Below are 57,255 nucleotides of genomic sequence, written 5' to 3' on the forward strand. Positions count from 1 at the left end.
AGCAGGCGATGATGCTCATGCTCGACTACCTGGCGCCCTCGCTGGACACCACGATCAGCGCCGTCGGCAGCGCGATCTGGCTGTTCTCCCAGCACCCCGACCAGTGGGACCTGATCCGCAACGACCCGAAGCTCATCCCCAACGCGGTCAACGAGGTCGTCCGGATCGAGTCCCCGATCCGCGCCTTCGGCCGGCTCGCCAGCCGGGACACCCGGATCGGCGACGTGGAGATCCCCGAGGGCTCGCGCGTGGTGGTCATCTACGCCTCGGCCAACCGCGACGAGCGCAAGTTCGAGCGCCCCGACGAGTTCGACGTCACCCGGGCCAACGCCGTCCACCAGCTCGGCTTCGGGATGGGCGAGCACGGCTGCGCCGGCGCCGGCCTGGCCCGGATGGAGACCGAGTCGCTCCTGCAGGCGCTGGCGCCGCGGGTGACCCGGTTCCACCTCGACGGCACCGAGCGGGCGCTGAACAACCTCATCCGCGCCTTCGGGCGGGTCGACGTCACCATCGACCGGGCCCCCGCGCAGGGCTGAGGCCGCCGGCAGTCCCGGTGCCCCCGGCACGATCCCAGCGGGATCGTCCGGGGGCACCGACGTCAGCGCCCTGCCCGGAGGCCCTCGCCGATCCGCCGCCCCACGACCTCCAGCAGCGCGGCGGCCTCGCGCATGCACCGCGCCTCGTCCGGTTCGATGCCGGTCAGCGTGTGGACGGCGTCCAGGCCGGCCGCCCGGGCCTCGTCCGCGCTGATCAGGCTGCGCCCGGCGACCGCGACCACCGGCGTGCCGGCCTCCCGCGCCAGCGCGGCCAGCCCGACCGGGCCCTTGCCGCGCAGGCTCTGCGCGTCCAGGGAGCCTTCCCCGACGACGACCAGGGCGGCCCCCCGCACGGCGTCGGCGAAGCCGGTCAGGCCCGTCAGCAGCCGCACGCCGGGGGTGAGCCGGGCCCCGAGCACGCCGGCCAGGCCGAAGGCGATCCCGCCGGCGGCGCCGGCGCCCGGCGCGTCCCGCCGGTCGGCCCCGGTGGCCGCGGCCACCACGTCGGCCCAGCGGGCGAGCGCGGCGTCCAGCCTCGCCACGGCGGCCGGGGTGGCGCCCTTCTGCGGGCCGTAGACGGCGGCGGCGCCGTCGGGGCCGGTGAGCGGATTGTCGACGTCGCAGGCCACCACCAGCTCCGCCCCGGCCAGCCGGGGGTCCAGGCCGGCCAGGTCGAGGCGGACCGCGTCGGCCAGGGCGGCGCCGCCCGGGCCGACGTCGCGGCCGTCGGCGGCCAGCACCCGGGCGCCCAGGCCCACCAGCGCCCCGGCGCCGCCGTCGGTGGTGGCGCTGCCGCCGACGCCGAGGACGATCCGCCGCGCGCCGGCGCCGAGTGCGTCGGCCACCAGGCGGCCGACGCCGAGGGTGGTGGCCCGCAGCGCGGTCTCCTCGGTGGGGCCCGGCGGCGGCAGCAGCGCGAGGCCGGCGGCGGCGGCCATCTCCGCCACGGCGGTGTCGCCGCGCAGCGCGTAGCGGGCGGGCACGGGCTCGCCCAGCGGGCCGGGAACCGTGCACGTGCGGGCGGTGAAGCCGGCGGCCAGCACCATCTCCACGGTGCCCTCGCCGCCGTCGGCGATCGGCTGCGCGACGACGTCCGCCGCGGGCAGGGCGCGTCGCAGGCCCCGGGTGAGCGCCGCGGCGACCTCGGGCGCGGTCAGCGAGCCCTTGAACTTGTCGGGGGCGAGCACGATCCGCGGCGCTGCCGGGCCTGGCATCGGGGCGTCTCCTCGGTCGGTGCGGGAGGCCGGGGTCAGCCGGCGAGGTAGGGGATCGTCTGCGGCCCCTCGGGCAGGTAGCAGACCCGGGCGCCCGGCCCGTGCCGCTCGACGGCCTCGGCGATCGCCCCGGCGAGATCGGTCACCGGCTCGAGGTGGGCGGCGCGCACCTCCTCCGGCGCCAGCCCGGAGCAGAACAGCCGGACGTCGGCCTTGGCCAGGATCCGGGCCAGCACCTGCACCTGCCACTGGTCGGGGACGCTGAACCCGGGGGAGCCGATGAGCTCGAGCAGGCCGGCCGGGCCGGCGGCGGCCCCCAGGACGTCGGCGAACGACCCGTGCGCGGGCAGGCCGTCGGCGCACTCGGCGGCGACGACGACCGTCCCGCCGGGGCGGACCACCCGCTCGGCGGCCGCCATGCCCTTCACCGCCTGGTAGAGGTTCTGGTCGAGGGGGAAGCCGGAGTTGGTCGTCACCACGACGTCCACGGGCTCGGGGACGGCGCGCATCGCGGCGGCGCGGGCCAGCTCGCAGGCGGCCGCGTGCATCCGGAAGAGCTCGCCGCAGACGACGTGGGTGATCCGCTTGTCGCGATCGAGCAGCACGTCCAGGGCCAGGTCCGGGGGCGAGGCCGCGGCGCAGGCGCGGATGTCGCGGTGCACCGGGTTCTCCTGCACGACGCCCCACGTCGCCAGCGGGCTGCCGATCCGCACGGCGTCGTGCAGCACCATCACGGTGTCGAGGCCGGCCAGCCCGGGCGCCACCATCTTCGGGCCGCCGCTGAAGCCGGCGAAGAAGTGCGGCTCGACGAAGCCGGTGGTGATCCGCAGGTCTGCCTCGAGCCAGCGGGAGTTCAGCCACAGGGGCACCCCCTCGCCGACCGTGCCGACGAAGGTGAGGGAGTCCCGGTCGCGGGCGTCGTGGTTGACGACCTCGCAGCGCGCCACGACCTCGTCGCCGAGCATCTCCCGCAGCTCCTCGGGCGTGTTGCCGCGGTGGGTCCCGGTGGCCACGAGGACGGTCACCCGGCAGCCGCGCGCGGCGCCGTCGATCTCCTCCAGCAGCGCCCGGAGCACCGGCTCCCGCGGCTGGGCCCGCGTCCCGTCGCAGACGGAGACGGCGATGGACATGCCGTCGCGCACCAGGGCGGCCAGCGGGGGAGCGCCCAGCGGGGACCTGAGGGCCGCCCGCAGCGCCGTCGCCGGGTCGGCGAGGGCGGGGTCGTCCCGGGGCGTGATGACCAGCGCGCCGTCCTGGAGGGGGACCTCGACGACGCCCCGGCCGTAGGCCAGGGACACGGTGCGGGGCGTGGAGGTGACCGTCATCCGCTGGGTGCTTCCCGTCCGTTGGTCCGTATGCCGACCGGACGTACGGTCACGGTCGCGCGCGCGCGTGTCAAGCCGCCGGCGGCCGCGGGCGGAAGGCGATCTCCCCGCACACGTGTGGCTCTTGACATAGACCTGGGTCACATTCAAGCTGTCTTCCCGGATGGTTGTCCGTTCTACGGACACGCGGTGGACCGCCGTTCGGCGGACCGCCCACCTACCGCTCCCTCTCGATCCGACCGAGCCACGCTCAGCAGAACAGGAGCCGCCACCATGACGACGACCGCACCCGACGCGGCGCTCGGCCACCAGAACGGCCGGGAGCCGGCCGACCTCGTGGCTGCCGCCCGCGCGCTGCAGCCGCTGGTCCGGGAGAACGCCGCCGCCAACGAGGCGCAGGGCAAGCTGGTCGACGCCGTCGACGACGCGCTGCACGAGGCGGGTCTCTACGGGATGTGGACGCCCCGTGAGCTCGGCGGGGCCGAGTGCGACCCGCTCTCCTCGCTGGAGATCGTCCAGGCCCTCGCCGCGGCCGACCCGTCGACCGCCTGGGTGCACATGGCCGCCTCCCTGGCCATCGGCACCGGCGGCGCCTACCTGCAGGACGACGCGGTCAAGAAGATGTTCTCCGGTGAGCGCCTGCCGGTCGTGGCCGGCCAGGGCACCCGTCCCGGCACCGCCGTGACCGACGGCGACGGCTACCGGCTCAGCGGCGACTGGAGCTTCGCCTCCGGGATCAAGCACTCCCAGTGGATCCACACGCTCGGGATCATCCAGGAGACCGGCGAGCCGCGGATCTTCGTCCTGCCGGTGGACGAGGCCGAGCTCATCGAGACCTGGGACGTCATGGGTCTCAAGGCGACCGGCAGCATCGACTACAAGATCCGCGACGCCTTCGTGCCGGAGACCTTCACCCACCTGGGCCCGGTCGAGACCCCGCTGCGCGGCGGCTGGATCTTCAAGCTCGGCATCATGCACTTCGCGCTCATCGGGCACTCCGGCTGGGCGCTGGGTGTCGCCCGGCGGATGCTCGACGACCTCGCCGAGCAGGTCCGCGGCAAGGCCGGCCGCGCCGGGTCGATGGCCGAGAACACCCGGTTCCACGCCATCTACGGCGAGCTCGAGGCGAAGTACCACGCCGCCCGCGCCTTCGTGTACGAGGTGTGGCGGGACGCCACCGAGACGCTGGAGAACGGCGGCGTGCTGGACAACGACCAGCGCACCAAGGTCCGGCTGGCGCTCTACAACGCCACCTGGACCGCCGAGGCGATCGCCGTGGAGGTCTACAAGGCGGCCGGCACCGCGGCGCTGCGCACCGGCCCGATGCAGCAGTACTTCCGGGACATGCACGCCGGCACCCAGCACGTCACGTCGGCTCCGCACGTCCTCGAGGGGTGCGGCAAGTACCTGGCCGGGCTGGCGCCGAACCACACCTGGCTCTACATGAACCTCGTGCCGCAGGGCTGAGCGGCTCGCACCACCGAACGGCCGGCCCGGGGCTCCCCGGGCCGGCCGTTCGGCGTGTGCGGCGTTGCGCCGCGCACGCGGAAGGAGCGCGGGCGGGGGCGGAAATGGCCATTTCCGCCCCCGCCCGCGCCCCTGCCGTGGTTGCGGGTGGTGGAGCTCAGAAGACGCCGGTGAGCGCGCCGCCGTCGACCGGGTAGACGCCGCCGGTCATGAACGAGGCGGCGTCGGAGGCCAGGAGCAGGGCCATGCCCTGGATCTCCTGGGTGTGCCCCATCCGCGCGAGCAGCACCGTGTCCGCCCACGCCTGGTCGACGGCCGGGTCCTTGGGGCCGCGGCCGCCGATGTTGGTGTGGAACGGGCCGGGGGCGATGCCGTTGACCCGGATGCCGTCCGGGGCCAGGTCGACCGCGGCCTGGCGCACCAGGTTGGCCAGGGCGCCCTTGGAGGCGCTGTAGCCGTAACCGACCATGGCGTCCGCGCGCAGCCCCGCCGTCGACACGGTGACGACGATCGAGCCGCCGCCCGCGGGGCGCATGGCCCGGGCGGCCGCGCGGACGGTGGCCAGCGTGCCGATCAGGTTGACCGCCAGCGCGCCGTCGAAGGTCTTCCAGTCCATGTCGTAGACCCGGCCCTCCTCCGACCGGATCGACGGCCCCCCGGCTATGCCGGCGTTGGCGAAGACCGCGTGCAGCCCGCCGTGCTCCTGCGCCGCGGCGGCCACGGCGGCCTCCACCGCGGCCGGCTCGGAGACGTCGCAGCACCGCGTGCTGATCGGCCCGCCGGCCGCGGCCAGCGCGGCCGCGCTGCGCTCCAGCTCCTCGGCGTCGCGGTCGAGCAGGGTCACCGCGGCCCCGCACTGCAGCAGGCCCTCGGCGATGGCCAGGCCCAGCCCGCTGGCGGCGCCGGTCACCAGCGCGTGCCGGCCGTCCATGCGCAGCCGGTCGGGCAGCGGGCGCGGATCGGGCGTGGTCATGCGGGGTCCTCTCGGTCGGGGGAAGGGGCGGGGGCGCGCAGGTCGACGAGGACCTTGACGGCCTCGGCGGCCCTGCCCTCGAGCAGGTGCAGCGCGTCGGTCGTGCCGGTCAAGGGGACGACGTGGCTGACCAGGGCGTCGATCGCGGCGGTGTTGCGGCGCACCAGCTCGACGGCCGCGGCGAACTCGGCATAGGTGCAGCAGCTGACCCCGAGCACGTCCAGCTCCTTGATCGGCAGCGGCCCGGGGCTGGTCGGGGCGGAGGCCGCGGTCATGCCGACGACGACCACCCGGCCGCCGTGGCCGGCGAGGTCCATCGCGGTCCCGAGGACGGCGGGGGCGCCCGTGGTGTCGATGACGACGTGCGGCCCCTCGGGGCCGGCGTGGGCGTCCACCGCGGCGGCGAGGCCCGGCGCGTCGGGCGCGACGGCGGGGAAGCCCAGGGAAGCGAGGAGCTCCCGGCGGGAGGCCACCGGGTCGACGACGAGCACGTCGCCGCCCGCGTCGCGGGCGGCCAGCGCGCAGGCGGCGCCGATGGGCCCGGCACCGAGGACGACGACGGATTCCTGCGGCGCCACCCGGCCCCGGGCGACGGCGTGGACGGCGATCGACACCGGCTCGACGAGGGAGGTCTGCTCCGCGGTCAGCCCGGTCGTGACGACCAGCGCCGCGGTGTCGACGAGGAGGTGCTCCTGCAGCGCGCCGTCCCGGTGGACGCCGAGCAGCCGCAGGCGGCTGCACACGTTGACCCGGCCCTCGCGGCACGGGCGGCAGGCGCCGCACGGGAGGACCGGCCACACCGCGACCCGCTCGCCGGCGGCCGGGCCGCCGGCGGGGTCGGCGGTGGCGACCACTGCGGAGAACTCGTGGCCCTGCACCCGGGGGAGCAGGCCGTCGTGGGAGGGGCCGAGATCGGCCCGGTAGAGGTGCAGGTCGGAGCCGCAGATGCCCACGGTCTCGACCCGCAGCAGCGTCTGGCCCGGTCCCGGAGGGCCCGGCTCCGGCCGGTCGGCCAACCGGATGCAGCCCGGGCCCTCCGTGACCGCGGCTCTCATCGGGCGGCGGCCTCCGACCCGGTGATGAAGCCCAGGACCTCGGCGGCGACCTCGTCGGGCCGCTCGTGGTGCAGGCCGTGGCGGGTGCGCGGCAGGTCGCGCAGCTCGGCGCCGGGGATGGCCTTCGCGTAGGCCTCGCTGTGCTCCCGCGGGACGATCACGTCGATCTCCGCGGCGATGACCAACGTGGGGCAGGTGATGCGCGGCAGCCGGGCCGGCAGCTCGGGGTTGTGCAGGTACGGGTCGCGGGCGAACCGGGCGAAGGCCGCCATGTCCTTCTCGGTCTGGGCGATCGCCTCCGGGGTGGGCGGCGCCGAGAGCGCGGCCTCGACGAGCGCGTCGTCGTAGAACAGGGCGCGCACCAGGTCCGGCGGGGCCATGGAGAACAGGTCGGCGGGGGGCGCCTCGGGCACCTCCAGCCCGGCCGGGGCCATGAGCACCAGGTGCTCGACGCGGTCGGGGATGGTGCTGGTCAGCTCCGCGGCGGTCCAGCCACCGAAGGACGCGCCGACCACGTCGAGCCGGTCGATGCCGAGCTCGTCCAGCAGCGCGATGTAGTGCTGCACCAGGTCGGCCATGGTGGCGACCTCGGGCAGCTCGTCGCTGTGCCCGAAACCGGGGTGGTCGGGGGCGATCAGGTCGACCGACTGCGACATCCGCTCGTGGAACGGCTCCCAGTTGCCCGCCCCGCCGGCCGCGTGCAGGAACAGGACCGGGCGCCCCGAGCCCCGGCGGAAGAGGCTGATCTCCCCGGAGCCCATGGGCACCCGGGTGCGGGTCGGTCCAGCAGCCGAATCGGTCACGCTCGTCTCCTGCCTCGAAAGCTCTAGCGGACAGTCGTCCGCTCACCGTGCACCGTGACGCATGACACGTCCGCGTGTCAACGCCGCCCCCGTCCGGCGGGCGGTGGATCGGCGCCCCTTCGGGCCGCGCGCGGCCCGGTGAGCGGCGGACATGTCACGAAACGGACAGCTGTACGCCTGACGGTTGACAGGTGGTGTGGTCGCTGTCACTGTTCCGCCACCACCACGACGCCCGGCCGATCCGCGGCCCCGGCACCCGTGTGCGGCGATCCATCTCGTAGCTGTGCGCCCCCCCGACGAAGAGGACGACTTCCATGGCTCATCGCGTGATCCGTTCGCCGCGAACCCGGCGGCGGTTCGCCCTCCCGGCCGCGGCGGCGGCCCTGGCTCTGGTGACGGTGGGCTGCGCCCCCGCGGCCGATGACGGCTCCGCCTCCGCCTCCGGCAACGGCGGCGGCGAGGCGGTCGTCTCCGAGGAGAAGCTCGCCGAGCTGCGCGCCGAGATCGAGGAGGCCATGGCGCAGCCGCAGTTCGAGCCGCAGGGTGAGGCCTTCTCCGTGGCGGGCCTGGCCGGCAAGAAGATCCTCTCCATGCCGGTGACCAGCCAGCTGGAGGGCTGCGACCGGATGGCCCGCACCGTGGTCGACCTGGCCAAGAGCGTCGGCATGACCGAGAGCACCTACTTCCAGAACGACGGTGGACCCGACGCCTGGGTCCAGGGCATGAACCTGGCGATCAACCAGGGGTACGACGGCGTCGCGCTGGTCTGCGGCATCGACCCGGCGGCGCTCGCCCCGCAGATGGAGGCCGCCCGCGAGGCCGGCATCGCGGTGGTCGACATGCACCTGGCCGACGTCTCCGAGGAGCCGTCGGACCTGATCGCCGCCCAGACGAACGGGCAGTTCAACCGGGCCATGGAGCTCGGCGTGGCGCAGGCGCTCATCGAGTCCGAGGGCCGACCGATCGACGCGCTGATCATCACGTCGAACGAGAACCCGCCGTCGATCGGCATGGAGCAGACGGTCAAGGACACCTTCGCCGAGCTCTGCGGCGACGCCTGCAACGTCGAGTCGATCAACATCCCGATCCCCGGCTACGCCACCGAACTGACCAGCGCGCTCTCCTCGGCGCTGGTGGCCAACCCGGACATCCGGGCGGTCTTCCCGGTGTTCGACGGCCAGACGCCGTTCGTGCTGCCGGCGCTCAAGGCGTCCAACGTGGACGCGAAGACCTACGCGTTCGGTGCCGACCGGACCTTCGTCGCGCTCATGAGCGACCCGGAGAACCCGATGGGCACCGACATGGGGCCCAACTTCGACTGGATGTCCTACACCGGCGCCGACCAGCTGTTCCGCGTGCTGGCCGGGCAGGACCCGATCCCGTCGGACCAGGCCTTCTCGCCCTACCGGCTCTGGACGCCGGACAACGCCGATGAGGTGAAGGGGCCCAACGACGGCTTCGGCGACTCCTACATCGAGGGCTACCGCAGCCTGTGGCTGGACGCGCCCGCGTCCTGACCCGAGGGGGAGGCCCCGGGCACCCGCCCGGGGCCTCCCCGCGCTCGACCCCGTCCCGATCCCCGCGGTGCGCCGACGGCGCGCCGTGCCCCGGCCCCAGGGAAGCACCCGGATGACCACCACCGCTCTCGAGCTCCACCACGTCTCGAAGACCTTCGGCGCCACCCGCGCGCTGCAGGACGTGAGCATGACCGTCGAGCGCGGCGAGGTGCTCGCGCTGCTCGGGGAGAACGGCTGCGGCAAGTCCACGCTCGTCAAGGTCATGGCCGGCGTCTACGACCCCGAGCCCGGCGCCCGGATGGTCGTCGACGGCCGGGAGGTGGCCCTGCCGCTCGAGGCCGGTGCCTCGCGGGACCTCGGCCTCAGCTTCGTGCACCAGGACCTCGGCCTGGCCCGCCCGCTCACCGTGCTGGAGAACCTGCTCGGCGGCGTCGCCGAGCGCAGCGGCTCCCGGGTGCGCATCCGCTGGGGGGCCGAGGCCCGCAAGGCCCGCGCGATGCTGCGCAGCTACGGCGTGAACGTCGACCCCCTGGCCGTGGTCAACCACCTCCCGCCGGTCGAGCAGGCGCTGGTCGCCATCGCCCGCGCCGCCGAGGAGCTCAAGCAGTACCGCGAACGCACCGGGGCCTCGTCCTCGGTGCTCGTGCTCGACGAGCCGACCGTCTTCCTCCCCGAGGACGAGGTGCAGTTCCTCTTCGACCTCGTCCGGACGATCGTCGCCTCCGGGTCCAGCGTCGTCTTCATCTCCCACGACCTGCCCGCGATCCGGGAGATCGCCGACCGGGTCACCGTGCTCCGGGACGGCAAGCTGGCCGCGAACGCGCGGATGAGTGAGGTCACCGACGAGCAGATCGTCGAGATGATCGTCGGGCCCGCGGTCGCCAAGCTCGACACCTTCGGGCACGGCCACGCGCACGGCGGCTCCCAGCCGGCCACCGTGCCGCCGCGGGAGTTCGACCGCTCGCCCGGCGTCGGGCTGCACGTCACCGGGCTGCGCGGCGGGCAGGTCCGCGGCCTGGACCTGCACGTCGCCCCGGGCGAGGTCGTGGGCCTGGCCGGACTGCTCGGCTCCGGCGCCGAGGAGGTGCCCTACCTGCTCTTCGGCGCGCGGCAGGCCACCGACGGCGAGCTCGTCCTCGACGGCCGGGCGGTCCCGGCGGCCCGGCAGCACCCGGGCCAGGCCGTCGGCATGGGCCTCGCGCTGATCCCCGCCGACCGCCGCCGGGACGCGATCGCGCCGGCGGTCTCGGTGGCCGAGAACATGATGCTCCTGGTGGTCCGCCGGTTCTCCCGGGGCGGGCGGCTGCGCAACGGGGAGCTGCGGAGCACCGCCGACCAGCGCGCCGAGGCGCTCGACGTGCGGCCGCGCCGCACCAGCCTGCCGGTGGGCACCCTCAGCGGCGGCAACGCGCAGAAGGTCGTCGTCGGCAAGTGGCTGGAGATCGGCCCCCGGGTGCTCCTGCTGCACGAGCCGACCCAGGGTGTCGACATCGCCGCCCGGGCGGAGATCTACCGGGTGATCAAGCGGGCCACCGAGACCGGCATGGCGGTCGTCTGGGTGTCCAGCGACTTCGACGAGCTGGCGGCGGTCTGCGATCGCGTCGTCGTGGTCAGCGGCGGTGTCGCCGCGGCCGAGATCCCGCTGCAGGACATCTCCCCCGAGGCGATCACCTCCGGTGTCTACGGGGCCAGCACCAGCGAATCCACCATCCTCCCGACCGTTGAACAGGTGGCACGATGAGCGCGACGGACACCGTCGAGACCAAGGACACCCGGCCGGCGCCCCCGGCCGCCGGCGGCGGGTCGGTCCGCGGCCGCTGGGGTGAGAAGGCGGCGCTGCCGGTCGCCTGGCTGGTGCTGTTCGTCGTCTTCGCCGCGCTGGCGCCGGGCACGTTCCTCTCGATGGGGAACATCTCCAACATCCTGGGGTCGCAGTCGATCCTGTTCATGCTCGCCCTCGCGGCCCTGCTGCCGTCGCGGTCCGGGGACCTGGACCTGTCGCTGGGCAGCATCGGCGGGCTCGCGGCGATCCTCGTCGCGGTGCTCAACGTCAACCACGGCGTCCCGATCGCGCTGGCGTGCCTGATCGCGGTCGTGGTCGGTGCGCTGTGCGGGGCCTTCAACGGCCTGGTCGTGGTCAAGTTCAAGACCGAGCCGTTCATCATGACCCTCGGCACCGGCACGCTCTTCGGCGGCCTGGTCTTCTGGATCGCCAACTCCACGACGGTCGTCGGCGTCGACCGCGGCCTGTCGATGTGGACCTACCTGCGCCAGATCGGCGGCATCCCGGTGCAGTTCTTCTACTGCCTGCTGGTGATGCTGGCGATCTGGTACGTCATGAACTACACGCCGCTCGGCGTGCGCAACCTCTTCGTGGGCCAGTCGCGGGAGGTGGCCGTGCTCAGCGGCATCAACGCCGACCGGATCCGGTTCGGGGCGTTCGTCCTCGCCGGGGTGATCGCGGCGCTGGCCGGGGTCCTCTACGTCGGCACCACCGGCTCGGCCGGCCCGACCTCGGTGGAGACGTTCCTGCTGCCGGCCTACGCCGCGGTGTTCCTCGGCGCCACGACGATCCAGCCCGGCCGGTTCAACGCCCTGGGCACCGGGGTGGCGGTGCTCTTCCTGGCCACCGGGACCGCGGGCCTGCAGCTGCTCGGGGCCCAGGACTTCGCCCAGCAGCTGTTCTACGGCGGGGCGCTGGTCCTGGCCGTGGCGATCTCGCGCTACCTGCGCCGCAACTGACCGACCGCGGGGTCGCCGGCACGGTGCCGGCGACCCCGCACCCGTGCACGGGAGAAGGGGAGACATGGCAGGACTCGGCCCGGACGGCAGGGCGGAACTCGGCTTCGGCCAGCCGCGCGACGGCATCATCCAGATGGCCTACGTCGTGCCGGACATCCACGAGGCGATCGCGCAGTGGACCGGTGAGCTCGGCGTGGGCCCGTGGTTCCTGCTGGACTCGTTCACCGGGGTCGACGCGGTCTACCGCGGGCAGCCCAGCCGGGCCGACGTCGCGATCGCGATGTCCTTCGCCGGGCACATGCAGATCGAGCTCATCGCCCCCAAGGACGACCAGCCCTCGGTCTACCGCGAGACGATCGAGCAGCGGGGCTACGGCTTCCACCACTTCGGCGTGGCGACCGACGACGTCGCCGCCGGGATCGCCGACCTCGAGGCCCGGGGCTACCGGCTCGCCTTCCGGGCGGGCGTGCCCACCGGCGGTGAGGTCGCCTACCTGGACGGCGGTCCGGACCGGCCCGGCATGATCGAGCTGATCGAGTACGGGCCCGGCATGGACGCCGCCTTCACCGCCTTCTGGCGGGCGTCGCTGGGCTGGGACGGCGAGCAGCCGGTCCGGCCGTTCGCGCCGCCGGACGACGACCCGGCCGCCACCTGATTTCCCGCTCCACCGCTCCACCGCTCCACCGCGGGCCGGCCGCGACCGGCCCGCGCCCTCCCGGAAGGAACCACCCATGACCCAGCCCGTCGACCAGCCGCTCGACCCCGTCGTCGACCCCGACCTGCAGGCCCGCTTCCGCGAGGTCATGGCCGGCGTGCCCACGCCGGTCTCGGTCATCACCAGCACCACCGGCGGGCTGCCGCACGGCACCACCGTCAGCGCCTTCGCCTCGCTGTCGATGACCCCGCCGATGGTGCTGGTCTCCCTGGACCGCGGGTCGGACCTGCTGGCCGTCGTCCGGGAGTCCGGACGCTTCGGGGTCAACGTGCTCGGCGCCCACCAGTCCCAGCTCGCGCTGGCCTTCGCGCGCAAGGGCGGCACCGGCAAGTTCAACGGGGTCAAGTGGGACCTCGACCACGACCTGCCCCGGATTCCCGGGGCACCGGGCTGGCTGGCCTGCGAGGTGCAGACCCTCGTCGACGGCGGCGACCACGTCGTGGCCCTGGGGCTGGTGGTCGCGGCGGAGACCGTCGAGGGCCGCCCGCTGACCTACCACGGCCGGGTCTTCGGCACCCACGCCGCGCTGGAGACCCCGTGACCTCCCGTCGCCCTGCGGCCGAGGCGGTGCAGCGCGCGGTCGCGGCCCTCGCCGCCGGCGGCATGGTGGTCGTGGTCGACGACGCCGACCGGGAGGACGAGGGCGATCTCGTCGTCGCCGCCGAGCTGATCACCCCCGAGCAGATGGCCTTCCTGGTCCGGCACACGACCGGCATCGTCTGCACGCCGATGGCTGGCGAGCGGGCCGACGCCCTGCGGCTGCCCCAGATGGTCGGGGACAACACCGATGCGCACGGCACGGCGTTCACCGTCACCGTCGACCACGTGGACACCGGCACGGGGGTCTCCGCCGCCGACCGGGCCCGTACCGTGCGCGCGCTGGCCGACCCCGCCACCGGCCCCGGGGAGCTGCGCCGGCCCGGGCACATCTTCCCGCTCCGGGCGCGGACCGGGGGCGTGCTGGTCCGCGCCGGGCACACCGAGGCCGCGGTGGACCTCACCACGATGGCCGGGCTCTCCGGCGTCGGCGTCATCGGCGAGATCGTCGACGAGGACGGCTCGATGCGGCGGGGCCGGTCGCTGACCCGGTTCGCCGCCGAGCACGGCCTGCCGGTGCTGGCCATCGCCGACCTGGTGCGCCACCGCCGGGCCACCGAGCAGCTGGTCGAGCTGGTCGCCAGCGCGCAGATGCCCACCGAGTTCGGCGACTTCCGGGCGCTGGCCTACCGCAGCACCGTGGACGGCACCGAGCACCTGGCCCTGGTGATGGGTGACGTGGCCGCCGCGGGGCGCAGCGAGGCCGGCGCGCTCGTGCGCGTCCACTCCGAGTGCCTCACCGGCGACATCCTGGGCTCCCTGCGCTGCGACTGCGGCGGGCAGCTGGAGCAGGCGCTGCGCGCGATCGCCGACGAGGGCACCGGCGTGGTGGTCTACCTCCGCGGCCACGAGGGGCGGGGCATCGGCCTGGCGCACAAGATCCGTGCGTACGCGCTGCAGGAGCAGGGGCTCGACACCGTCGACGCCAACACCGCCCAGGGCCTGCCGGCCGACTCGCGCAGCTACGGGGTCGGCGCGCAGATCCTCGGGGACCTCGGGATCAACCGGCTGCGCCTGATCACCAACAACCCGGCCAAGTACGGCGGGCTCGACGGCTACGGGCTCGCCGTGGTCGGTCGGGTGGCGCTGCCCACGGTGGTCACCGCGCACAACGTGCGCTACCTGCGGGCCAAGCGCGACCGCATGGGGCACCAGCTGGCGTCGCCGGATGCGGTGCTGGGCTGACTGTGTCAGGCGGTGGCCGGCCCCTCCCGCGGCGGGGCGGTCTGGACGTGCGGCCGCGACTGCCACAGCGCCCACTCCGCGCTCACCTCGCCGGCGGTGCGCAGCAGCTGCGGCAGGTACTCCTGCACCAGCCGCTCGGTCGAGGTCTCGGCGGCGTGCACGGTGACGTTCATGGCCGCGCGCACCGTGCCCGTCCCGTCCCGCACCGGCACAGCCACCGAGCGGATGCCGGGGGCCAGCTCCTCGTCGGCCAGCGCCCAGCCGCGGGCCCGGACCTCCACCAGCTCGCCGAGCAGCTGCTCCCGGGACGGCTCGGGGGCCGGCGGCAGCCCGGCGCGGCTGGGCTGGGCGAGCGCGGACTCGAGCTCGTCGGGGGAGAGGGCGGCCAGCAGCACCTTGCCCTGTGAGGTGCGGACGGCGGGGAAGCGGGTGCCGATCTCCACCCGCAGCGTGATGATCCGGGGCACCGACACGCGGGCGACGTACACGATGTCGGCGCCGTCGAGCTGGGCCATGGAGGAGGACTCGCCGGTGCCGGTGACCAGCTTCTCCATGTGCGGCCGCGCTATGTCCCAGAGCCCCAGGGAGCTGACGTACGCCATCCCGAGGCCGAGCACCCGCGGGGTGAGCGCGAAGCCGTGCCCCGAGGCGCGGACGAAGCCCATCTCCTCCAGGGTCAGCAGCAGCCGGCGGGCGGTCGGGCGGGCCAGCCCGGCGGCGCTGGCCACCTCGGTGAGGCTCATCGTGGGGCGGTCCGCGCCGAAGGCGGCGATGACGTCGAGGCCCCGCGCCAGGGCCTCGACGAAGTCCGGCCCGATACCGCGTCCGGCCATCGGTCCCCCTCTCCCTCCACGCCCGGCGCGCCGACCCTATCCAGGGTGGAGTCCCCGGGGGGTCGTTCGCGGCGATCGGCGCCGGGGGCCCCTCCGGACGGGGGAGACCGCACCCGGGAGCGCGGCGGCGGGATGGGTGGGACCCGGTGCCCCCACCCCACCCGGTCTCAGGCCGGGGCGGGGTGGCGCGCCAGCCAGTCCCGACCGGCGTCGGTGAGCACCCGCATGTCCCGTTCGGCGGCCAGGAGCGGCGGGTCCTGCCGGTAGAGCCGGGCGACCAGGTGGCTGTCAGGGCTCAGCTGGCGGGCGATCTGGTGCGCCTCGAGCTTGTGCAGCCGCCCGTCGGGCGCTGCGGCGAAGTGCTGGAGCAGCGCCGCTTGGGCCTCCGCGGGATCGCGCCGTGGCACGCCGTTCCCGTCCGCGGTCGCGGGCTCTTCGTCGAGCAGCGCGGTCATCGCGCGGGAGAAGGTCTGCACCAGGTCCCGGATCCGGTCGTCCCGGGAGGGGGCGACGGCGTCGCCGCCGGAGCCCTGCCAGGTGCGCTGCGGGTGCCGGCGCAGGTACTCCTGCTCCAGCTCCAGCATCCGCTCGGTGTGGGTGCGGAACTGCTCGGCGGTGCCGTGCAGGAACACCCAGTGCCGGGTGGCGTGGGCGTGCACGCCCTGGCGCTCCAGCTCCTCGTCGGACAGCTCGCGAGCCGGGATGCCCGGACGCTCGGTCATGGCCGCTCCCTCGGTCGGTGCCCGGGCCTTTGTGGCCGGGGTCTCATCGTGGCCGGGGCGCGGGCGGCTGTCACCTCGCCGCCCCTCCGCGCCCGCCGACGAGCTACAGCCCGATTGACAATGAGTAACCGAAGCGTAGAGCATGCGGGCGGGCCCGTCCCCGCCCCGGACGGGACGCCCGACCTCCGGAGGACCGATGAGCGAGCCCACGTTCACCGCGCCGCGGATCACCGCCGAGCGCGGGCCCGACGGCCGGTTGCTGCTCCGCTCCGCGGAGCCGCTGCGGGAGCACGCCGTCAGCGTGGTGCACGAATTCCGGGCCCGGAGCGAGACCCATCCCGACCGGCTGCTGGCCGCCGAGCGGGACGCCTCCGGGGGGTGGGCGCGGTTGACCTGGGGCGAGGCCCGCGAGCAGGCCGACCGGCTGGCGCAGGGCCTGCTCGACCGCGGCCTGGCCGACCGGCCGGTCATGGTGCTCTCGGGCAACAGCCGGTTGCACCTGGTGGTCCTCCTGGCCGCTATGACCGTCGGTGCGCCCGTCGTCCCCACCAGCGTCGCCTACTCCCTGCAGAGCGCCGACCACGCCAAGCTGCGGGCGATGGCCGAGCTGGCCGAGCCCGGCCTCGTGGTCGCCGAGGACGCCTCCTTCGCCGCGGCCGTCACCGCCGTCGCCGGGGACCGGGCGGTGCTCAGCCGGGACGGCGGCGTCCCGGGGGCCACGACACCCGAGGAGTTCGGCGCCGCACCGTCCCCCGAGGTCGACCGGCGGTGCGCGGGGCTGCGCCGGGACGACGTCGCCAAGATCCTCTTCACCTCCGGGTCGACCGGTGCGCCGAAGGGGGTGCTCACCACCCACGGCATGCTCATGGCCAACCAGCAGCAGATCCGCCAGGTGTGGCCGTTCCTCGAGGCCGAGCCGCCGGTGCTGCTGGACTGGCTGCCGTGGAGCCACACCTTCGGCGGCAACCACGACCTGAACATGGTGCTGGCCCACGGGGGCACGCTGTGGATCGACGACGGCCGGCCCGCCCCGGCGCTGGTCGGCCGCACGGTGCGCAACCTGGCCGATGCCCGGCCGACCCTGTACTTCAACGTGCCCGCCGGCTACGCCGCGCTGCTCCCGGAGCTCGAGCGGGATCCCGCGGCCGCCCGTGCCTTCCTCAGCCGGCTGCGCCTGGGGTTCTTCGCCGCCGCCGCGCTACCGCAGCAACTGTGGGACCGGCTGGAGAAGCTGGCCGCCGAGCACGGCTCCCGGATGCGGATGACCACCGCGTGGGGACTGACCGAGACCGCGCCGGCCGCCACCTCGGCGCACTTCCCGATCACCCGCAGCGACGTGCTGGGCGTGCCGCTGCCCGGGGTGGAGCTCGCCCTGGTGCCGGTGGGGGAGAAGCAGGAGGTCCGGGTGCGCGGGCCGAACGTCACCCCGGGCTACCACCGCCGTCCCGACCTGACCGCGGCCGCGTTCGACGAGGAGGGCTTCTTCCGCACCGGCGACGCGGTGACCCTCGCCGACCCCGGGGACGTGCACGCGGGGCTGCTGTTCCGAGGGCGGATCGCCGAGGACTTCAAGCTCTCCACCGGGACGTTCGTCAGCGTGGGCACCCTGCGCCCGCGGTTGGTCTCGGCCGGGCAGGGGCTGCTCACCGACGCGGTGCTCTGCGGCGAGAACACCGAGCAGGTCACCGCCCTGGTGTGGCTGCGCCCCGATGCCGCGGGCCAGGTGGACGACGACGGCGTCCCCGGGGCGGCGCTGCGGGCCGAGCTGGCCGCCACGCTGCAGCGGCTGGCCGCCGAGGGCGGCGGGTCGGCGCAGCGCGTCGAGCGGCTGCTCGTCCTCCGGGAGCCGGCGCAGCTGGACGCCGGCGAGATCACCGACAAGGGCTACGTGAACCAGCGTGCCGTCCGCGAGCGCCGGGCGGAGCTGGCCGGGCTGCTGGCGGCCGACCCCGTGCCCCCGCAGGTGGTCGTGCGCCCGTGACCCGCCAGGCCCGAGCCCGGACCCGAGCCGAGGTCGCCGCGGCGACGGGGGAGGATCGCTGACATGCTCGACGGACACCTCCTCGTGGACGCGCACGTCCATGTCCCGCACCTGGCCACCCTCGCACCCGCCTGGGTGGACTGGGCCCGGCAGTTCGGCCGGCCCGGGATCCTCGAGGAGATCTGGCGGGCCGACGGGTCGCCGGACCCCGCCGCGCTCGACCGGCTCTTCGCCGAGGAGGGTGTGGACGTCGCGCTGCTGTTCTGCGAGTACAGCCCCAAGGCGACCGGCTACCAGCTCTTCGACGACCTGCTGCCGCTGATCGAGCAGAACCCCCGCCGGTTCCGGCCGGTGGCCAACGTCAACCCGCACCTGCACTTCCCGATCGCCCGGGAGCTCGAGCGCCAGCTGGACCTCGGCGCGGCCGCGCTGAAGATCCACCCGGTGCACGGCGGCTTCCGCGCCGACGACGCGGCGATGTACCCCGCCTACGCGGTGCTCGTCGAGCGCGGGGTCCCGCTGGTCGTGCACTGCGGGACCAGCAGCTTCCCCGGGTCGACCAACGCCTACGCCGACCCGGTGCTGCTCGACGCGGTGCTGCGGGACTTCCCCGACCTGCAGGTGGTGCTGGCCCACGGCGGGCGGGGCTGGTGGTACGACGCGGCGGCCTTCCTGGCCGTCTCCCGGCCCAACGTCTGGATCGAGCTCTCCGGCCTGCCGCCCAAGCGGCTGCCGGAGTACTACGCCCGCTTCGACCTCGGCCGGCTGGCGCTCAGGTGGATCTACGGCACCGACTGGCCGGGCGTGCCCGGGCAGGCGGCCAACGCCCGCGCGGTGGCCTCGCTCGGCCTGCCCGAGGACGTCGTCCCGCTGGTCCTGGGGCAGAACGCGCTGCGGGTCTACGCCGGGCTCGACCCCGCGCGCTGACGCGGGCGACCGCCCCGGGCCGTCCGGGCCGGGTGGCGGCTCCACCCCAGGGATGTCGTGCCGTGCGGCATCCGTCAGGATGGAGCGGATCCAGGGAGGGAGAGGTGGACCTTGGGCAAGCACCGTGCACCTGACGCGGACCCCACCGACTTCGACGCGGCCACCAGTGCTCTCGTCGACGTCAGTGGCGACTACACCGTCGACGAGGCGCACACGCGCATCGGCATCCGGGCACGCCACGCGATGGTGACGACGGTGCGGGGGTCGTTCACCGACTTCTCCGGGACCGCGCACCTGGACGCCGCGAACCCGCCGGCCAGCTCGGTGACGCTGCGGATCCGGACGAACAGCATCGACACCGGCCAGCCCGACCGCGACGCCCACCTGCGCTCCGCGGACTTCCTCGACGTCGAGACCTACCCGGAGATCGTCTTCGTCTCCACCGACGTCGAGCAGATCGAGCCGGACGTGTACACGGTGACCGGGGACCTCACCATCCGGGACACGACCCGCCCGGTCGCGGTGGACTTCACCCTCACCGGGTCGGCCCAGGACCCTTTCGGCAACACCCGGGTCGGGTTCGAGGGTGCGCTGGCGATCAAGCGCAGCGAGTGGGGCCTGACCTGGAACACCCCGCTGGACACCGGCGGGGTGCTGGTCAGCGACCGCATCCAGATCGAGTTCGACGTCTCCGCGGTCCGCAGCGCCTGAACCCCGGCGCGGTCGCTGGCGCGGCGCCCTCCGCGGAGTGCTGCGTACGGACGTCCGCCCGCGCGCTCCGTAGCCGTCCCGGCATCGATGAGCCGGGGCCGAGGGAAACCGGTGTCGAGCTGCCCCGCGCCCGCATCACGCGGGCAACCTCGGTGCCGGCGAGAACCCTGCCGCCGGCAGCCGGCGGTCTGCCCTCACTCCGCGTCACCGGGTGACGCCTCGCGGTCGTTGACCTGCGTCACACCCGGTCGATAGGGTCTGTGTGCGATAAACGACACGTTGTTCGGATACCGCACACACTGGCCGACTGACGGCCGATGCCCACCGACCGATCGAGGAGCCGCCATGGAGCTGGAATCGATCCTGGACCCGACCGGCGCGACCGACGCGGCCGCGGACACGTCGCTGGCCCCCCGCATGACCACGTTGCGCGGGAAGACCCTCGGGCTGCTGGACAACGGCAAGCCCAACGGCGGCGCGCTGCTCACGGAGATCGGCTCCGTGCTGCAGCAGCGCTACGGGGTCAAGAACGTGCTGATGTTCACCAAGCCGTACTTCGGCACCCCGGTGGAGCCGACGCAGACCCAGCGGATCTTCGAGGAGTGCGACTTCGCCATCACGGCGATCGGTGATTAGGGCTCCTGCAGCGCGGCCAGTTTGGCCGACGGAATCCTGCTGGAGCGCCAGGGCGTGCCCGCCGTCTCCATCTGCACCGAACCCTTCCGCATCACGGCCGCGGCGATGGCCCGCACCTACGGCTTCCCCGGCTTCGAGTACGTCGAGATGCCGCATCCGGTCGCCAGCCTCAGCGCCGAGGGGATCCGGCAGCGGGTCGAGGAGATGCTCCCGCGGGTGCTGGCGATCCTCGGGGTGGAGGAGTGAACCCCACCCAACGGGCGATCGAGCACTGCTTCGCGGAGGGCTGGACCGACGGCCTCCCGGTCGTGCCGTGCGACCGGGAGGCGGCGGAGGCGATGCTGGCCTGCGTCGACCGGGACCCCGACGAGGTGCTGCTGGCGATGCCGCAGCTCAATCGGTCGGTCACCGTGCGGCTCGCCGCGGTCAACGCGGTGATGGCCGGGTGCCTGCCGGAGTACTTCCCGGTGGTCGTCGCGGCCTGGGACTCGCTGCGTGAGGAGGGCTACGCCCGCAAGGGAATCTGGCAGAGCACCACCGGGACCGCCTCGCTGCTGCTCGTCAACGGCCCCGTGCGGCGGCAGATCGGCGTCAACAGCGCCGGGAACCTGTTCGGGCCCGGGTTCCGGGCCAACGCCACGATCGGCCGGGCGGTCCGGCTCACCGCGATCAACGCCCTGGGCCTCGTGCCGCACGAACTCGACCAGGCCACCCAGGGGACGCCGGCCAAGTACACGGCCTGCATCGGGGAGAACGAGGAGGAGTCGCCGTGGACGCCGCTGCACGTCGACTGCGGCCTCGCCCCGGAGGACAGCGCGGTGACGGCGATGACCATGCGCTCGACGGTGCACATCGAGGCCCGGCACACCGCCGTCCCGGAGCAGCTGCTGCACGACATCGCCGGCACGCTGGCCCGCACCGGAGCGCTGCTGCACCAGACCGTCAGCGCCTGCGTGGTGCTCGGCCCCGAGCATGCGCACCTGCTCGCCGACGCCGGCTGGAGCAAGCGGGACGTCTCGCAGTTCCTCTACGAGCAGTCCTTCGTCCCCCGGGAACTCCTCGACCGGGCCGGCAAGGGCGCGATGTCGCAGAAGAGCCACTGGCGGGTGGCGCGCGACCACCCGGACGCCGTCCTCGACCCCGGGCCCGACCCGGCGCGGGACGGCATCCACGCGATGACTTCGCCCGAGGCGGTCCTCGTCGTCGTCGCCGGGTCGTCGAACTCGGGGGTGTCGGCCGTGGTCGAGACCTTCGGGCCCCGCGGCGACCGGCCCGCGGTCACCCGCATCCCGGCATCGAAGGGGAACTGAGGACCATGGCAGAGGTCGTTCGTGCAGGGGAGGCGCCCCGCTTCCGGGACAACCTCGCCTCCGTGATCGAGGCGCTCTCCGACGCGCTGTCGGCGCTGGACCCCGACCGCGCGGTGCTGCTGCACGGCGACCGCCGCCGGACGTGGGCGGAGTTCGACGACCGCGCGGCCCGGCTTGCCGGCTTCCTGTCCGACCGCGGCATCGGCGCCGGCGACCGGGTGGGCATCGGGCTGTACAACTCGCCCGAGTACCTGGAGAGCCTGCTCGCAGTGCTCAAGCTGCGCGCCGTGCCGGTGAACGTCAACTACCGCTACCGGGAGGCCGAGCTCGAGCAGGTGCTCGGCTTCACCGGGATCCGCGCGGTGGTGGCCGATGCGGCCCTCGTGGGCCGGATGGCGACCGTGGCCGCGCGGCTGCCGGAACTGCGGGCGGTCGTCGTCTGCGACGCCGACGGGGGCCTGACCGTTCCGGTGCCGGAGGAGGAGATGTTCCTCCGGTACGAGGCGGCGGTGGCGGCGGCCGCCCCCCGGCCCCGGCAGGAACGCTCGGCCGACGACCGGATCCTGATCCTCACCGGCGGAACGACGGGCCTGCCCAAGGGGGTGGTCTGGGACTGCGCCGGAGTGTGCGGCGTGGTCTCCTCGGCCTACGGCCGCGCCGGGGAGCCGGTGCCCGCTGACGTCGCCGGAGTCGTCGCGGCAGCCGAGGTCGCGGTCCGCGCCGGAACCGCCCCGGTCATCCTGCCGGCTTCGCCGCTGATGCACGGCACCGGCTTCTTCTTCAGCCTGGGCAACCTGCTCCGCGGCGGACAGGTGGTCACGCTGCCGCAGCGGTCCCTGGACCCGGCCGCCCTCTGGACCGCGGTCCAGGAGCACCAGGTCCAGGAGCTGGCCATCGTCGGGGATGCCTTCGCCGTCCCGCTGCTGGACGAGTACGACCGCGCCGCGGCGGCCGGTACCCCCTACGACCTCGGGTCCCTGCGCCGGGTGGTCAGTTCGGGCGTCCGGTGGAGCACCGCGACCAAGCGACGCCTGCTGCGGGCCGCCCGCGCCACCCTGCAGGACTCGATCGCCGCCACCGAGGGCGGCCCGTTCGGGATCTCCCTGTCCGGCCCGGACCCCGACACGGTCACCGACCGGTTCACGCTGCCGGCCAACGCCCGGGTGATCGGGCCGGACGGCACCGACGTCGTCCCGGGCTCCGGCCAGGTCGGGGTGCTGGCCAGCACCGGAAACCTCCCGCTCGGCTACCTCGACGACCCGGAGGCCACCGCGGGTGTGTTCAGGGTGGTCGACGGGGTGCGCTACGCCGTCCCGGGCGACGCGGCCATCGTCGCGGCCGATGGCACGCTGACCCTGCTGGGACGCGGCTCGGGGGTCATCAACACCGGCGGGGAGAAGGTCTTCGCCGAGGAGGTCGAGCAGGCGCTGGTCGAGCACCCGGGGGTGGCCGAAGCCGTGGTGGTCGGCGTTCCCGACGACCGGTGGGGCAGCCGGGTCACCGCTCTCGTCGTCCCGGTGGCCGGGGTTCGGCTGACCGTCGCCGAGCTGGGGGAGCACGTGGGCAGCCGGCTGGCCGACTACAAGAGGCCGCGGCTGATCTCCGTCGTGCCGGAGATCGAGCGGACCGTCTCCGGGAAGATCGACCGGCGCTGGGCGACCGACCGCGCGGGGCAGCTCGCCGCCGGGGGATAGCGTCGGCTCAGAGCTGTCCGGGCGCGGTGGACCGGACGCCGAGCAGGGCGATGTCCCGCTCGATCCGGTGCGCTGTCTCCCGCAGCGGCTCCAGGGCGGTACGGCGCAGGGCAGCGGGGGAGAGGCGCCGCGAGTGCGTCCCCACGTTGACCGAGGCGACCACGGCCCCTGTCGCGTCGTGCACCGGGACGGCGATGGAGGTGACGCCCTCCTCCAGCTCCTGGTCCACCAGCGACCAGCCCTGGGTGCGGACCTCCATCAACCGATCGCGCAGCCGCTCCGGGTCGGTCACGGTCCGCGCGGTGCGCGGCAGCAGCTTGGCCCGGGTGAGGTAGGCGTCCAGCTCGTCGTCGGGCAGCGCGGCGAGCAGCACCCGGCCGTGCGAGGTCACGAACGCCGGCAGCCGGGTGCCCACGGTGAGCCCGCTGGCAACCACCCGTCGCGCGCCCACCCGGGCGACGTAGATGATGTCGTCCCCGTCGAGGACGGCCACGCTCGTCGTCTCCTTGAGCTCGTCGGACAGCGCGGTCAGGTGCGGGGTCGCCACCTGCGGGAACGACAGCAGCGACAGGTAGGTGTAGCCCAGCTCCAGCACGGTGGGCCGGAGGTAGAACCTGCGGTCGACGGTGCCCACGTAGTCGAGGTCGACGAGGGTCAGCACGAAGCGCCGGGCCGCGGCCCGCGTCATGCCGGTGCGGCGGGCGATGTCGCTGAGGGTCAGCTCGGGCTCGTCGGCGGTGAAGGCCTTGATGACGGCCAGCCCGCGCTCCAGCGACTGCACGAAGTAGTCGCCCCGCGACCGGGGAGCGGCGGGCTCCTCCGGGCGGGCGGCGGGCGCATCGCCGCCGGCGCCGAGCACGCCATCAGGTTCGGTCAGTGGGCCCAGCTCCTCCGCGCCGGCGCGGCCGTGCGCCGCGGCTGTCGTCTCGGTCATCCATCCTGGTCCGTGCTGCGTCCCCGGGACAGGTCCCGGGGACGCTACCTGCTCCTCGGGGTGACGATGACCTGGCCGCGGTCGGCGTCCACCCGCAGCCAATCGCCGGTGCGGATGACCGCGAACGGGTCGCGGTCCAGGTCGGTGACCGCGGGCACGTGGGTCACCACCACGCCGAGGGCGATCTTGGTGTTCATCGTGGTGAACACCATCGCCGCCGGTGCCGAGCCCATCAGCCGCGACATGTGGAACATGCCCGACCAGCCGGAGGAGCCCTTCGCGCCGGGGAAGACCAGCACCTTGCCGGCGAAGGACTGCCCGACCAGCTCGTGGCGGGACTCGATGATCCGCCCCCTGCGCGGCTCCACCCCACCCCAGCCGGAGACCGCCTCGCGGGTGACCAGCGCCTCTCCCTCGGCGATGCCGCCGACCAGCCCGCGGCCGGTCAGGACGACCGGCCCGCTCACGGCTGCACCCCCTGCCAGGTGCCGGTGACCGCGGCATCCACGCACTCCGCGAGCGTCCCGAACCACCCCTGCACGTTCATGATCGCCGGCAGGTAGTGCACCTGCTTGGCCGAGTCGGTGGCGATCACCCGGGTTCCCTTCGGCAGGAACTGCCCGATCGCCGGGCAGGTGTCGCTCATCAGCACGGCTCCGGCGTCCTCGAGCGCCTGTGCGTAGCCGTTCTGCTCGGCGATGTGCCGCAGCGCCCGGGGGGTGAAGACCCACAGCTCGCTGTCCGGGTGCACCCGGCGGCCCTCCAGCAGGCGGACGACGTCACGGATCTGGCCGAGGGTCGCGTGCGGGCAACCGATCATCACCAGGTCGACGGAGGTGTCGGTCGCGGTGCCGTTCAGCCGCTCGTAGGCAGCGCGCCGCTCGTCCGGGCCGTAGCGCAGCCGTACCCGTGGGGCGGCGCCGGCGAAGGCCTCCTCCACGCTGCGGGCCTCCGCGGTGATCCCGGGAACGTGGTAGAGCTCGACGCCGCCGGAGGAGGCCGCCGCGGCGCCGAAGTGCTTGAGGCGGACCAGGTCCGGGGTGGTGGTGATGCCGTCGAGGACCGGGATCCCCTCCTCCTGCACCTGCTCGCCGATCCAGTAGCCGAGCAGCCCCCAGTCGCGGTTGCTCTGCACCGGCGTGGTGACCTCGACCAGGTGGGTGCCGTGCCGGTTCTCCTCCAGGTGCAGACCCCAGTAGGGGATCTTGCCGGTGAGCATGGCGGCACCGGTGCTCTCCCGACCCTCGACGTTGGTCCGCGCCCCGAGCACGGAGTTGACGTAGACGACGGCCGAGCTCTCCATCCATGCGCAGTGCTCACCGCGGACCGGCACGTTCCCCACCTGGTAGGGGGTGCAGGTGTTCATCAGGTGGATGCCGTGGTCGGCGCTGTACTTCTCGCTGGCGACGATCTCGTCGTGCTCGGCCTGCGGGAGCCCCTGCACCTGCCAGTGCTTGGTGTCCATCGGCCCGATGAGCTGGTAGCTCTGCGCCCGCACCGGCGGAATGGTCAGCACCCGCGGCGCGTCCAGGCTGTGCTCGGAGAAGGCGGCGTCCGGGGTGGGGGAGCCGCACACGAGACTGTGCCTGGAGCCGAACAGGTTGGCTCCGCACACGTTGTCGGTGTCGACCAGCCGCTCGGCGCCCAGCACCTCGCCGTAGCGCACCAGCAGGTCCATCGCGGCGGCCACCGCCTCGCCATCGGCGCCGTCGAGCATCGCCCGCTCGCCGTCGGTGAGCCTCACCGCGCCCCCTCCCCACCGAGCCAGACGCCGTCCTTCTCCAGCCGCCGCTGCAGCTCGGTGACGTCGACGTCGCCGACCGCCACCCCGGCGCCCAGTGCCAGGTCCGCGGCCACGCCGGCGGCCTGCCCCATGGCGAAACACGGCCCGGTGACCCGCGCGCTGGACTGGCCCTCGTGGGTCATCGATGCGCAGCGCCCGGCCACGTAGGTGTTGGTCAACACCTGCGGCACGATCATGCGGAAGGGCAGCTGGTTGTACCCGCGAGGGTTCTCCCCGCGCTGCCAGCGGATCTCCACGTCGCCGGCGACGTGCGCCTCGACCGGCCAGCCGTTGACGCCGATGGCGTCGGGGAAGTCGGCGCAGTCGAGGATGTCGTCCTCGCTGAGCTGGTAGGGGCCGACGATCCGCCGGGTCTCCCGGATGCCGATGGACGGCGCGATGTCCACGACGTAGGACGCCGCGAAGCCGGGCACGTCCTCCTGGAAGAAGGGGAAGACGTCGCGAACCTGCCGGCGCCCCTGCAGCTCGCCGCGGGTCAGCTGCCACACGTCGGTGCCGTCGATCGCGCTGCCGTCGGGGTTGGCCAGCTGCGTGATGTTCGCCCGCCACTCGAGCGGGTTGCGCTGCGGCCGCACGATCGGCCGTTTGCGGGGGAAGCGGTAGCGGCCGGACCGCTCGGCTTCCTCCATGAGCGCCGGCAGCCGGTCGTAGGTGGCGCGGGCGGCCTCGGCATCCACGCCGTTGACCCGGAACATCAGCGACGGGTAGAGCATCCCGTGCGCCGGGTCGGTCTTCTCGTAGGGCGCACCGGCCCAGGCGGCGAGGTCCCCGTCCCCGGAGGCGTCCACGAACAGCTGCCCGCGGATGGCCCCGCGGCCGGACTTGGACTCCACCATCAGCGCGTCCACCCGGCGCTCGTCGTGCATGCGCACCCCGACGGCGGTGGCGTGGAAGAGGATCTGCACGCCGGAGCCCACGAGCAGCTCGTCGAGGGCGATCTTGTAGGCGGAGATGTCGTAGGCCTGGGCGAGGATGCGGTTGGCGAAGCTGAGGTGCGGCGGGTTGAGCCCGCCGAGCGCGTCGATGCGCTGGAGCAGCTCGTCGGCGAGTCCGTGCACCACCTGGCGGTGCTCGCCGTGCACGTTGGCGTGCAGGCCGCAGAAGGTGGACAGCCCGCCGGCGCTGCCCGCCCCACCGGCGTACCCGTACCGCTCGACCAGGATCGTCGAGCGGCCCGCGCGCGCGGCGGCGGCCGCGGCCATGACGCCCGCCGGCCCGCCGCCGACGACGACGACCTCGTACTCGCCGAGGACGGCGGTGCGCCGCGCGGGCTCGTCCAGCCAGCTCTCGCTCACGGAGTGCGCTCCTCGGGGGTGGGGGGCCGGCCCGGGGCGGGGGTGGTGAGCACCGCGCCCTCGGGAACGGTGGACACCAGGCGGCGGTAGGCCGAGAGCCAGCCGTGGTCGGGGCCCGGGTCGGGCGTGCCGAGGCGCTCCCGGCGGGTGGCCAGCACGTCGTCGTGGACCTCGAGGTCCACGGTGCGCCGGTCGACGTCGATGACGATGCGGTCGCCGTCCTCCACCAGCGCCAGCGGCCCGCCCAGCGCGGCCTCCGGGGTGACTTCGCCGACGACGGTGCCGACGTTGACCAGGCCCGACATCTGGCCGTCGGTGACCACGGCGACGCTGTCGCCGAGGCCGGCGCCCTCCAGCGCGAAGACCACGGCCGAGCCGAGTGCCATGCCCGGGCCACCGACGACGCCGAGCCCGCGGACGACGAGCACAGCCCCGGGGGTGACCTCGCCGCGGGCCAGGCCCGCCAGCGCCTCGTCGCGCGAGGAGTAGCACAGCGCCGTCCCCTCGAACCGGCGCGCACCGCGGTCGTCGACCGGCCGCTTGACCACCGCGCCGCCGGGTGCCAGCGAACCGCGGACCATCACGATGGTCGGCCGGGTGCCGAAGGGCCGCTCCACGGGGCGGACGACCTCCTCGTCGGCCACGGTGGCATCGCGCAGGACGTCGCCGAGCGTGCCGCCGTCCACCGTCGGGACGTCGAGGTCGAGCAGGTCGCGCAGTCGCGCCATCACCGCTCGGGTGCCACCGGCTCGCTCGAGGTCCTCGATGAAGGCCGGCCCGTTGGGGCGGACGGCGCACAGCAGCGGCACCCGGTCGGCGAGCTCGGCGAACAGCCCCGGGACGTCCACCGGGCAGGCCGCCTCGTGGGCCACCGCCTGCAGGTGCTTGACCGAGTTGACCGAGGCGCTGGTCGCGAGCATGACGGTCACCGCGTTCCGGAAGGCCGCCTCGGTCATCACCTCGCGGGGGCGCAGTCCCTCGGTGACCAGCTCCACGATGCGCGCCCCGGCCCGGCGGACGCCGTCCCACATCGCCGGGCCGTTCGCCAGCACCGGTGTGGTGCCGGTGAGGCTCATGCCCAGCGCCTCGCAGGCCATGTGCATGGTGTTGGCGGTGCCGAGGCCGGCGCACACGCCCGGCCCGCGGATGGCGTTGTCGCTCATCCCGCACAGCGTCTCCAGCGACATCCGGCCGGCCGCGACGGAGCCGGCGGCGAGGAAGACCTCCTCGATGTCGACGTGCTCGCCGCGGTACTGGCCGCTGGGCTGGTAGCCGCAGCCGACGACGATCGTGGGGATGTCCAGCCGTGCCGCGGCCATGAGGTGCGCCGGGGCGGTCTTGTCGCAGGAGGCGAGCGCCACCATTCCGTCGAGCTGGGCGCCCTCGACCGCCACCTCGACGTCGTTCACGATCAGGTCCCGGCTGGGCAGGATGTAGCGCCCGTCGCGGCCGGCCGAGGTGATGAAGTCGCTGGGCGCCGCCGTCCGGACCTCGAACGGCAGGCCCCCGGCGGCGCGGATCGCCTCCTTGAGCGGCCCGACGATGCCGTCGAGGTGGCTGAAGCAGATCGCCAGGTCCGAGGAGGAGTTGACGATCGCGATCTTGGGCTTGGTCATGTCCTCGTCGGAGATGCCCAACGCACGCCACTGCGCCCGGCGTACGGCCCAGCGGGAGCTGCCCACCTGCAGGTTGCTGCGCAGCTGCGGCGCGGCCGGCCCCCCGGGCCCAGCACTCACGGGCTGACCCCGGCGACCGAGTCGTGCCACGGGATGGTCAGCCGCTTGGTGAGGGTCACCGCCGCGTAGAGGAGCGAGCCCATGAGCGCCAGCAGCACGATGACGGCGAACAGCTGCGGGGCGTCCAGCGCGTTGAGGCTGCGCACGACCAGGTGGCCGAGGCCCTCGCTGCCGCCCAGGTACTCACCGACGATCGCGCCGATGACGGCGAACACGATGCCCACCTCGGCCCCGGCGAAGATGTAGGGCAGCGTGCTCGGCAGCTCCAGGTTCTTGAAGGTCGCCCAGCGGCTGGCGCCCAGACCGCGCATCACGTCGCGGTGGCCGCGGTCCACCGACCGGACGCCGAGCATCACGTTCAGCATGATCGGGAAGAACGCCAGGATCGCGGCCATGATGACCTTGGACGTCGTCCCGAAGCCGAACCAGATGACGAACAGCGGGATGAAGGCCACCTTCGGGATCACCTGGAGGGCGACCAGCGCCGGCTGGACCGCCCGCTCGAGCCACACGACCCGGCCGAGGATCGCCCCGATCGCCGTGCCGAAGATCAGCGCGAAGACGAAGCCGACGAGCACCTCGTAGAGAGTGATCCAGATGTCGGCCCAGACCGTCCCGCTGACCAGCAGGTCCAGCAGCGAGTTCCACACGTCCAGGGGCGCGGGCAGGATGAACTCCGAGACGCCGATCACCGAGACGGCGAACTGCCAGCCGCCGATGAGCAGGACCAGCAGGATCGGTGTGGAGATGAACGGGAGGGCCTTCATGAGGCCGTCGCGGTCACGCATGGCGGATTACTCCTCGTCCAGTTCGTGCCGGAGCTCGCGGACGATCGTCTGGAACTCCGGGCTGGTCTCGGTCTCCAGGGAGCGCGGACGCGCCAGCGGGACCGGCGTGACCGAGCGGATCCGGCCCGGCCGCGGGGTGAGCAGCACGACCCGGTCGGCCAGGAAGACCGCCTCGCTGATGGAGTGCGTGACGAAGACGACGGTGGCGCCGGCCTGCGCGTGGATGGACTGCAGCTCGAGGTTCATCTTGTCGCGGGTCAGGGCGTCCAGGGCCCCGAACGGTTCGTCCATCAGCAGGATGGTCGGGTCGTAGCTCAGCGCGCGGGCGATGGCGGCGCGCTGCCGCATGCCGCCGGACAGCTCCCGCGGGTAGGCGTTCTCGAACCCGGGCAGGCCGACCAGCTCGCACAGCTCGGCGGCGCGCGCCCGGCGGGCCCGCTTGCCGACCCCGCGCAGCTTCAGCGGCAGCGCGATGTTGTCCGCCACCGTGTACCAGGGGAACAGGTTGGCGTCCTGGAAGACGAGGCCGAAGTGCTGGAAGGCCTCGTCGTTGCGCTTGCCGCCCCGCCAGATGCTCTCGCCGTCGGCGGTCACGGTTCCCGAGCTCGGCGGCAGGAGGCCGGCGAGGATCCGCAGGAGCGTGGTCTTGCCGCATCCGGAGCGGCCGACCAGCGAGATGAACTCGCCGCGGGCGATGGAGAGGTTGACGTCGCTGAGGGCGTGCACCTCACCCCGGCGCGCCTGGTAGATCTTGTCGACCGCGGTCACCTCGAGCTGGGCTCGGGGGCTGCCGGGCGCCGGTGGCGCGCCCCGTTGCTGGACGGGTGCGGAGATGGTCATGCCGTCCTCCCTGGACCCGGCTGCTCGTGCGCTCACGGGGCCGGGGCGAAGTCGTTCGTGTACCACTCGGCCGGGTCGAGGCCCTCGGGCACGAAGCCGGATCCGGACATCTCGTCGTAGACCGTCTGCCACTGCTCGGGCACCGTGCGGGCGATCTCCTCCTCGCCGGCGGCGGTCCACGACTCGACGTACTGGGTCAGCGCGCCGCGGGCCACCTCCGGGTCCTCGAGCGTCGGGATGCCGTAGTCGGACAGGCACTCGATGGTCTCGGCGAAGTCGTTGGCCTCGTCCTCGGCGACGAACAGGACCGCCTCGCGGATCGCGGCCAGGTAGGCGCGCAGCTGCTCCTGCTTCTCGGGGTCGTCCGCCTGCTCCTGGGAGGTGATGTAGACCTGCCCGCCGCTCTCGACGTCCTCGGACGGGGCGTAGACGACCGCCTCCGGCTGCTGCTGCTCCAGCGCCACCGCGGTGTCCAGCGAGACGATGTAGCCACCGATCCGACCGGAGGTGACCAGGTCGAAGACGCCGGGGGCGAGACCCACCACCTGGGTCTGCACGTCCTCGGGGGCGATCCCCGCCGAGGCAGCGGCGAGCTTCAGGATGATCTCGCTGGTGCCGCCCTCCGAGGGCGTACCCATCAGCCGACCCTCGATGTCCTCGGGCGACTCCAGCGGGTCGGACTCGGCCGAGACGAAGCGGATCGTGCCGGTCTTGAAGATCTGGCCCACGTTGACCAGCGGCGCGTCGCGCTCGCCGATGGCCAGCATGGTCTCCATGTCGCCGACGCGGGTGATCAGTGCCGAGCCGGCGATGACGGTCTGGATGGCCTGCGCGGAGCCCTGGGTGGTCTCGAACGTGACGTCGAGGCCCTGCTCCTCGAAGTAGCCGCAGGCGTCGGCGACCAGTTCGGGAGTGAAGGTCAGGCTCTCCAGCGGAAGGATGTTGAGGAAGGTGACCGGCTGCAGTTCGCCGCCGCCGGACGCGCCGCCACCGCCTCCGCTGCCGGCCTCCGCGTCCTCGCCCCCACCACAGGCGGCGAGCATCGTGGCGACGGTGGCGGCGGCGAATGCGGCCTGCCAGCCGGAACGGCGTCCAGCCGGGCGTGCGGTCCTGCGGGTCATCGGGGGTCTCCTCAACGCGGACGGGAACGAAAGCGGCATGTGGATGGTGCGGGGGACGGGAACCGGAGCGCCTACGGGAAGGTGAGCCGGGCCGGTGTGGTCACGGCGGCCTCCTCGATCGGGCAGCTGCGGGTGCGGTGCGCGCCGGATGTGTGCGCTATCCGACCGCGCGTGCTCTTGCCGAACATATGGCGACGGTCACAGCGATGTCAACGCCAGGCGCCGGGTGTCCCGGCGATTCACCGGGAGCGCGCCGAACCGTGACCCGCCTGTGACCTCCGTCGCGCCCCAGCCTTGACCGCGGGTGAGCGCTCGGCCAGGCTGTGTGCGGATAAAGCGCGCGTGTACGGATAGCGAACACGCTCCCTCGGAGCCGCGCAGCCGCCCCATCCGATCCGTGGCCCCGCGCCGCGTGTCCGGCAGGAGGACGCACATGAGCAGTCAGCTGGAGACCCGGGCGCCGGCCCCGGACGCCGCCCCGCCGGCGGTGGGGGCGACCGACGCTGCCGGCCGCCCGATGGTCGACATCGAGGTGCTGCGGCAGGTCATGGAGTACTACGCGCGGCAGGAGTGGACGGACGGGCTCCCGGTGATGCCGGTGACCGAGTCCTCTCTCGCCGAGTTCCTCGCGCGGACCGCCCGTGCCCCCGAGGACATCGTCTTCCGGATGCCGCACCTCAACCGCAGCTGCACCGTGCGCACCGCCGCCGTCAACGCGGCGATGGCTGGGTGCCTGCCGGAGTACTTCCCGGTCGTGCTCGCCGCCTGGGACGCGCTGACGCTGGAGGGCTACGCGGGCAAGGGCATCTGGCAGAGCACGACCGGCACCGCCCCGCTGCTGCTGGTCAACGGTCCGGTGCGGCAGCAGATCGGGCTCAACAGCCGCGGCAACGTCTTCGGCTCGGGCTTCCGGGCCAACGCCACGATCGGACGGGCGATCCGGCTCACGGCGCTCAACGCGTTCGGGCTGCACCCGCACCAGCTGGACCAGGCCACCCAGGGCACGCCGGCGAAGTACACGTGCTGCATCGCCGAGAACGAGGAGGACAGCCCCTGGGCGCCGCTGCACGCGGACGCCGGATTGGCCCCCGGGGACAGTGCGGTGACCTCGATGCTGGTGCGCTCGGTCATCCACGTCGAGGCCCGGCACACCACCGACCCCGAGCAGCTGGGCCGCGATCTCGCTGGAACGCTGGCCCGCACCGGCGCGCTGGTGCACGAGACGATCAGTGGCTGCCTGATCCTCGGCCCCGAGCACGCCGGGGTCTTCGCGCGGGCGGGCTGGTCGAAGGACGACGTCCGGCGGTTCGTGTACGAGCAGGCGGTCAATTCCCGGGCCCGGCTGGCCGAGGTCGGCAAGGACGCGGTCTCCCGGCACACCCGCTGGCGGGTGCCGGCCGGCCACCCCGACGCGGTGCCCGACACCGCCACGGAGACCGGGCGGGACGTCGTCCCGGTCCTCAACTCGCCCGAGGCCCTGCTCATCGCCGTGGCCGGCGCCAACAACGCCGGGGTCTCGGCGGTGGCCGAGACGTTCGGCCCCCGCGGCGGCCCCCCTGCGACCGCGAAGGTCGAGGACCGCCCGACGCCCATCTCCCCGGAAGGACCCCGATGACCGCGACCGTCGTCGAACCCGCGCGCAACACCCCCGTCTACGGCGAGTTCGACGTCGTCGTCATCGGCGGCGGCCCGGCCGGCCTCATGGCGGCGACCGCAGCAGCGCGCGCCGGCCGCTCGACGATCCTGGTCGAGCGGTACGGCTTCCTCGGCGGCGCAGGGACCATGGGGGGCCTGTCGACCTTCTGCGGACTGCACGCCAAGGTCCACGGCGAGCACCGGCGGGTGATCCGTGGCCTCGCCGACGAGCTGCTCGAGCGGCTGACCAAGCTCGACGGCCTCAACGAGCCGCACCTGACGATCAACGACGGCATCCTGGCCCAGGCCTTCGACATCTCCAGCTACAAGCTGGCGGCCGACGAGATGGTGGTCGCCTCCGGCGCCCGCCTGCTGTTCCACGCGATGGCCGTCGGCGTGGTCATGGCCGACGACGCGACGATCGAGGCGGTGCTCGTCGAGTCCAAGTCCGGGCGCGCCGCGATCCGCGGCCGGGTCATCGTCGACGCCTCCGGGGACGCCGATGTCGCGGCCTGGGCAGGCGTGCCCTTCGAGCGGGCCCCGCAGCTGCTCTTCCCCTCGCTGATGTTCCGCATCAACGCCGTCGACGTCGCCGCGGCCGGCGAGACGCCGTGGCGGACCGTGGAACGGCTGATGGGAGAGGCCGAGGCCGCCGGCACCCACCGGTTCCCGCGCAAGAAGCCGATCGTCCGGCCGCAGCGCAACCCGCTGGAGTGGCGGGCGAACCTCACCCAGCTGGCCAATCCCGACGGCACCGCGGTCGACGGCACCGATGTCGACCAGCTGACCCGTGGCGAGCTGCAGGGGCGCCGGCAGGTCTTCGACGCGTTCGACTTCATCAAGAACCGGACGCCGGGCTTCGAGAACTCCTACATCGTCGACATCGCCCCGCAGATCGGCATCCGGGAGACCCGCCGGGTGTACGGCGCGTACCGGCTCACCGAGGACGACGTCCTCGACTGCGCCGACTTCCCGGACACGATCGGCGTCAACGGCTGGCCGGTCGAGGCGCACGTCGCGGGCACCGTCGAGTTCCGCTGGCAGCGCGATCCGCGCGGGTTCAACCAGCTGCCCTACCGGATGCTCGTGCCCCAGCAGGTCGACAACCTGTTCGTGGCCGGCCGGTGCGCCTCCATGACGCAGGGCGGGCAGTCGTCGGCCCGGGTGACCGGGCCCTGCTTCGCCATGGGGGAGGCGGTGGGAACGGCAGCCGACCTGGCGATCGCCGGCGGGGTCGCCGTGCGCGACGTGCCCGTGGACGAACTGCAACGGCGCCTGGAGCAGGCCGGCGCCAATCTCGGGACGGGAGGCGACCGGTGAGCCTGCGCAGCAACTTCGCCCCCGGCAGCACGCCGTGGGCCATGCGCCGGGCGCAGTGGACCGCGCTGGGCCTCTCCGACGAGGACATGGAGAAGCCCAAGATCGCGATCGTCAACAGCTCGTCGGGGCTGGCGAGCTGCTTCAGCCACCTCGACGGGGTGGTGCCTCCGCTGATGGCGGCGATCCGCGCGGCCGGGGGCGTTCCGTTCGAGGTGCGGACCGCCGCGCCCAGCGACGCGATCACCAGCGCCGGCCGCGCCGGCCAGTACATCCTCCCCAGCCGCGACCTCATCGCCAACGACATCGAGGTCGCGGTGGAGGGCGCGCTGCTCGACGGGATGGTCTGCCTCGCCTCCTGTGACAAGACGACGCCGGGTCAGCTGATGGCCGCCGGCCGGCTGGACATCCCGACGATCGTCGTCGGCTGCGGCTACCAGCCCTCGGGCGTCTACCGGGGGGAGCACGTCGACTTCGAGGACGTCTTCCTGTACGCCGGCCACGTCGCGACCGGTGCGATGACGGTCGAGGAGCTCGCCGAGATGGCGTCGGTGGCCGTCAGCGGCCCGGGCGTGTGCGCCGGCATGGGCACCGCCAACTCCATGCACATCGCCACCGAGGCGCTGGGGATGGCCCTCCCCGGCAGCACGCCGGTGCTGGCCAACAGCCCGCGCATGTGGGCCGACGTCGAGCGCGCCGGGCGGCGGATCGTCGAGCTGGTGGCCGAGGACCTGCGGCCGCGGCAGATCCTCACCGAGGGCGCCTTCCGCAACGCGGTGACCGCGGTGCTGGCGATCAGCGGCTCGGTGAACTGCATCAAGCACCTGCAGGCGATCGCCGTGGAGGCCGGGTGCGACGTCGACGTCCTCGCGCTGTTCGAGGAGCTGGCGCCGCAGGTTCCGCTGCTGACCGGCGTCAAGCCCAACGGGGAGCGGCGGATCGACGAGTTCGAGGCGGCCGGTGGGGCGCAGGCCCTGCTGTACCAGCTGCGGTCCTTGCTCGACCTGGCCTCCCCGACCGTGGCGGGGGCGACGATGGGGGAGGTCCTCGGCGGCGCCGTGGTCGCCGACGCGGAGACGATCCGGCCGGTCGACGACCCGCTGGCGCGGCACCCCGGCATCACCGTCGTCCGCGGCTCGCTGGCGCCCGAGGGGGCCGTGTGCAAGCGGACCGTCGCCGACGACGGCGTGCACCGGTTCTCCGGGCCGGCGACGGTCTACTCCTCCCGGGAGGAGGGGCTGGCCGGCATCCGCAACGGCGAGGTGAGTGCCGGGGACGTCGTCGTGCTCAGCGGGCTCGGCCTGCGCGGCTCCCCCGGCATGGCGCTGACCTCGGCGTTCGTCTTCGCCCTCGACGGGGCCGGTCTCGGTGACCAGGTCGTCGTGGTGACCGACGGGCAGATGTCCGGCCTGGTCAACAAGGGGCTGGTCGTGGCCGAGGTCAGCCCGGAGGGAGCCGTCGGCGGTCCGATCGGCCTGGTGCGGAACGGCGACCGGATCACGGTCGACGTCGACGCCCGCACCCTCGAGCTCGAGGTGCCCGAGGCGGAGCTGGCGCGCCGGCGGGCGGAGCAGCCACCCCTGTCCGCGCCGCGCGGCTGCGGGTGGCTGTCGGTCTACGCGCGGACGGTGTCGCCGCTGGCCCGCGGGGCCACGCTGGGCGGCTGAGCCGCCGCCTGGCCGGCGAGGAGCCAGGCCACCAGCGCCGCGAGCACGCAGGTGCCGCTGCCGATGAGCCCGATGACCGTGTACGCGCCGCCGCCCGGCAGGTCCCCGCCGGCCGGCGTCATCACGGCCAGGACGGTCGCGGTCGAGGCGCTGCCCACCGCGAAGCCGGCGTAGCGCAGTACCTGGTTGAGGGCCATGGCGCTGCCGGTCTCCCGGGGCGGGACGGCGGAGACGACAAGCCCTGCGGCCGCGGCGAACACGGTGCTCACCCCGAGGCCGGCGACCGCCGTGACGACGAGCAAGGCCCACAGATCGGCTCGATCGAGGGCGAACAGTGCCTGGGCGCCGGCCATCAGCAGCGCGCCGATCGACAGCACCACCCGGGGGCGGACGCGCTCGCCCAGTCGGCGGGAGAGGGGGCCGGCGAGCATGCCGGCCAGGGAGAACGGCAGCAGCAGCAGGCCGGCGACCATCCCCGAGGCGCCGAAGCCGTAGCCGCTGTCCTCGGGCGTCTGGGCCAGGATCGGCACCGAACCGAGCAGGAGGTAGTTGGCCAGGCTGACCAGCAGCACCGAGACGTGGCCCGACGCCGGCAGCCGCCCGCGGGCCAGCCGCAGGTCGATGAGCGGGGCGCGGGTCCGCAGCGCCACGACCACCCAGGTGCCCAGCAGCAGGAGCGAGGCCGCGCTCAGCAGCAGCACCCGGGGTGACGTCCAGCCCCAGCCCTCACCCTCGCTCAGGGTGATCAGCGCACCGGCCAGGCCGACCCCGAGCAGCAGGGCGCCGGGCAGGTCGAACCGGCGGGGCGGGTTGGGGGAGGCCGGCGGCAGCACGAGGGCGGCGGCGACGAGCGCTCCGGCACAGATCGCCGTCGCCGTCCAGAACGCGGCGGTCGCCCCGCCGTAGGTGGCAATGGCCCCGGCGATCGGGTATCCGAGGCCGACGCCCGAGACGACGGTGATCGACAGGGCGGCGATCGCGCGCCGGGAACGGGGGGCGGGTAGAGCGTCGCGGGCGGTGGCGACGAGCAGCGGCATGAGCCCGAGGCCGAACCCCTGCAGCCCCCGTCCGGCGAGGAACCACCCCAGCGGCAGCGGCAGCGCGGTGAGAACGCCCCCGAGCACGACCAGGCCCAGGGCGGTGAGCGCGACGGCCCGGCGGTGCGACCCGTCACCGAGCCGGCCGAGGACAGGGGTGGCCACTGCCCCGACGAGCAGCGGCATGGTGAGCGACCACTGGGCCACGTGCAGCGGCACGTCGTGCAGGTCGGCGACGGCCGGGATCAGCGGTGCGCCGACGCTGCTGGTCACCGCGACCACGGTGGCCACGAGGATCAGCACCGGGACGAGGACGCCCGGGGACCGCCGCGCCGCCTCGCGGCGGGTCCGGACAGCCGTCGATGACCCGGCCACGCCGGTGGCCGGGTCATCGACGCTGTCGACGGGCTTGCTGATCAGGCGGCCTTCCCGGTCACGTTGTGCGGGTCGATGACGTACTTCTTGGCCACGCCCGAGTCGAACTCGGCGTACCCGGTCGGCGCCTCGTCCAGGCTGATGACGGTCGCGCCGACCGCGTCGGCGATCTGCACCCGGTCGTGCAGGATCGCCATCATCAGCTGCCGGTTGTAGCGCATGACCGGGCACTGGCCGGTGGTGAAGGAGATCGACTTGGCCCAGCCGGTGCCCAGGGACAGCGACAGCGCGCCGACCTTGGCCGCCTCGTCGATGCCGCCGGGGTCGCCGGTGACGTACAGGCCGGGGATGCCGATCGAGCCGCCGGCCGCGGTGACCTCCATGAGCGAGTTGAGCACCGTCGCCGGCGCCTCCTTCGCCGCCCCCGCGCCGTGCCCGCGGGCCTCGAAGCCGACAGCGTCGACGGCCGCGTCCACCTCGGGCACGCCGAGGATCTGCGCGATCTGGTCCTTCGGGTCACCCTTCGAGACGTCGACGGTCTCGCAGCCGAAGGAGCGGGCCCGGGCCAGCCGCTCCTCGTTGAGGTCACCGACGATGACCACGGCGGCGCCGAGCAGCTGCGCGGAGACCGCCGCAGCCAGGCCGACCGGACCGGCGCCGGCGATGTAGACGGTGGAGCCGGTGGTGACGCCGGCGGTGTATGCGCCGTGGTAGCCGGTGGGGAAGATGTCCGACAGCATCGTCAGGTCCAGGATCTTCTCCAGGGCCTGGTCGCGGTCGGGGAAGGGCAGCAGGTTCCAGTCCGCGTAGGGGACCATCACGTACTCGGCCTGGCCGCCCTGCCAGCCGCCCATGTCGACGTAGCCGTAGGCCGAGCCGGGGCGGTCGGGGTTGACGTTCAGGCAGATGCCGGTCTTCCCCTCCTTGCAGTTGCGGCAGCGGCCGCAGGAGATGTTGAACGGCACCGAGCAGACGTCGCCGACCTTGATGAACTCGACGCCGGGGCCGGTCTCCACGACCTCGCCGAGGATCTCGTGGCCGAGCACGAGCCCCTCGGGGGCGGTCGTGCGGCCGCGGACCATGTGCTGGTCGCTGCCGCAGATGTTGGTGGTGAGGACCTTGAGGACGACGCCGTGCGGGCACTCCCGGCCGACGTTGTCGGGGTGGACGCCGGGGCCGTCGCGCAGGACGAGCCCGGGGTAGTCCAGGTCGGTCACCTCGACCTTGCCGGGACCCTGGTAGGTCACGCCGCGGTTGTTCGCCATGGGTGCTGAACTCCTCGTCTGTCGGTGGTGCCTGTCGTCTTGCGATACCGGGAGGTGCCTGCCCGGGGGAGGCCCGGACACAGAAGACCCGGCGGGCCGCCGGCCGCGGTGGCCGTCAGCCCGCCGGGTCGTCGGGTCCGCTCTCAGGCGGGGAAGCCGACCGCGTGGGTGTCCATGAACTCGCGGAGACCCTCGACGCCCATCTCCCGGCCCATGCCGCTGTGGTTGAAACCGCCGAACGGCGCGCGCTCGTCGAGGTGGGCGGCGCCGTGGGCATTCACGAAGGTGTACCCGGTGCGCAGCCGGGCCGCGACCGCGGCGGCGCGGTCGAGGTCCGCCGTCCACACCGAGGAGCACAGACCCGACCAGGTGTCGTTGGCCCGGGCCACGGCGTCGTCCTCGTCGTCGAACGGCAGGATCGGCAGGGTCGGACCGAACTGCTCCTCGACCACCACGCGGGCGTCGTCGGCGGGGTCGAGCACCAGGCTCGGCCGCAGGAAGTTGCCGGCGGAGAGGTCGGCGCCGGGGGCGGCCTCGCCGAACTCGCGGACCTCGGCGCCGGACTCGCGCGCCTGGGCCAGCAGCTCGAGCACGTACTCCTTCTGCCGGGCCTGGTGCAGCGGGCCCATGGTCACGCCCTCGTCGAGGCCGTGGCCCAGCCGCTGGGCCGCGGCGATGCCGGACAGCCCCTCGACGACCTCCTCGTAGCGGGACCGGTGCACGTACAGCCGCTTGGTCGCCATGCAGATCTGGCCGGTGGAGTCGAAGGTGCCGCTGAACAGCCGCTGCATCGCGTCACCGGACAGGTCGGCGTCGGCCAGGATCAGCGCCGGGTCGTTGCCGCCCAGCTCGAGCGCGACCCGGGTCAGCGACTGCGACGCCATCGACATGATGCGCTGGCCGCCGCCGACGCTGCCGGTGAAGCAGACCTTCTTCACGCGGTCGTCGGAGATCAGCGCCGAGCCGATCTCCGCGTCGGCACCGGTCACCACGTTGAGCACGCCCGGCGGGAGCAGCTCGGCGACCTTCTGCACGGTGCGGGTCGTGGCCAGCGGCGTGCTGGGCGGCGGCTTGACCACGACGGTGTTGCCGGCGACCAGGGCGTAGGGCAGCGCGGCACCCAGGATCGCCAGCGGCCAGTTGAACGGCACGATGATCGTGACCACGCCCAGCGGCAGGTACGAGACCGTCGTCCGGTACGGCGGCGCCGGCAGCGTGGTCGTGTGCCCGACCTGCTCGGCCAGGCCGGTGGCCAGGCCGCAGCGGTGGGCGAACACGATGGAGTCGATGAAGGACTCCATGCGGATCTTGCCGTTCTCCCGGGTGAGGATCTCGGCGGTGGCGTTCCGGTCGGCCTCCAGCGGGGCCAGGGCCGCGGTGATCAGCGCCGCCCGCTCCTGCGGGGTGCGGGCGGCCCATGCCGGGAACGCCCGGTGCGCGGCGGCGACCGCGGCCTCCGCCTGCTTGGCCGTCGCGGCGGCGGCGTAGCCCACGATCGAGCGGCCGTCGGCCGGGTCGATCACCTGCAGGGCGTCGTCGGCGCCCACGGTCTCGCCGTCGATGAACAGCTCGGTCCGGATCTCCGGCAGCTGGTCCAGGGACACCATCAATTGCTTCCTCAGGGGTCGTGGCACCGGGCCGCCGGGAGCGGCCCGCGGGTGTGCGCGCCGTCACGGTATGTCGAACGGCCCGACCCCGCCCGGGCCATCCGACCGGAACCGGGACGGGCGTTCCGGAGGGCCGGAGCGCGACATCCGACGTAGATGGCAGGGTCGGTGGGCGTCGCGACCATCACCACCACCCGTGCCACCCCAGGAGGAAGCCGTGCCCACCGTCCGGGAGACCACCTACGACCTGCTCCGCTCGTGGGGGCTGACCACCGTCTTCGGCAACCCCGGCTCCAACGAGCTGCCGTTCCTCAACGGGTTCCCGGCCGACTTCCGCTACGTGCTCGGCCTGCACGAGGGCGCCGTGGTCGCGATGGCCGACGGGTACGCCCAGGCCACCGGCCGGCCCGCGCTGGTCAACCTGCACTCGGCCGCCGGTCTGGGCAACGCGATGGGCAACCTGGCCAACACCCGGGCCTCGGGCACGCCGCTGGTGGTCACCGCCGGCCAGCAGGCCCGCCCGATGGTCGGCCTGGGCTCGGTGCTCGCCGAGCCGGCGATGACCCGGGTGCCCGAGCCGCAGGTCAAGTGGTCCTTCGAGCCCGCCCGCGCCCAGGACGTCCCGCGGGCGCTGTCGGAGGCCTTCCACCTGGCCACGCTGCCGCCGGCCGGGCCGGTGTTCGTCTCCCTGCCGCTGGACGACTGGGCCCAGCCGGTCGACGACGTCGAGGTGGCCCACCTCGGTGGCCGGCGGGTGCGCGCCGCCGGCGCCCTGCCCGCCGACCTGCTCGACGAGCTGGCCCGGCGGCTGGCCGGGGCCCGGAACCCGGCCCTGGTGGTCGGCCCGGAGGCGGACGACGAGCGCGCCCTCCCGCTCGTGGTCGCCCTGGCCGAGCGGCTGCAGGCGGCGGTCTGGACCGCGCCGACCCCGCCGCGCTGCCCGTTCCCGACCCGCCACCCGCTCTGGCAGGGGGTGCTGCCGCCGAGCATCGCCGGGGTCGGCGAGCACCTGACCGGGCACGACCTGGTGCTGGTGCTCGGCGCACCGGTCTTCCGCTACCACGCCTACCGGCCCGGCCCCTGGCTGCCGCCCGGCACCGCGCTGGTCGCCGTGGGCAGCGACCCGGGCACCGCGGCCCGGGCCGCGTTCGGGGACGCCGTCGTCGCCGACGTCGGGACCGTCGCCGGGCAGCTGCTCGACGCGCTCGGCGACCTGCCCCCGCGGCCGGCCCGCCCGGCCCCGCAGCGGGCGGACGCGGCGGCGCCCCAGGGCGCGCCCTTCCGGGCCGACGCGGTCTTCGCCGAGCTGGCCCGGGCCCTGCCGGAGGGGGCCCGGCTGGTCAACGAGTCCACGTCCAACACCACCCAGTTCTGGCAGCACCTGGACCTTGCCCGCCCGCGCAGCCTGTTCTTCCCGGCCGCGGGCGGGCTGGGCTTCGGACTGCCGGCCGCGGTCGGGGTGGCGCTGGCCGACCCGTCCCGGCCGGTGGTCGCGGTGCTCGGCGACGGCGCCTTCCAGTACGGCGTCCAGGGGGTGTGGACGGCGGTGCAGCACCGGCTCCCGGTGACCTTCGTCGTGCTGCGCAACGGCACCTACGGGGCGCTGTCGGGCTTCGTCGGCCAGCTCGGCGTCGCCGGGGTGCCGGGGCTGGACCTGCCCGGCCTGGACGCGGTGGCGATCGCCGAGGGCTACGGGCTGCCCGCCCGCCAGGTGGCCTCGGCCGACGAGCTGGCCGACGAGCTGGCGGGCGTCGGCAAGCTCGACGGGCCCCGGCTGATCGAGGTGCCGATCACCGCGGAGACGCGCCCGCTGGGCTGACCTCGACGGTCGACACGGGCGGCCGGTGCCGGTGCGACGGATGACGTAGCCGCTGCGGCCGGCCCGACGCGACGCAGGCGGGTCGCGGGGCGCGCGACTTCCGGATCGAAACCGGCTTCTATACACCGAAGTGGTGTAACCGGCGTCACGAGACCGCCGACACCCGCTGCACACTGCCGTCCAGAGGAGACCTCCACCCGTGGCAACACCCAGCACCACCGCACCCGCCAAGGCGGGGCCGTCGAAGAAGGGCATCTTCGCGGCCAGCTTCGTCGGTACCGCGATCGAGTGGTACGACTACTACATCTTCGGCACCGCCGCCGCCCTGGTGTTCGGCACCGCCTTCTTCCCCGGCTTCTCGTCGGTCGCCGGCACCCTGGCCGCGTTCGCGACCTTCGCCGTCGGGTTCATCGCCCGGCCCCTGGGCGCCGCGGTCATCGGCCACTACGGCGACCGCATCGGCCGCAAGTCGATGCTGGTCCTCACCCTGCTGCTCACCGGCGGCGCGACGTTCCTCATCGGCCTGCTGCCGACCTACGACGCGATCGGCATCGGCGCGCCCCTGCTGCTGGTGGTCCTCCGGCTGGTCCAGGGCTTCGGCGTCGGCGGTGAGTGGGGCGGCGCGGTGCTCATCGCCACCGAGCACGCCACCCCCCGCCGCCGCGCGGTCTACGGCAGCTTCGCCCAGTTCGGCGTCCCGGTCGGCGTGCTGACCTCCAACCTCGCCTTCCTCGCGGTCTCCGCCATGGACAACGACGCCTTCCTGTCCTGGGGCTGGCGCGTCCCGTTCCTGGTGAGCATCGTCCTGGTCTTCGTCGGCTTCCTGGTGCGCAGCAAGCTGGAGGACGCCCCCGAGTTCCAGCAGGTCAAGGAGCAGCGCGAGGTCAGCAAGGTCCCGGTCGCCGAGCTGGTCAAGCGCCAGCCGCGCCAGCTGATCCTGGGCAGCCTGGCCTCCATCGCGCCGCCGGCGGTGGGCTACACGGTGATCGTCTACATGCTCACCTACGGGACGACGGTCATCGGGTTCGAGCGGACCACGCTGCTCACCCTCATCCTCACCTCCACCGCGGTGTGGATCGCCACGATCGTGCTGGCCGCCCTCCTCTCCGACCGGTTCGGCTCCAAGAAGGTCTTCGCGTTCGGCGCCCTGACCGCGGTGATCTGGCCGCTGCCGATGTTCGGCCTGGTCAACACCGGTGACACCGGCGCGGCGCTGCTGGCGTTCGTCGTCGCCGCCTTCGTGCAGGGCGTCATGGCCGGCGCGCAGGGTGGCCTGTTCACCGAGCTGTTCGACGTGAAGGTGCGCTACAGCGGCATCTCGATCGCCTACCAGCTCGGCGGCATGATCGGCGGCGCGGTCACGCCGATCGCGGCCACCTCGCTCTACGGCGCCTACGAGTCCTCCACGCCGATCGCGCTGTACGTCACCGCGCTGTCGCTGGTCAGCCTGCTGGCCGCCCTCGGCATCCGGACGGTCCCTGCCGCGCCGACCGCGGTCGACGCCGGCCGCCGGGACACCGCGGTGTCCTCGGCCGGCTGACCGCCGGTCACCACCACGGCGCGCCGGCCGGGACCGCACGGTCCCGGCCGGCGCGCCTTCGTTCCCCGGCTCCCCGCCGGATACGGGGAGTAGCGTGCGTGTCCGCAGTCGGCTCGGCAGGAGACCCGACGCCGGCGACCGGGACGGGACGAGGAGTGCGCAGCGAGGTGGAGGCTCCCGCCGGTGCGGCGTGGCCGCCGGGGACGGGCGAGGACCCGGTGCTCCGCGCTCTGCTGGCGGTCTCCGCCGACGGGCTGGCGGTCGTCGACGGCCGGCCCGGCAGCCTGCAGGGCCGTCTGCGCGCGCTGAATGCGGGCGCGGCGCAGATCCTCGGTTCCCCGGCGGTCGACCTGCTGGGGACGGCGGTGCCCTTCGAGCTCTCGGCCGGCGACCCCGACCTGCCCGACCGGCGGCGGGTGGTCTGGGCGGCGCCCGGCGGCAGCCGCCGCTATCTCGAGTACCGCACGCTGCTCGTGGAGCCCGGCCGCTGGGCGGTCTGGTTCAGCGACGTCACCGGCACCGTGCGCCAGCAGGAGCGGCTGACCGCGATCACCCGGGCCGCCTCCAGCGTGGCCGACGCCTACTCGCTGCGCGCCACCCTCGACGCGGTGGCACGCGAGATCGCGATGACCGCCTCCATCGCCGCGGTGCAGATCCTCACCCTCGACGACCCCCAGGAGGAGCTGCGCCTCCTCGGGATGGCCGGCTTCGGCGACACCTCCGACTTCGCCGAGCGGCTGAGCGCCTGCCGCCGGCTGGGGGCCCGGGTGCTCTTCATGGAGGCCCTCGAGCGGCGCGAGGCGATCGTCAGCCTGCACCGCAAGCCGGTGATCATGGCCGACCCGCTGTGGGCGCCGCTGCACGCGATCATGGACGCGCCCGACTGGGACAGCTTCGTCTCCATGCCGCTGGTCGTGCGCGGGCGGACGCTGGGCATCATCAACGCCTACTACGCGCCCGGCGAGGACCCGGGGCCCGGCTCGCTGGCCTTCCTCGAGGCGATGGCCGACCACGCCGCGGTCGCCATCGACACTGCCGCGCTGCTGGCCCAGACCCGCTCGCGGGCGCAGTCCGACGAGCGCCGCCGGCTGGCCCGCGACCTGCACGACTCGGTGGTCCAGCAGGTGTTCTCCATGCGGATGCAGGCCGAGGCGCTGCGCGCGCAGCTGGACGCGCCGGACCCCGACCCCGCCCGGGTGCGCAGCGGCGCCGAGGAGCTCAGCAGCCTCGCCGCCACGGCCCTGGCCGACCTGCGCGGGCTGGTGTTCGAGCTGCGCCCGCTCGACCTCGCCGAGAACGGCCTGGTCGAGGCCGTCCGCGCGCACGCCGCCGGCGTCGAAGCGCGCACCCGGCTGGTCGTCGAGGTGCAGGCGCCCGACGACCTGGAGCTCGACGTCGACGTCGACGTGCAGGAGGACCTCTACCGGATCGTCCAGGAGGCGCTGCACAACGTCGTCAAGCACGCCCGGGCCACCGAGGTGGACGTCCGCATCGCGCGGCCGGCCCACGGCGGCGGGCTGCAGGTGGAGGTCGTCGACAACGGCTGCGGCGGGGACCCCGGGACCGACCCGGCGCCCCGCCGCGGGGCGTCCCAGGGCAGCCTCGGGCTGGTGTCGATGCGGGAGCGGGCCGAGCGCTGGGGCGGCCGGCTGCGGGCCGGCCCGCGGCCGTTCGGCGGCTGGCGGGTGGAGGTCGTGCTGCCCGCGCCCGGCGGTGGGCGCGGCACGGAGAGGAGGACCGGTCGATGAACGGCGAACCGGCGACCGGGGTCATCCGGGTGCTGCTGGTGGACGACCACGCGATCGTCCGGCGCGGGGTGCAGGCCTACGTGGCCAGCATCCCGTCGCTGGAGGTGCTGGGGGAGGCCGGCGACGGCCAGCAGGCGGTCGACCTGCTGCACCAGTGGCACACCACCGGGCAGCCGATGCCCGACGTCGTCCTGATGGACCTGCAGATGCCACGGATGGACGGCGTGGCGGCCACCGGGGTCATCGCCCGCACCCACCCGGAGATCAAGGTCGTCATCCTCACCAGCTTCGGCGAGGTCGAGCGGGTGCACGCGGCCCTGGCCGCCGGCGCGGCCGGATACGTGCTCAAGGACGCCGACCCCGCGGAGGTGGCCACCGCGATCAGCGCGGCCGCCGCCGGCGAGGTCCACCTGGACTCCGCCGTCGCCCGCCAGCTCGCCCGGCGCATGGCCGCCCCCCAGGCCGGGCTGACCTCCCTGACCGCGCGCGAGCGGGAGATCCTCGCGCTGGTCGCGCAGGGGCACTCCAACCGGGACATCGCCGACCGCCTGGTGATCAGCGAGCGCACCGCCCGGACCCACGTGAGCAACGTGCTCAGCAAGCTGCAGCTGTCCTCCCGCACCCAGGCCGCGCTGCTCGCGATCCGCGAGGGACTCATCGCGCCACCGGCCTGACGGCGTCACGCGTCGGTGATCGCGTACGTCCTGATCTTCCGGTAGAGGGAGCTGCGCGCCAGCCCGAGCGCGGCGGCCGCGTGCACCCGGTTGCCTCCGCACTGCTGCAGGGCCCGGACGATCGCGTCGCGCTCCACCGCCTCGATCGGGGTGAGCGTGCGGGTCCCGGCCGTGCGGCAGTACCCCGGTAGGTCCGCGGGCTGGATCTCGCCCACGGGACGCTTGAGCAGCGCGTGACGCAGCGCCTCGCGCAGCTGGGTGACGTTGCGCGGCCACGAGTAGCGGCCGATCAGCCGGCTGGTCTCCGGATGGAGCCGCACCCGGCGGTCGGGGGCGAGCTCGGCGAGGATGCGGGCGACGACCAGCGGGAGGTCGTCGGTGCGGAAGCGCAGCGGCGGCAGCGTCACCGCCTGCTCGAAGAGGCCGAGCACCGCCTGGAACGGCAGGTCCGCACCGATGTTCGCCTCGCTCACCGTCGCCGCGACGATGTGCCGGCCGCGGTCGAGGGACGCGAGGAACGCGCGGAGGCGGTCGACGCCGTCGGCACCGAGCCGGTCGATCCCGCCCAGGACGACGAGGGCGGGACCGCTCGGGGCAACGGCGAGCAGGGCTGCGGCGTCGCGCACGACCTGGTCCGCCTCGCCCGCCACCAGGCGCCCCGCCGGGTGAGCCCGGCCGAACAGCTCCGCGACGAGGGTGCGCTTGCCCGTGCCCGGCTCGCCCATGACGAGCAGGTGCTCGCCCCGGTCGAGGGCGGCGGCGATCTGCGAGCACGCGGTCGTCCACGCCGGTGACCGGCCGGCGGTGCCGTCCACCCGCTGCACCCGGACGGCGGGCTGCTGGGGAGGGGGCTCCTCGTCCAGCAGCAGGACGATGCCCGTGACCTCCTCGCCGACGACGATGCGGGTCGCGCGCAACCGGACGCTGCGACCGGGGGCGAGCGTGAACGACTCCGCCCCCCGGTCTCGCCCGCTCATGAGGAGCAGCGCGTGCTGGTGGATCGCGAACTGCTCGGCGGGGGTGAACAGCTGCTGGGCCCGCCGGTTCACCATGAGCGAGTCGCCCACCGCCATGACCGCCTGCCGTGGGCGGGAGTCGGCCTTGACGAACGTCTCGAAGAGGGCCTGCGTGGCCTGGCTGCGGTCCTGCAGCAGGTTCTGGCCGATGTCGGCGGCGGCGCGCCGGACCAGCGCCTGCATCAGGGGTGTCCAGTTCTCGGCCAGCGAGCTGACGTCCAGGACCCCCTCCACCCGACCGGTCACCGGATCGACGACCGGCGCGCCGGTGCACGCGAACGTCACCAGGGCCTCGGTGAAGTGCTCCGCGCCGACGACGCTGACCGGCGAGCCGGCCTCGAACACCGTCCCGATCCCGTTGGTTCCGACGCCTCCCTCGCCGAAGTCGAACCCGGCGGTGAAGTCCACCCGGTCGAGCGGCCGGCCGACGGACGACGAGCAGTCCAGCCGGTGCACGATGCGCGCCTGCGCGTCGGACAGCGCGATGGCGACCGGGACGTCGACCATCTCCTCGGCCAGCCGGTCGATCACCGGCCGGGCACACCGGACGAGCCGGGAGTCGAGGTCGACGTCCTCGTGGTAGGTGATCCGGTACTCGTCGGCGTCGACGCCGGCTTCCTGGCTGCGCCGCCAGGAGGCGGCCACGACGTTCCGGACGCCGGCCGCGCCGGCTGCTCCGTGCTCGAGGAACCCGGCCCGGGCCGCCACCATGCGCAGCCGGTCGTCCTGACCCAGGTGCATGGACACCTCCGGGAGGTCCACCACCCGGCGATGCCGGGCGAGGGGGTTCACCAGCGGGGCGCACCGACGTCGGTGGCCGTCCGTCACCCGCCGCGGGCCCATCAGCCGGTGCCGAGCTGCGACTGTCCCAATCTGGGACGGCCCGACAGCCGGGACGGCACCGACGATGTGTCCGCGAATCGTGATCCAGGACACACGAAGGGTAGGGCATCGGATGACAGTCCAGGCAGCAGCGGCGGCCGAGGTCGACGGCGGCTCCACGACCCGCGAACTCGACGCCCTGATCATCGGCGCCGGGGTGGCCGGCCTCTACCAGCTCCACCAGTTGCGCGAGCAGGGCCTGCGGGTGCGTGCCTACGACGCGGCCGGCGACGTGGGCGGGACCTGGTACTGGAACCGCTACCCCGGGGCGAGGTTCGACTCCGAGTCCCACATCTACCAGTACCTCTTCGACGAGGACCTCTACACCGGCTGGAGCTGGAGCCAGCGGTTCCCCGACCAGCCCGAGATCGAGCGGTGGATGCACTACGTCGCCGACCGGCTCGACCTGCGCCGCGACATCCAGTTCTCCACCACGGTCACCAGCGCCCGGTTCGACGAGGAGCGGGAGCGGTGGGTCGTGCAGACCGACCGCGGCGAGACGATCGACACCCAGTTCCTCGTCACCTGCGCCGGCATGCTCTCGGCGCCGCTGGTCGACCTCTTCCCCGGGCAGGCCGACTTCCGGGGCACGATCGTGCACACCTCGCGCTATCCGGCCGACGGCGTGCGGCTCGAGGGCCAGCGGGTCGGCGTCGTCGGCATCGGCGCGACCGGCATCCAGGTGATCCAGACCATCGCCGACCAGGTCGGGCACCTGACCGTGTTCGCCCGGACGCCGCAGTACGCCCTGCCGATGAAGAACCCGCGCTTCGGGCCGGAGGACGTGGCCGCCTACAAGGCGCGCTTTCCCGAGCTGCGTGCCACCGTCCCGCACACGTTCACCGGCTTCGAGTACGACTTCGAGCACTCCTACGCCGACCTCACCCCCGAGCAGCGGCGCGAGCTGCTCGAGGAGATCTACGACAACGGCTCGCTCAAGCTGTGGCTCGCCTCGTTCGCCGAGATGTTCTTCGACGAGGCGGTCAACGAGGAGGTCTCGGAGTTCGTCCGGGAGAAGATGCGCGCGCGGCTGCGCCACGACCCGCACCTGTGCGACGTGCTGATCCCCACCGACTACGGGTTCGGCACCCACCGGGTGCCGCTGGAGACCGACTACCTGGAGGTCTACCACCGCCCGAACGTCGAGCTGGTCGGCGTCCGCGACAACCCGATCACGCGCGTCGTCCCCGAGGGGCTCGTGCTGCGCGACGGCACCGTCCACGAGCTCGACGTGATCATCCTGGCGACCGGCTTCGACGCCGGCACCGGTGCGCTGACCCGCATCGACATCCGCGGTCGGGGCGGCCGGTCCCTCACGGACGACTGGGGCCGGGACATCCGCACCACGATGGGCCTGATGGTGCACGGCTACCCGAACCTGCTCACGACCGCTGTCCCGCTGGCGCCGTCGGCCGCGCTGTGCAACATGACGACCTGCCTGCAGCAGCAGACCGAGTGGATCAGCGACTGCATCAGCCACCTGCGGACCCGGGGGAGCACCGTCATCGAGCCGACGAAGGACGGCGAGGACGCGTGGGTGGCCCACCACGACGAGACGGCCGCCGCCAACCTGATCTCCCGGACGTCGTCCTGGTACGTCGGCTCGAACGTCCCGGGCAAGCCGCGGCGCGTGCTGTCCTACACCGGCGGCGTCGGCACCTACCGGGAGAAGTGCGACGCGGTGGCCGCCGCCGGCTACGAGGGCTTCGAGATCCGCTGACACCCCCTGCGGTGCGCCGGGGCTCCCGGCGCACCGCCCCACCACCCGCTGGGAGGACTGCAATGACGCAGACGAAGCAGACGCAGACGTTCACGCAGGCGGCCGACGCCGTGCTCGACCGTGCCGTCCGGGCCGACGCCCCGGTCGCCGGGGTCGTCGCCATGGTCACCGACAGGGAGGGGACGGTCTACGAGGGAGCGGCCGGGACGCGCCGCCTCGGGGGGGACGACGCCATGACCCCCGACAGCGTCTTCGCCCTGTTCTCGACCACCAAGGCCGTCACCGCGACGGCGGCGCTCCAGCTCGTCGAGGAGGGACGGCTCGACCTGGACGCTCCCGCCCGGACCTACGTCCCCGAGCTCGGCGAGCTCAAGGTGCTCGACGGCTTCGACGCCGACGGCTCACCGCGGTTGCGCGATCCCAGGCGGGAGCTCACGACACGGCATCTGCTGACGCACACCGGCGGGTTCGGTTACGACTTCTTCAACGAGCACTACAACCGGCTGGCCACCGAGCACGGGCAGCCCAGCGTCATCACCGCGACCAGGGCCTGCCTGCAGACCCCGCTGCTGTTCGACCCCGGCGAGCGGTGGGAGTACGGCAGCAACATCGACTGGGCCGGCCAGGTGGTGGAGGGCATCACCGGCGAGCGCCTCGGGGACGTCTTCGCGGCCCGCATCTTCGAGCCCCTCGGGATCTCGGACACGACGTTCGTGCTCGACGACCGGCTCCGGACGCGCCTGGCGACGATGCACGCGCGGGGCGCCGACGGGTCGCTCACACCGATGGACGACTTCGAGCTGACCTCGACGCCCGAGGTCCACATGGGCGGCCACGGCCTCTACGGCACGGTCGGTGACTACATGCGCTTCATCCGGATGTGGCTCAACGACGGCCGGGGGGAGGGCGGCGTCGTCCTGCAGCCGGAGACGGTGGCGATGGCCGTGCGGAACCACCTCGGGGACCTCAAGGTGACGATGCTCCCCGGGGTGATCCCGTCGCTGTCCAACGACGCGGAGTTCTTCCCCGGGGTGTCGAAGTCGTGGTCCCTCCCGTTCATGGTCAACGACGAGCAGGCACCGACCGGTCGGCCCGCCGGCGCCCTCGGCTGGGCCGGCCTGGCCAACCTCTTCTACTGGATCGACCGGGCCAACGGGTACGGCGGCTTCTGGGCCACGCAGGTCCTGCCGTTCGGGGACGCCACCTCCTTCGGCGGGTACCTGGAGTTCGAGACGGCCCTGTACGCATCGCTCGCGGGGTGACCGCCGAGCGCTGGTGAGCGGCGCCATGACCGCCGGGGTGGTCCCGACCGGGCCGTCCCGGCGGTCGGCGCTGCCCGGACCGACGTCCCCCGACCCGCGCGCCTACGACGCATGACGTAGCCAGGCGGCGTCGTAACGGTCGTCACAGAGCTGACATCGCGCCGATCCCGGAACCCGGCCGGCTTCCTACCGTGGACGTGAGTGCGGACACCCGCCCGCACCGCGCACAACCAGGGAGGCCCGCGCGTGACGTCCAGCGTCTTCGAGACATCCGCGCCCAGCCGGACGTCGTCGGACTTCACCGCCGAGGTGGTGGTGGCAGCCCGACGCCAGGAGGCCGACGGGGTCGTCGGCCTGGACCTGGCGCTCCCCTCGGGGGAGCGGCTGCCCGCCTGGACGCCCGGCGCGCACATCGACGTCGAGCTGCCCAACGGGCTCACCCGGCAGTACTCGCTGTGCGGCGACCCGGCCGACACCGGCGCCTGGCGGATCGGTGTCCTGCGGGAGGCCGACGGCCGCGGCGGGTCCGCCTGGATCGCCGACGAGCTCGCCGTGGGCGACACCCTCCGGGTGCGCGGCCCGCGCAACAACTTCCCGCTGCTGCCGGCGGCCCGCTACGTCTTCGTCGCCGGCGGCATCGGCATCACCCCCCTGCTGCCGATGATCCGGGCCGCGGTGGCGGCCGGCGCCGAGTGGGAGCTGCACTACGGCGGCCGCACCCGCGCCTCGATGGCCTTCCTCGCCGAGCTGGCCCCCCACGGCGACCGCGTGCACCTGCACCCGCAGGACGAGGTCGGTCTGCTGCCCCTGGCCGCCGTCCTGGGGACGCCGGCCGCCGACACCCTGGTCTACTGCTGCGGCCCGGCCCCGCTGCTGGACGCGGTGGAGGACAGCTGCCGCCCCTGGGGCCCCGGCGCCCTGCACGTCGAGCGCTTCACCGCCGCCCCGCGGGTCACCGACGGCGAGGACAGCACCTTCGAGGTGGTCCTCGAGCAGTCCGGGCTGACCCTCGAGGTGCCCCCGGAGCTCAGCGTCCTCGAGGCGGTCGAGAACGCCGGCGTACCGGTGCTCTCCTCCTGCACCGAGGGGACCTGCGGCACCTGCGAGACCACCGTCCTGGAGGGCGAGGTCGACCACCGCGACGTCATCCTCACCGACGAGGAGAAGGCCGCCAACGACACGATGATGATCTGCGTGTCCCGCTGCCGCGGCCCTCGTCTCGTCCTCGACCTCTGACCCACCCTCGACCACTCCTGGGAGACCACCGCGATGACCGACAGACCCTCCGTGCTGGTGATCAGCGCGCACGCCGCCGACTTCGTGTGGCGTGCCGGCGGGGCGATCGCCCTGTCCGCCTCGCGCGGCTCGGCCGTGCACGTGGTCTGCCTCAGCTTCGGCGAGCGCGGTGAGTCCCAGGGCCTGTGGAAGCAGGAGGGCATGACCCTGGAGAAGGTCAAGCAGACCCGCCGCGAGCAGTCCTCCGCCGCCGCCGACGTGCTCGGCGCCAGCATCGAGTTCCTCGACCTCGGCGACTACCCGCTGCGGGTGGACGAGGCCACGCAGGACCGGATCGTGTCGATCATGCGCGAGCGGCAGCCCGACGTGCTGCTCACCCACGTGGCCAACGACCCGTACAACCGGGACCACAACCTGGCGCACGAGACCACGCTGCTCACCCGGATGGTCGCGCAGGCGCACGGCCACGACCGGTCGACGACGCCGATCGGCGCGGCCCAGGTGCTGCAGTTCGAGCCGCACCAGCCCGAGGTCTGCGGGTTCACGCCGGAGCTGCTGCTCGACATCACGCCGGTGTTCGACCGCAAGACCAAGGCGATGCAGTGCATGAGCGGCGCGCAGGGCCACCTGCTGCAGTACTACACCGAGCTCGGCCTGCGCCGCGGCGTGCAGGCGGTGCGAAACGGAGCACCCGCGGGCGTCACCCACGCCGAGGCCTACCAGCGCACCTACCCGACCGTGGGGGACCAGCTGTGGTGAGCAAGCACGTCATCGTCCGCACCAGCCGGCGCCCCGACCCCGACGCGGTCGCGGTGCTCGGCAAGGCCGGCGTCGCCACCGCGCACGAGGCCATGGGCCGCCGCGGGCTGACCCACCCCGTGCTGCGCCCGATCTACCCCGGGGCGCGGATCGCCGGCCGGGCGGTCACCGTGCTCAGCCAGCCCGGCGACAACCTGATGATCCACGCCTGCATCGAGCAGTGCGGCCCCGGCGACGTCCTGGTCGTCACCACCACCTCGCCGTCCACCGATGGCATGTTCGGCGAGCTGTTCGCCACCCAGCTGGCCGCCCGCGGCGTGCTGGGCCTGGTCATGGACGCCGGGGTGCGCGACGTCTCCGAGCTGACCGCGATGCGCTTCCCGGCGTGGTCGCGCGCGGTCTCCGCGCAGGGCACGGTCAAGGCCACCCCCGGCTCGGTCAACGTGCCGGTCGTCATCGGCGGCGCCTACTGCCGGCCCGGCGACGTGGTCGTGGCCGACGACGACGGCGTGCTGATCGTGCCGCTGGAGGACGCCCCCGCGGTCGCCGCCGCCGCCCAGGCCCGCGAGGCCAACGAGCAGGCCAAGCGCGAGCAGTTCCAGGCCGGCGTGCTCGGCCTGGACCTCTACGGCCTGCGCCCCACCCTCGAGCGGCTCGGCGTGACCTACGTCGACGAGACGCCCGACCCCGCCTGAATCCCCACGAACCCCGAGTCAAGGAGTCCGCGATGGCAGCCAACCCCATCGTCATGAACGGCTGGTACATCGGCGCCTGGGCCGACGAGGTCGGCCGGACGCTGATGCAGCGCTGGATCTGCGGGCGCCCGGTGTGCTTCTACCGGCTGTCCGACGGCAGCGTGAACGCGATCGAGGACCGCTGCCCGCACCGCCGCTACCCGCTGTCGCTCGGGCTGCTCGACGGCGACGTCATCACCTGCAACTACCACGGCTACCAGATCGACGGCTCCGGCGCCTGCGTCGGCGTGGCCGAGCAGCCGGACACGCCCAAGGGCGCCCAGGTGCACCGGTTCCCGGCGGTCGAGCGCTACGGCATCGTGTGGATCTGGCCCGGTGACCCGGAGCAGGCCAACCCGGACGACATCCCGGACGTGTCCTGGCTGGTCGACGAGAACTGGACCCACGTGCACGGCTCGGTCGGCCTGAAGGCCCGCCAGGTGCTGCTGGTGGAGAACCTGCTCGACCTGACCCACGAGACGTTCCTGCACCCGTCGTCGATCGGCAACGCCGCGGTCGCCGCCACCCCGATCGACGTGATCGGTGAGGGCAACAAGGTGTCCTTCGTCCGGCACATGATCGACATCGAGGCCCCGCCGTTCTACAAGTCCTCGATGGGCGTCACCACCAACATCGACCGCTGGCAGGACGGCGACTTCTACGCGCCGGGCATCTTCATCCTCAACATCCGGATCGCCCCGACCGGCACCGAGGAGCCCGAGGGCTTCCACATGAAGGTCATCTACGGGATGACCCCGGCGACCGAGACCACGACCCACGACTTCTTCGCCCTGGGCCGGGACTACAAGATCGACGACGCCGAGCTCTCGGAGTTCCAGCTCAAGCAGCAGCTGGCGGTCATGAAGGAGGACGTCGACGCCCTGGAGATCCAGGAGCTGATGGTGGCGACCGACCCGGGGATGATCGAGTCCTCGATCCGCTCCGACGTCGCCGGCATCCGCGGCCGCCGCCTGCTGGAGAAGATGGCCAAGGCCGAGGCCGCCGCCCGCGGCGAGGTGACCGCCCGCCCGCGTCCGGTCCGGCCGGCCGCCACCCCGGAGCCGGCGGGCCAGGCGTGAGCACCTTCGTCCTGGTCCACGGGGCCTGGCACGGGGGCTGGTGCTGGGACCGCGTCGCCCCGCTGCTGCGCGCGGCCGGCCACGAGGTCCACGCGCCGACCCTCACCGGGCTGTCCGAGCGGTCGCACCTGCTCTCCCCGCTGGTGGGGCTGGACACCCACGTCGAGGACGTCGTCCGGCTGATCGACACCTTCGGGCTGCGCGACGTCGTCCTGGTGGGGCACAGCTACGCCGGGCAGATCGTCACCGCGGTCGCCGACCGGCGGCCCGGGGCGATCGCCCAGCGGGTCTACCTGGACGCCTTCGTCGGCGCCGACGGCGAGGCCGCCCGCGACCTGCTGCCCGAGCAGGTCGAGCACCACTGGGCGGAGTCCGCGGCCGAGCAGGGCTTCGGCTGGCTGGTGCCGGTGCGGAAGCTGTCGGTGCTGGGCGTGACCGAGCAGGCCGACGTCGACTGGCTGACGCCCAAGCTGACCCCGCACCCGTGGAAGACCTACCTCGACCGGCTGGACCTCACCGGCGCCGTCGACTCGGTGCCGGCGGCCTTCGTCGAGTGCGTGACCTGGATGCGGGTCTTCCAGGCCCAGGCCGACCGGGCGCGGGAGCGCGGCTGGCCGGTGCACGAGCTCGACACCGGGCACGAGGCCATGGTCACCGCGCCGAAGGCGCTGGCCGACGTCCTGCTCCAGTTCGCCCGCTGACGCACCTCTCCCACCTCACAGACCAGGAGACCACCGTGGAGTTTCTCGTCCGCGCCGAGAACCGGCTGCCCGTCGACACCCCGGCGGAGCGGCGGGAGGAGCTGCGGGCCGCCGAGCGAGCCCGGGCCATGGAGCTGCGCGCGGAGGGCATCCTCAAGCGCCTCTGGCGGGTGCCCGGCCGCAACGCGACCATCGGCCTCTACGAGGCTCCCGACGCGGCGGCGCTGCACGACGCCCTGTCCTCGCTGGCCATGTTCCCGTGGCTGGACGTGCAGGTCGAGGCGCTGGCCCAGCACCCGCAGGAGAAGGCGTGACCGCTTCGACCGGGCGCCAGCTGCGCATCACGTTCCGCCAGTACGACGGTGAGATGCTCGGTACCTGCTGGTGCGGCCGGACCTGGACGAGCCCGCACCCGCGGTTGATGTGGGAGTGGCTGGACGAGCACGAGCACGCCGGCCCGGCAGACGGGAGCGCCTCCGATGACGACCGATAGCCGGTTCGACCTGCCGGGCACGCCGGTGTTCGACGGGCAGACCAGCCGCCGGGGCTTCCGGATGAACAAGCTGTTCATGAGCCTGCGGTACGCGCAGAACCGGGAACGCTTCCTGGCCGACGAGGCCGGCTACTGCGACGAGTTCGGGCTCGCCCCCGAGCAGAAGCGGGCCATCCTCGACCGGGACTGGCAGGCGATGATCGACCTCGGCGGCAGCATCTTCTACGTCTACAAGCTGGCGATGATGGACGGCCGGTCGATGCAGTACCTCGGTGGCGTGTTCAGCGGCATGACCGAGGAGGAGTTCGTGGCTGCGATGCGAGCGGGAGGACGGCGGGATGGCTGAGGTGATCTGGGGCCTGGCGACCTCGCACGTCCCCTCGATCGGGGCGGCGATGGACCGCGGCAAGACCGAGGACCCGAACTGGAAGGGCCTCTTCGACGGGTACGCCCCGGCGCGGGCGTGGCTCGCCGAGCACAAGCCCGACGTCGCGATCGTCATCTACAACGACCACGCCAACGGCATCGACCTCGACATCGTGCCGACCTTCGGGATCGGTACCGCCGAGCGGTACCAGGTGGCCGACGAGGGCTTCGGCAAGCGCCCGGTGCCGGACGTCGTCGGTGACCCGGACCTGTCGCTGCACCTGCTCGAGCAGCTGGTCGACGAGGGCTTCGACCTCACCGTCTTCCAGGAGCTCGACGTCGACCACGGGTTCACCGTGCCGCTGTCGGTGTGGACGCCGGACCCGGGCGAGGCCTGGCCCTGCCCGGTGATCCCGCTGCTGGTCAACGTCATCCAGTACCCGCAGCCCACGGCGGCCCGGTGCTACGCACTCGGCCAGGCGCTCGGCCGGGCCATCGCCGCCTACCCCGAGGACGTCAAGGTGGCGATCCTCGGCACCGGCGGCATGTCCCACCAGCTGGCCGGGGCCCGGGCGGGCTTCATCAACCCCGACTTCGACGCCATGTTCCTCGAGGCGATCGAGAAGGACCCGGCGAAGCTGACCGCGCTCTCCCGCGAGGACTACATCCGCGAGGCGGGGTCCGAGGGCATCGAGATGATCATGTGGCTGATCATGCGCGGGGCCATGAACGACCAGGTGACGAAGGTCCACTCGCACTACTTCGTCCCCGCGTCGAACACCGCGGCGGCGATCGCGCTGTTCGACAACCGGGAGCCGGAGCCGGCCTGAGCCAAGGACCCCGTCCTCCCCACCGCTCGCAC

Annotated in this window: 49 protein-coding genes and 2 pseudogenes (1 of these 51 running past the window's edge); 32 read left to right on the top strand and 19 right to left on the bottom strand. The window is 73.6% G+C overall.

Going from position 1 to position 57,255, the window contains the following annotated elements; translation table 11 throughout:
- Positions 1-536: the 3' end of a cytochrome P450 gene (locus tag BMZ50_RS16875; RefSeq protein WP_091326919.1), read on the top strand. 664 nt of this gene lie to the left of the window's left edge; 536 of the gene's 1,200 nt are visible here — the last part of the coding sequence; its start codon lies beyond the left edge, outside the window; the stop codon is at positions 534-536.
- Positions 537-598: 62 nt separating this feature from the next.
- On the opposite strand, the gene BMZ50_RS16880 is transcribed toward BMZ50_RS16875, so the two are convergent.
- Entirely contained in the window at positions 599-1,750 is a 1,152-nt protein-coding gene (locus tag BMZ50_RS16880) for a glycerate kinase (RefSeq protein WP_091326923.1), read from the bottom strand.
- Between the two features lie 35 nt (positions 1,751-1,785).
- Positions 1,786-3,075, bottom strand: coding sequence for a nickel-dependent lactate racemase (gene larA / locus BMZ50_RS16885; RefSeq protein WP_091326926.1), 1,290 nt, complete (start codon positions 3,073-3,075; stop codon positions 1,786-1,788).
- A gap of 273 nt (positions 3,076-3,348) precedes the next feature.
- On the opposite strand from larA, the gene BMZ50_RS16890 reads away from it, so the two are divergent.
- Entirely contained in the window at positions 3,349-4,542 is a 1,194-nt protein-coding gene (locus BMZ50_RS16890) for an acyl-CoA dehydrogenase family protein (RefSeq protein ID WP_177212846.1), read from the top strand.
- 157 nt (positions 4,543-4,699) lie between these two features.
- Here BMZ50_RS16890 and BMZ50_RS16895 read toward each other — a convergent pair whose 3' ends face one another.
- From BMZ50_RS16895 to BMZ50_RS16905, 3 genes are read right to left on the bottom strand one after another with little or no spacing between them, the layout of a single operon-like run.
- Positions 4,700-5,515, bottom strand: coding sequence for an SDR family NAD(P)-dependent oxidoreductase (locus BMZ50_RS16895; RefSeq protein WP_091326932.1), 816 nt, complete (start codon positions 5,513-5,515; stop codon positions 4,700-4,702).
- Positions 5,512-6,570, bottom strand: coding sequence for a zinc-binding dehydrogenase (locus tag BMZ50_RS16900; RefSeq protein WP_091326935.1), 1,059 nt, complete (start codon positions 6,568-6,570; stop codon positions 5,512-5,514). Before BMZ50_RS16900 ends, BMZ50_RS16895 begins: the two co-directional genes overlap by 4 nt.
- The gene (locus tag BMZ50_RS16905) at positions 6,567-7,373 is read right to left on the bottom strand and encodes an alpha/beta fold hydrolase (protein WP_091326939.1); all 807 of its coding nucleotides are present in this window, start codon (positions 7,371-7,373) and stop codon (positions 6,567-6,569) included. Before BMZ50_RS16905 ends, BMZ50_RS16900 begins: the two co-directional genes overlap by 4 nt.
- 314 nt (positions 7,374-7,687) lie before the next feature.
- Between BMZ50_RS16905 and BMZ50_RS16910 the strand changes: the two genes are divergently transcribed.
- The 6 genes from BMZ50_RS16910 (at position 7,688) to BMZ50_RS16935 (ending at position 14,129) form a co-directional block, all read left to right on the top strand.
- Positions 7,688-8,890: a sugar ABC transporter substrate-binding protein gene (locus BMZ50_RS16910; RefSeq protein ID WP_091326942.1), complete on the top strand. Its 1,203-nt coding sequence runs from the start codon at positions 7,688-7,690 to the stop codon at positions 8,888-8,890.
- Between the two features lie 112 nt (positions 8,891-9,002).
- Positions 9,003-10,631 carry a sugar ABC transporter ATP-binding protein gene (locus BMZ50_RS16915; protein WP_091326944.1) on the top strand — a complete coding sequence of 543 codons (1,629 nt, stop codon included), beginning with the start codon at positions 9,003-9,005 and terminating at the stop codon, positions 10,629-10,631.
- The gene (locus BMZ50_RS16920; protein WP_091326947.1) at positions 10,628-11,632 is read left to right on the top strand and encodes an ABC transporter permease; all 1,005 of its coding nucleotides are present in this window, start codon (positions 10,628-10,630) and stop codon (positions 11,630-11,632) included. Before BMZ50_RS16915 ends, BMZ50_RS16920 begins: the two co-directional genes overlap by 4 nt.
- Before the next feature lie 64 nt (positions 11,633-11,696).
- Positions 11,697-12,287, top strand: a complete 591-nt coding sequence (locus BMZ50_RS16925; RefSeq protein ID WP_091326950.1) for a VOC family protein — start codon at positions 11,697-11,699, stop codon at positions 12,285-12,287.
- Positions 12,288-12,363: 76 nt separating this feature from the next.
- Positions 12,364-12,888, top strand: a complete 525-nt coding sequence (locus BMZ50_RS16930; protein WP_091326953.1) for a flavin reductase family protein — start codon at positions 12,364-12,366, stop codon at positions 12,886-12,888.
- Positions 12,885-14,129, top strand: coding sequence for a bifunctional 3,4-dihydroxy-2-butanone-4-phosphate synthase/GTP cyclohydrolase II (locus BMZ50_RS16935; protein ID WP_091326956.1), 1,245 nt, complete (start codon positions 12,885-12,887; stop codon positions 14,127-14,129). The genes BMZ50_RS16930 and BMZ50_RS16935 overlap by 4 nt, the downstream gene beginning before the upstream one ends.
- A gap of 5 nt (positions 14,130-14,134) precedes the next feature.
- Here BMZ50_RS16935 and BMZ50_RS16940 read toward each other — a convergent pair whose 3' ends face one another.
- Both BMZ50_RS16940 and BMZ50_RS24325 read right to left on the bottom strand, forming a co-directional pair.
- On the bottom strand, positions 14,135-14,962 hold the full coding sequence (locus tag BMZ50_RS16940; RefSeq protein ID WP_091326960.1) for an IclR family transcriptional regulator domain-containing protein: 828 nt from the start codon (positions 14,960-14,962) through the stop codon (positions 14,135-14,137).
- A 167-nt stretch (positions 14,963-15,129) separates the two neighbouring features.
- Entirely contained in the window at positions 15,130-15,684 is a 555-nt protein-coding gene (locus BMZ50_RS24325) for a DUF6158 family protein (protein ID WP_177212847.1), read from the bottom strand.
- A 196-nt stretch (positions 15,685-15,880) separates the two neighbouring features.
- On the opposite strand from BMZ50_RS24325, the gene BMZ50_RS16950 reads away from it, so the two are divergent.
- From BMZ50_RS16950 to BMZ50_RS16980, 6 genes and pseudogenes are all read left to right on the top strand, one after another.
- Positions 15,881-17,665, top strand: a complete 1,785-nt coding sequence (locus BMZ50_RS16950; protein ID WP_177212848.1) for a feruloyl-CoA synthase — start codon at positions 15,881-15,883, stop codon at positions 17,663-17,665.
- Positions 17,666-17,728: 63 nt separating this feature from the next.
- Positions 17,729-18,592: an amidohydrolase family protein gene (locus tag BMZ50_RS16955; RefSeq protein ID WP_091326967.1), complete on the top strand. Its 864-nt coding sequence runs from the start codon at positions 17,729-17,731 to the stop codon at positions 18,590-18,592.
- 111 nt (positions 18,593-18,703) lie between these two features.
- Positions 18,704-19,303, top strand: coding sequence for a YceI family protein (locus tag BMZ50_RS16960; protein ID WP_091326970.1), 600 nt, complete (start codon positions 18,704-18,706; stop codon positions 19,301-19,303).
- 345 nt (positions 19,304-19,648) lie between these two features.
- Positions 19,649-20,185: pseudogene (locus BMZ50_RS25305) on the top strand (UGSC family (seleno)protein).
- Positions 20,182-21,249 (top strand): hypothetical protein, encoded by a 1,068-nt coding sequence (locus BMZ50_RS16975; RefSeq protein ID WP_091326979.1) that lies wholly within the window; start codon positions 20,182-20,184, stop codon positions 21,247-21,249. Before BMZ50_RS25305 ends, BMZ50_RS16975 begins: the two are co-directional and overlap by 4 nt.
- 5 nt (positions 21,250-21,254) lie before the next feature.
- A complete protein-coding gene (locus BMZ50_RS16980) occupies positions 21,255-22,943 on the top strand; it encodes an AMP-binding protein (RefSeq protein ID WP_091326983.1) in 1,689 nt (562 codons plus the stop codon).
- Between the two features lie 7 nt (positions 22,944-22,950).
- On the opposite strand, the gene BMZ50_RS16985 is transcribed toward BMZ50_RS16980, so the two are convergent.
- Genes BMZ50_RS16985 through BMZ50_RS17020 form a run of 8 tightly spaced genes read right to left on the bottom strand, consistent with a single transcriptional unit; the run spans position 22,951 to position 31,461 of the window.
- Entirely contained in the window at positions 22,951-23,877 is a 927-nt protein-coding gene (locus tag BMZ50_RS16985) for an IclR family transcriptional regulator domain-containing protein (RefSeq protein WP_091326985.1), read from the bottom strand.
- Between the two features lie 44 nt (positions 23,878-23,921).
- On the bottom strand, positions 23,922-24,344 hold the full coding sequence (locus BMZ50_RS16990) for an aconitase X swivel domain-containing protein (protein ID WP_218146310.1): 423 nt from the start codon (positions 24,342-24,344) through the stop codon (positions 23,922-23,924).
- Positions 24,341-25,621 (bottom strand): aconitase X, encoded by a 1,281-nt coding sequence (locus BMZ50_RS16995; RefSeq protein ID WP_091326988.1) that lies wholly within the window; start codon positions 25,619-25,621, stop codon positions 24,341-24,343. Before BMZ50_RS16995 ends, BMZ50_RS16990 begins: the two co-directional genes overlap by 4 nt.
- Positions 25,618-26,976, bottom strand: coding sequence for an FAD-dependent oxidoreductase (locus BMZ50_RS17000; protein ID WP_218146311.1), 1,359 nt, complete (start codon positions 26,974-26,976; stop codon positions 25,618-25,620). Before BMZ50_RS17000 ends, BMZ50_RS16995 begins: the two co-directional genes overlap by 4 nt.
- Positions 26,973-28,712, bottom strand: a complete 1,740-nt coding sequence (gene ilvD, locus BMZ50_RS17005; RefSeq protein ID WP_218146312.1) for a dihydroxy-acid dehydratase — start codon at positions 28,710-28,712, stop codon at positions 26,973-26,975. Before ilvD (BMZ50_RS17005) ends, BMZ50_RS17000 begins: the two co-directional genes overlap by 4 nt.
- Positions 28,709-29,500 (bottom strand): ABC transporter permease, encoded by a 792-nt coding sequence (locus BMZ50_RS17010; protein WP_091326991.1) that lies wholly within the window; start codon positions 29,498-29,500, stop codon positions 28,709-28,711. Before BMZ50_RS17010 ends, ilvD (BMZ50_RS17005) begins: the two co-directional genes overlap by 4 nt.
- 6 nt (positions 29,501-29,506) lie before the next feature.
- Positions 29,507-30,340: an ABC transporter ATP-binding protein gene (locus BMZ50_RS17015; RefSeq protein ID WP_091326994.1), complete on the bottom strand. Its 834-nt coding sequence runs from the start codon at positions 30,338-30,340 to the stop codon at positions 29,507-29,509.
- A gap of 32 nt (positions 30,341-30,372) precedes the next feature.
- Positions 30,373-31,461, bottom strand: coding sequence for an ABC transporter substrate-binding protein (locus tag BMZ50_RS17020; RefSeq protein ID WP_177212849.1), 1,089 nt, complete (start codon positions 31,459-31,461; stop codon positions 30,373-30,375).
- A gap of 433 nt (positions 31,462-31,894) precedes the next feature.
- On the opposite strand from BMZ50_RS17020, the gene BMZ50_RS17025 reads away from it, so the two are divergent.
- Genes BMZ50_RS17025 through ilvD (BMZ50_RS17035) form a run of 3 tightly spaced genes read left to right on the top strand, consistent with a single transcriptional unit; the run spans position 31,895 to position 36,080 of the window.
- On the top strand, positions 31,895-33,076 hold the full coding sequence (locus tag BMZ50_RS17025; protein ID WP_177212850.1) for a hypothetical protein: 1,182 nt from the start codon (positions 31,895-31,897) through the stop codon (positions 33,074-33,076).
- Positions 33,073-34,416, top strand: a complete 1,344-nt coding sequence (locus tag BMZ50_RS17030; protein WP_091327001.1) for an FAD-dependent oxidoreductase — start codon at positions 33,073-33,075, stop codon at positions 34,414-34,416. Before BMZ50_RS17025 ends, BMZ50_RS17030 begins: the two co-directional genes overlap by 4 nt.
- Entirely contained in the window at positions 34,413-36,080 is a 1,668-nt protein-coding gene (gene ilvD / locus BMZ50_RS17035) for a dihydroxy-acid dehydratase (protein WP_218146313.1), read from the top strand. The genes BMZ50_RS17030 and ilvD (BMZ50_RS17035) overlap by 4 nt, the downstream gene beginning before the upstream one ends.
- On the opposite strand, the gene BMZ50_RS17040 is transcribed toward ilvD (BMZ50_RS17035), so the two are convergent.
- From BMZ50_RS17040 to BMZ50_RS17050, 3 genes are all read right to left on the bottom strand, one after another.
- Complete coding sequence (locus BMZ50_RS17040) at positions 36,029-37,420, bottom strand: MFS transporter (RefSeq protein WP_091327004.1); 1,392 nt, start codon at positions 37,418-37,420, stop codon at positions 36,029-36,031. The two genes, ilvD (BMZ50_RS17035) and BMZ50_RS17040, sit on opposite strands and share 52 nt — an antisense overlap.
- Positions 37,421-37,533: 113 nt before the next feature.
- A complete protein-coding gene (fdhA, locus tag BMZ50_RS17045; protein ID WP_091327009.1) occupies positions 37,534-38,757 on the bottom strand; it encodes a formaldehyde dehydrogenase, glutathione-independent in 1,224 nt (407 codons plus the stop codon).
- Between the two features lie 143 nt (positions 38,758-38,900).
- On the bottom strand, positions 38,901-40,364 hold the full coding sequence (locus BMZ50_RS17050) for an aldehyde dehydrogenase family protein (RefSeq protein WP_091327011.1): 1,464 nt from the start codon (positions 40,362-40,364) through the stop codon (positions 38,901-38,903).
- Between the two features lie 217 nt (positions 40,365-40,581).
- Between BMZ50_RS17050 and mdlC the strand changes: the two genes are divergently transcribed.
- The 4 genes from mdlC (at position 40,582) to BMZ50_RS17070 (ending at position 46,145) form a co-directional block, all read left to right on the top strand.
- Entirely contained in the window at positions 40,582-42,183 is a 1,602-nt protein-coding gene (mdlC, locus tag BMZ50_RS17055) for a benzoylformate decarboxylase (RefSeq protein WP_218146314.1), read from the top strand.
- A gap of 199 nt (positions 42,184-42,382) precedes the next feature.
- Positions 42,383-43,723, top strand: coding sequence for an MFS transporter (locus BMZ50_RS17060; protein WP_091327018.1), 1,341 nt, complete (start codon positions 42,383-42,385; stop codon positions 43,721-43,723).
- A gap of 167 nt (positions 43,724-43,890) precedes the next feature.
- On the top strand, positions 43,891-45,471 hold the full coding sequence (locus BMZ50_RS17065) for a PAS domain-containing sensor histidine kinase (RefSeq protein ID WP_218146315.1): 1,581 nt from the start codon (positions 43,891-43,893) through the stop codon (positions 45,469-45,471).
- Positions 45,468-46,145: a response regulator transcription factor gene (locus tag BMZ50_RS17070; protein WP_091327021.1), complete on the top strand. Its 678-nt coding sequence runs from the start codon at positions 45,468-45,470 to the stop codon at positions 46,143-46,145. Before BMZ50_RS17065 ends, BMZ50_RS17070 begins: the two co-directional genes overlap by 4 nt.
- A gap of 5 nt (positions 46,146-46,150) precedes the next feature.
- Here BMZ50_RS17070 and BMZ50_RS17075 read toward each other — a convergent pair whose 3' ends face one another.
- Entirely contained in the window at positions 46,151-47,902 is a 1,752-nt protein-coding gene (locus BMZ50_RS17075; protein WP_091327252.1) for a sigma-54-dependent Fis family transcriptional regulator, read from the bottom strand.
- Positions 47,903-48,116: 214 nt separating this feature from the next.
- Here BMZ50_RS17075 and BMZ50_RS17080 point away from each other — a divergent pair, with 214 nt between their 5' ends.
- From BMZ50_RS17080 to BMZ50_RS17130, 11 genes and pseudogenes are all read left to right on the top strand, one after another.
- Entirely contained in the window at positions 48,117-49,763 is a 1,647-nt protein-coding gene (locus BMZ50_RS17080; protein ID WP_091327024.1) for a flavin-containing monooxygenase, read from the top strand.
- A gap of 62 nt (positions 49,764-49,825) precedes the next feature.
- Positions 49,826-51,025, top strand: coding sequence for a methyl acetate hydrolase AcmB (acmB, locus tag BMZ50_RS17085; RefSeq protein WP_091327026.1), 1,200 nt, complete (start codon positions 49,826-49,828; stop codon positions 51,023-51,025).
- 240 nt (positions 51,026-51,265) lie between these two features.
- Positions 51,266-52,261 (top strand): annotated as a pseudogene (locus BMZ50_RS17090) (PDR/VanB family oxidoreductase); the annotation flags it as partial.
- A 33-nt stretch (positions 52,262-52,294) separates the two neighbouring features.
- Positions 52,295-53,020, top strand: a complete 726-nt coding sequence (locus BMZ50_RS17095) for a PIG-L deacetylase family protein (protein ID WP_091327034.1) — start codon at positions 52,295-52,297, stop codon at positions 53,018-53,020.
- Complete coding sequence (locus BMZ50_RS17100) at positions 53,017-53,715, top strand: 4-carboxy-4-hydroxy-2-oxoadipate aldolase/oxaloacetate decarboxylase (protein ID WP_245753691.1); 699 nt, start codon at positions 53,017-53,019, stop codon at positions 53,713-53,715. The genes BMZ50_RS17095 and BMZ50_RS17100 overlap by 4 nt, the downstream gene beginning before the upstream one ends.
- A 32-nt stretch (positions 53,716-53,747) precedes the next feature.
- A complete protein-coding gene (locus tag BMZ50_RS17105) occupies positions 53,748-54,833 on the top strand; it encodes an aromatic ring-hydroxylating oxygenase subunit alpha (protein WP_091327040.1) in 1,086 nt (361 codons plus the stop codon).
- Positions 54,830-55,534: an alpha/beta fold hydrolase gene (locus tag BMZ50_RS17110; RefSeq protein ID WP_091327043.1), complete on the top strand. Its 705-nt coding sequence runs from the start codon at positions 54,830-54,832 to the stop codon at positions 55,532-55,534. Before BMZ50_RS17105 ends, BMZ50_RS17110 begins: the two co-directional genes overlap by 4 nt.
- Positions 55,535-55,569: 35 nt before the next feature.
- Positions 55,570-55,848, top strand: coding sequence for a muconolactone Delta-isomerase family protein (locus tag BMZ50_RS17115; RefSeq protein WP_091327047.1), 279 nt, complete (start codon positions 55,570-55,572; stop codon positions 55,846-55,848).
- Positions 55,845-56,027, top strand: a complete 183-nt coding sequence (locus tag BMZ50_RS17120; protein WP_091327050.1) for a hypothetical protein — start codon at positions 55,845-55,847, stop codon at positions 56,025-56,027. The genes BMZ50_RS17115 and BMZ50_RS17120 overlap by 4 nt, the downstream gene beginning before the upstream one ends.
- Positions 56,014-56,373 (top strand): protocatechuate 4,5-dioxygenase subunit alpha, encoded by a 360-nt coding sequence (ligA, locus tag BMZ50_RS17125; protein WP_091327053.1) that lies wholly within the window; start codon positions 56,014-56,016, stop codon positions 56,371-56,373. The genes BMZ50_RS17120 and ligA overlap by 14 nt, the downstream gene beginning before the upstream one ends.
- A complete protein-coding gene (locus BMZ50_RS17130; RefSeq protein ID WP_091327056.1) occupies positions 56,366-57,223 on the top strand; it encodes a class III extradiol dioxygenase subunit beta in 858 nt (285 codons plus the stop codon). The genes ligA and BMZ50_RS17130 overlap by 8 nt, the downstream gene beginning before the upstream one ends.
- Positions 57,224-57,255: the final 32 nt, after the last annotated feature.

Origin of the sequence: Geodermatophilus ruber, assembly GCF_900114385.1 — a bacterium.
Lineage (GTDB): Bacteria > Actinomycetota > Actinomycetes > Mycobacteriales > Geodermatophilaceae > Geodermatophilus > Geodermatophilus ruber.

Bases quoted from the DNA above. Each gene is read 5' to 3' on its own strand.
- BMZ50_RS16880 (WP_091326923.1), bottom strand. From the start codon at position 1,750: ATGCCAGGCCCGGCAGCGCCGCGGATCGTGCTCGCCCCCGACAAGTTC.
- larA (WP_091326926.1), bottom strand. From the start codon at position 3,075: ATGACGGTCACCTCCACGCCCCGCACCGTGTCCCTGGCCTACGGCCGG.
- BMZ50_RS16890 (WP_177212846.1), top strand. From the start codon at position 3,349: ATGACGACGACCGCACCCGACGCGGCGCTCGGCCACCAGAACGGCCGG.
- BMZ50_RS16895 (WP_091326932.1), bottom strand. From the start codon at position 5,515: ATGACCACGCCCGATCCGCGCCCGCTGCCCGACCGGCTGCGCATGGAC.
- BMZ50_RS16900 (WP_091326935.1), bottom strand. From the start codon at position 6,570: ATGAGAGCCGCGGTCACGGAGGGCCCGGGCTGCATCCGGTTGGCCGAC.
- BMZ50_RS16910 (WP_091326942.1), top strand. From the start codon at position 7,688: ATGGCTCATCGCGTGATCCGTTCGCCGCGAACCCGGCGGCGGTTCGCC.
- BMZ50_RS16915 (WP_091326944.1), top strand. From the start codon at position 9,003: ATGACCACCACCGCTCTCGAGCTCCACCACGTCTCGAAGACCTTCGGC.
- BMZ50_RS16920 (WP_091326947.1), top strand. From the start codon at position 10,628: ATGAGCGCGACGGACACCGTCGAGACCAAGGACACCCGGCCGGCGCCC.
- BMZ50_RS16925 (WP_091326950.1), top strand. From the start codon at position 11,697: ATGGCAGGACTCGGCCCGGACGGCAGGGCGGAACTCGGCTTCGGCCAG.
- BMZ50_RS16930 (WP_091326953.1), top strand. From the start codon at position 12,364: ATGACCCAGCCCGTCGACCAGCCGCTCGACCCCGTCGTCGACCCCGAC.
- BMZ50_RS16940 (WP_091326960.1), bottom strand. From the start codon at position 14,962: ATGGCCGGACGCGGTATCGGGCCGGACTTCGTCGAGGCCCTGGCGCGG.
- BMZ50_RS24325 (WP_177212847.1), bottom strand. From the start codon at position 15,684: ATGACCGAGCGTCCGGGCATCCCGGCTCGCGAGCTGTCCGACGAGGAG.
- BMZ50_RS16950 (WP_177212848.1), top strand. From the start codon at position 15,881: ATGAGCGAGCCCACGTTCACCGCGCCGCGGATCACCGCCGAGCGCGGG.
- BMZ50_RS16955 (WP_091326967.1), top strand. From the start codon at position 17,729: ATGCTCGACGGACACCTCCTCGTGGACGCGCACGTCCATGTCCCGCAC.
- BMZ50_RS16980 (WP_091326983.1), top strand. From the start codon at position 21,255: ATGGCAGAGGTCGTTCGTGCAGGGGAGGCGCCCCGCTTCCGGGACAAC.
- BMZ50_RS16985 (WP_091326985.1), bottom strand. From the start codon at position 23,877: ATGACCGAGACGACAGCCGCGGCGCACGGCCGCGCCGGCGCGGAGGAG.
- BMZ50_RS17010 (WP_091326991.1), bottom strand. From the start codon at position 29,500: ATGCGTGACCGCGACGGCCTCATGAAGGCCCTCCCGTTCATCTCCACA.
- BMZ50_RS17015 (WP_091326994.1), bottom strand. From the start codon at position 30,340: ATGACCATCTCCGCACCCGTCCAGCAACGGGGCGCGCCACCGGCGCCC.
- BMZ50_RS17020 (WP_177212849.1), bottom strand. From the start codon at position 31,461: ATGACCCGCAGGACCGCACGCCCGGCTGGACGCCGTTCCGGCTGGCAG.
- BMZ50_RS17025 (WP_177212850.1), top strand. From the start codon at position 31,895: ATGAGCAGTCAGCTGGAGACCCGGGCGCCGGCCCCGGACGCCGCCCCG.
- BMZ50_RS17030 (WP_091327001.1), top strand. From the start codon at position 33,073: ATGACCGCGACCGTCGTCGAACCCGCGCGCAACACCCCCGTCTACGGC.
- fdhA (WP_091327009.1), bottom strand. From the start codon at position 38,757: ATGGCGAACAACCGCGGCGTGACCTACCAGGGTCCCGGCAAGGTCGAG.
- BMZ50_RS17050 (WP_091327011.1), bottom strand. From the start codon at position 40,364: ATGGTGTCCCTGGACCAGCTGCCGGAGATCCGGACCGAGCTGTTCATC.
- BMZ50_RS17070 (WP_091327021.1), top strand. From the start codon at position 45,468: ATGAACGGCGAACCGGCGACCGGGGTCATCCGGGTGCTGCTGGTGGAC.
- BMZ50_RS17075 (WP_091327252.1), bottom strand. From the start codon at position 47,902: ATGCACCTGGGTCAGGACGACCGGCTGCGCATGGTGGCGGCCCGGGCC.
- BMZ50_RS17080 (WP_091327024.1), top strand. From the start codon at position 48,117: ATGACAGTCCAGGCAGCAGCGGCGGCCGAGGTCGACGGCGGCTCCACG.
- acmB (WP_091327026.1), top strand. From the start codon at position 49,826: ATGACGCAGACGAAGCAGACGCAGACGTTCACGCAGGCGGCCGACGCC.
- BMZ50_RS17095 (WP_091327034.1), top strand. From the start codon at position 52,295: ATGACCGACAGACCCTCCGTGCTGGTGATCAGCGCGCACGCCGCCGAC.
- BMZ50_RS17105 (WP_091327040.1), top strand. From the start codon at position 53,748: ATGGCAGCCAACCCCATCGTCATGAACGGCTGGTACATCGGCGCCTGG.
- ligA (WP_091327053.1), top strand. From the start codon at position 56,014: ATGACGACCGATAGCCGGTTCGACCTGCCGGGCACGCCGGTGTTCGAC.
- BMZ50_RS17130 (WP_091327056.1), top strand. From the start codon at position 56,366: ATGGCTGAGGTGATCTGGGGCCTGGCGACCTCGCACGTCCCCTCGATC.